Below are 57671 nucleotides of genomic sequence, written 5' to 3' on the forward strand. Positions count from 1 at the left end.
CAGGTCCGTGCCCGCCCGGCCCGCATCGGCACCACCAGCGACTCGGCGACCAGCCGCGAACTGCCCGTACTGCACAGCAGAACGGCGCCCGCGTGCTCCCGGAACCGAGCCCGCCCGGCCGCCGCCATCAGCGTCATTCCGCCCATGGAGTGCCCCACCAGGACGGCCTTCTCGCCGGGCGCGAGCGTGGCGGCGAGCACCGCCTCCAGGTCGTCGGCGAGCGCGTCCGCACTGCACACGGGGTGCGCGGGACTGCGCCCGTGCCCCCGCTGGTCGTACGCGATCACGCGGTGGTCGGCGGCGAGGTCCCGTACCTGCGCCGCCCAGAAGGCGGTCGAGCACGACCACCCGTGCGAGAGCACGACCGCGGGCGCGCCATCGGGCCCGTGCACCTCGACGTGCAGCCGCGCCCCGTCGGCGGAGACGGCGGTCAGCTCACTCGCGGGAACGGGCGGCGCGTAAGGACCGGAAGACACGTGCATGAGTCGGCTCACGCGCCCGCCTCCGCCGTCTTCTTCGTACGGGGTTCAAGTGCCGCGTCCGGCACGGGCGGCGCCGACGGGGGCCGGAGCAGGTCGTACTCCCCCAGGTCCACGCGCCGCGTGGCGCTGCGGAACTCCGTGGTCGTACCGGGCCAGATGGTCGTGTTGTCGCCGTTGCCGTCCAGGTACCAGCTGGTGCAGCCGCCGGTGTTCCAGACCGTGCGCTTCATGCGCTCCTGGACGCGGTCGGTCCAGGCGTCGACCGCGCCGGGCCGCGCGTCGAGGGCGGCCCGGCCGCCGAGCGTCTCCAACTGCCGTACGTAGTCGGCCATGTAGTTCAGCTGGGACTCGATCATCAGGATCATGCTGGAGTGCCCGAGGCCCGTGTTCGGTCCGATGATCGTCATCCAGTTGGGGAACCCGGCCGCCGTCGCGCCCCGCAGCGACTTCATTCCGGACCGCCACACCTCGGCGAGGGTCTTGCCCTCCGCGCCGACTACCCGCTCGGTGATCGGCATGTCGGTGACGTGGAAGCCCGTGCCGAAGACGATCGCGTCGACCTCCGCCTCGCTTCCGTCGGCGGCCACGACGGTCGACCCGCGGACCTCGCTGAGCCCGCTCGCGATCACGTCCACATTGGGCTGGGCGAGGGCCGGGTAGTACGTGCTGGACAGCAGGATGCGCTTGCAGCCGATGCGGTAGTCCGGGGTCAGCTTGGCCCGCAGGTCAGGGTCCTTGATGGCGCGGGCCATGTTCCGCTTGGCCAACTGCTCGATCAGGCCGAGTCTGTTGGACTGTGTGCTGAACGCCCGGATCTGCAACTCCCGGATGCCCCACAGGAATCCGCGGCGGGCCCGCGAGGTGAAGGGCAGCTGCCGGTGGAGCGTGCGCTCGGCCCCGGTGATGGCCCGGTCGACGCGCGGCATCACCCAGGGCGGGGTGCGCTGGAAGAGGGTGAGCCTGGCGACGTCCGGCTGGAGGGACGGCACGATCTGGATGGCCGAGGCCCCCGTACCGATCATCGCGATCCGCTTGCCGCGCGGGTCGTAGTCGTGGTCCCAGCGGGCCGAGTGGAAGACCTTGCCGGGGAAGGTGTCGAGGCCGGGGACGTCCGGCAGCTTGGGATCGGAGAGCGGCCCGGTCGCGGAGACGACGATGTCGGCGGTGAGGGTCCCGCTGCTGGTCTCGATGACCCAGCACAGCCGCTTCCCGTCCCAGGTCATCAGCTTGACTTCGGAGTTGAGGCGAAGGTGCGGCCGCAGCCGGAAGACATCGGCGACGTGTTCCAGATAGTCGCGGATGTGCTCCTGCCCGGAGAAGGTGCGCGGCCAGTCGGGATTGGGCGCGAACGAAAAAGAATAGAGATGGGACGGCACGTCACAAGCACAGCCCGGATAGCTGTTGTCCCGCCAGGTCCCGCCCACGCTGTCGGCCCGCTCCAGGACGACGAAGTCGGTGACGCCCTCCCGGCGCAACCGCACGGCGGCGCCGAGCCCGCCGAAACCGGAGCCGACCACCGCCACCCGTACATGTTCGTGCTCGGTCATCCGGACGCCTCCATTGCCGCGTACGACGCTGCCCACTCCGCCAGTGAACACTGGCGCAGTGGGAGCGTAGAGCAGCTCCATACCGATGGGTAGGGGTCGCACGAGGGAAAGCTACCGACGGTACGACATAGGCTTTCGGCGTGGCGGAGAAGCGGGAGTACCGAATGGAGGAGCTGGCCAGGGAGGCCGGCATCACCGTGCGCACGCTGCGCTTCTACCGTGAGCGCAAGCTGATCCCGCCACCGCGCCGGGAGGGCCGCATCGCCTGGTACGACGAGGACCACCTGGCCCGGCTGCGCACGATCGCCGCGCTTCTGGAACGCGGCCACACACTCAGCGGCATAGCCGAACTCGCCGAGGCGTTCGACAACGGCCGCGATGTCGGCGACCTCCTGGGCCTGGGCGCGCCCACGGAGGAGACCCCGGTCCGCCTCTCCCCCGAGGAACTGGCCGACGTCTTCGGCGACCAGGCGACCTCGGAGAACCTCGCCGCGGCCCTCGACCTCGGCTACCTCGCCACCGACGGCACGGACCTCGTCCACGTCAGCCGCCGCCTCCTCGACACGTCGGCGGCCCTGGTCCGCGAGGGCATCCCGCTGTCGGACGTCCTCGCCACGGCGAAGCGCGTCCGCGAACACACCGAGGCCCTGGCCGACCTCTTCACCACGCTCGCCCTCACAACCGGACCGGCCAACCGCACCCCGGAGGACCTCCAACGCCTGCGCCCGCTGGCGAAGAGCGTGGTGGAGGCGGAACTCTCGATGGCACTGGACCGACGCCTCAGCCGACGGCTGGGATCTTGACGCCCGCCGCGATGTAGAGGCTGAACGACCGACCGGCAGAGGACTCCAGAACCTGGCTCCCGGAATGTTCATCCCATCGAGGTACTTTCCAGCCAATCGAAGACAAACCTCAGCACCATCGGATCCTCGTCTTCGGGTTGCCCGAGTCCGCCCACCCGCTCGTAGTGACACCGCATGCGGACGGCCTCATCGTCCGGCGGTGCATGGACCTGGCCCACGACGCCGAGCAGGAGGCCCGGACCATCTCCTCCCGGGTCAGCGGGAGCCACGAAGTGCTGCGTGCGACGGGCCGCTACGGAGGTGGACTGGTGCCCTTCGGCTACCAGAGTGCACCGCACCCCTCTGGCAGCGGATGGTGCCTGACCCCCGACCCCGAGACCGCTGCCCTGGTCCGGACCATCGTGGAGGGCGTGCACGCCGGAGTACACGCTCAGCCGCTATCGCCAATCGGGGGCGGCAGATGCCACCGTGTCCCGCGAGCAGCTGCTCCACGGCGGTGTCCGGGTTACCGTCACCAAGGGCAACCGCAGCGGTGGACCTGACCGACTGGCCGGACCGGACACCTCACGTCTGACCATCACCTTCGGCAACCGCCCCGGCGCACAGCAGAACAGCTGAGCAACCGATTCCGTCCGACGGACAGTACGGGGCGCGCGATGCTCCGGAACGTCCCGTACCGTCCCGTCACATCTCGAAGACCACGGTCACGGGAGCGTGGTCCGACCACCGTTCCCCATGGCTGGCCGCCCGCTCCACGAATGCCTTGACCGCTCGCCCCGCAAGCCCAGGAGTTGCCACGGCCAGGTCAATCCTCCAACCTGCGTCGTTGTCGAAGGCCCGCCCCCGGTACGACCACCACGTGTACGGCCCCTCCGCGTCCGGATGCAGCGCGCGTACGACATCCACGTACCCGCCCTCCGTCTCGTCGAAGACGCGGCCGAGCCACTCCCGTTCCTCGGGCAGGAACCCGGAGTTCTTCTGGTTGCCGCGCCAGTTCTTGAGGTCGGCCTGCTGGTGGGCGATGTTCCAGTCGCCGCAGACGACGACCTCGCGCCCGTCGGCGGCGGCGCGCTCGCGCAGGACCTTGAGGTGGGTGAGGAACTCGTGCATGAACCGGATCTTCTCGTCCTGCCGCTCGGTGCCGACCTCACCGGAGGGCAGGTACAGGCTGGCGACAGTGACGCCGGGCAGGTCGGCCTCGACGTACCGGCCACTGCCGTCGAACTCGGCGGACCCGAAGCCGACCTGGACGCGGTCGGGTTCGCGGCGCGTATAGAGGGAGACGCCGGCCCGGCCCTTCGCGGCGGCGGGCGCGTGCACGACATGCCACCCCTCGGGCTGCCGCACACCCGCAGGGAGTTGCTCCGGCTCGGCCCGTACCTCCTGGAGGCACAGCACATCGGCGGACGTCTCCGCCAGCCACTCCACGAAGCCCTTCTTGGCGGCGGCCCGGAGCCCGTTCACATTCACAGAGGTCACAGTGAGCACGCGGGCACGATACCGGCACACTGGTACGTGCACAGCGCCCGGCCGAGCCCTTCGCGTGGACGGGCGGACGCACCGCACGCCACCCTTCCCACCAACCGCATAGAAGTACGATAACTAGCATGAGTATACGCCGGGTCGCCTTCGACCACCCCGACGCCGTCAAGCTCAACGACCAGGTGCAGGCCGAGTACGCCATGCGCTACGGGGACGACGGCGACGTCACCCCGCTCGACGCGTCGATGTTCGCGCCGCCGCTCGGCCTGTACCTGATGGCGTACGACGCCCAGGGGCGCCCGGTGGCCACGGGCGGCTGGCGCTCCCAGGACGAGAACGACGAGGGCTACTCGGACGGCGACGCCGAGCTGAAGCGGATGTACGTGGTCGAGGAGGCCCGCGGCAACGGCCTCGCCCGCCGCATCCTGGCGGCCCTGGAGGACGACGCCCGCGCGGCAGGCCGTACGCGCATGGTCCTGGAGACCGGCAACAAGCAGCCCGAGGCCATCGCCCTCTACGCCTCCAGCGGCTACGAGCCGTGCGTCAAGTTCGGCCACTACCGCTTCTACGAGGACAGCCGCTGCTTCGCGAAGCTTCTGTGAGGACTCCGGCCCGGCGCGAGCGGGGCCACTAGCCTGTCGTGATCATCGGCCCGGTTCACCACGGGTACCAGGCCGCCGGACCGGACCCGCACCACCGGAACCACCGGAACCACCGGCACTTCACAAGACTTCACGACAGGGGACCCATGACTTCGCGCCGCCGCACGCCCGGACTTCTGCGAGCCGCCGTGCCCTTCACCGCCCTCGCACTCGCCCTCACCGCGTGCTCCGACGGCGGAACCAAGGCGTCCGGCGCGGACGACAAGGGCGGCTCCTCCGCCGAGGCGGGCGTCATCTCCCTCAAGTCGGCGCAGGCCGTCCTGCTCAACTACGCCAAGGTCAACAACGCGGCCAACGCCGCGCAGGCCCCGGACCGGACGGCCGAGGTGGAGGGCGGCGCGCTGCTCCAGCAGAGCCAGGCGACGTTCACCCAGTTCAAGGCCCTGCCGAAGGAGAAGCAGGCGAGCTTCAAGACGCCGTTCCACTATCCGGTCGAGGGCGCCCGCTTCTACATCCCCCGCAAGGGTGCGCCGCAGGTCTTCATGGTCGACACCCGGGTCACGGGCGAGGACATCGAGAAGGACCGTCGCCGCCTCCTGGTCTTCGAGCACGTGAAGGACTACGAGAAGAGCAAGAACAAGGGCGCCGAGTGGAAGGCGGTGTCCGTCGGCGAGGCCGACGGCAAGTTGCCGGCCGTCGCCCGCGACGACGACGGCTTCGTCACGGTCCTGAAGGCCTCGGACACGGTGGGCAAGGTCAAGCTCGACGATCTGCGCGACCTGTCCAAGGACTTCTATGTCACGGGCGGCAAGAAGGCGGGCGCGAGCTTCGCGAACACCGCGTCAGTGAAGGCCTGGAAGAAGGCGTACACGAACCGCGCCGCCTTCGACGACGGCTGCGTCGACGGCGAGTACGAGCCCGGCTTCACCGCGGCCGAGACGGCGTACGGCCTGAAGACCACCGACGGCGGCGCCCTTGCCCTCTACGACTTCGGCATCGACTACCGGAACTGGCCGAAGGCCGAGGGCCCCCGCTGTGCCACCCAGCTGAACATCGACAACCTGCCCACGGTCACGGACATCTACCTGGACGGCAGGACCAGTACGAGCGGCCTGACCCGCACGAACTCCCTGATCACGATGGCCGTGATCCCGGCATCCGGCACGGACATCCGGGTCACGGGCTACCACTTGCAGATGGTCAACGCGAAGTAGCGCACACGACAGAGCCCCAGCCGGTGATACCGACTGGGGCTCTGATCTGTGCGCGCGTGGACCTGTGGGGATTTGAACCCCAGACCCCCTCGATGCGAACGAGGTGCGCTACCAGACTGCGCCACAGGCCCTTGCAACGAGTGAAACTCTAGCATCCCCGTCCGGGTGCTCGGAAATCCGTTGTCGGGCCCTCACCCGCTGGTCAGGGGCGGGCGCGACACGGGACTTCTGAGGCACCGTCACTCGTTGGCCGCGCGCGGCCGGTCGCCGTCCTCGTACTGGTCGAAGAGGGGCGTACGGCCGCGTTCGCGGGCGCGGCGGGCCGAGGCCGCGCGCCGGGCGTCCGCGGCGCTGCCCGAGGCATCGTCCGCGTCATCCGCATCGTCCGCGTCGGACTCACCGTGCTCGCCGCGCTCGCCGTACGCGCCGCGCTCGCCGTACTCACCCTGCTCCGCGTTCGCCTCGGCCGCGGCGGCACGGTCGGCGTTCGGTTCGATCGTGCTGGACCGGGCCGAGCTCCAGGCGTCGGGTCCGCCCAGGTCCACCTCGGACGTGGCGCGGGGGGCGACCGGGGCGGTCACGTACGTCGGCAGCGGCACCGGGACGGGGTCCCAGCTGTCGCCGCGGGCGGGTCCGCTCCGGCGCTCGCGCTGCTGGTCGACCCACTCGGCGTGGTCGGTCTGCTCGACGAGGGCGCGGCGGCCGGCGGCGAGCGCGGACAGGCCGGGGTCGGTGTCCGACTCGGGTCCGTCCTCCGGCTCGTCCGCGGTGCCCGGATCGGCGGGCGGGCGGCGCCTGGGCTGCCGCTCCCGCAGCCGCCGCGCCGCGTCCTCGGCCCGCCTGCGGTCCATCACGTACGTGAAGCGCCGCCGCTCCTGGGAGCGCAGGTATGCGATGTAGACGCTCAGCATCACCGCGGGCACCCCGGGCGCCCACAGGAACGCGAGTCCGCCGACGGCCGCGACGATCGCGCCGAGCGTGAAAGCCATGAAGAGCACGACCGTCGTACGCCGTCGGCGCGCGAGCACCTTCGAGCGCCGGGCCCGCGCTGCGGCCTCCGCCGCCGCGGCCCGCCGCGCGGGAGACGAAGCGGAGGATACGGAGGCCGCGGACGAGGCGGATGCTCCGTTCGGCGACGACTTGGCGCCCTGCTGGGGTACCGGTCGGCCACCCGCCGCACGGCCGGACTTCGGCGTCGGCGCGGGGTTGGCCGCCGCGGGAGACCCGGGCTTCGGCACCGTCGCGGACACCTGTCTCGACGCCTGCCGCGCCGCCTGTTCCGTAGCCTGCCGCGCCGCTTGGTCCGTCGCCTGCTTCGACGCGGGCCGCGCCTGCGTCGGAGGCATGGCGAAGGCCCGGACGTCCACCGAGTCGGTGACGCCGTCCGGGTCGGCGTGGTGCTCCCCCTCCTCGGTGGAGCGCGCCCGCAGGTCCTTGGCGTATCGGCGCTCCATGCCCGCCCGGCCCGACAGAAGCCGGATGGCGGTGCTGAAGCGTTCCGTCGGACGGGCTTCGTTCAGCTCGTCCTGCCTACGGAGCCACATAGGCACCAAGTAGGCGGCCCAGGCCCCGACAATGACTGCGTAGATGAGGCCGCTGCTGCTCACGCCTCACACGGTAGAGGGGTTTGCATGAGGCCATCTGCCAATTGAGCCGGTGTGTCGCACGATCTGGCTGATATTTCGAGCTTTTTTTGTGACCGATGCGATCAGCAGGCCGCCTGGAGCGCGAAATTAATGCCCGAGGTTGGTCGAAGGATGGTCGATGGCCGATCAATTTCGAACATTCATTTCATTTACGCGGTGTTTCGAGGGGTGTCCCGCGGGGAGTTTTCGGACGTGTTCCGCGAGCGTGTCCGCCGCCAGCGGGCCAGCAGCCCTTCGGGCATCTCTTCGGCCGTGAGCGCGAAGACGAGGTGGTCGCGCCAGGCGCCGTCGATGTGGAGATAGCGCGGGCGAAGGCCTTCCTCGCGGAATCCGAGTTTCTCCACGACCCGTCGGCTCGGCCCGTTCTCGGGCCGAATACAGACCTCGATGCGGTGCAGACCGACGCTTCGGAAGCAGTGGTCGGACACAAGCGCCACAGCCGTCGGCATCACTCCGCGACCGGCGACCGCCTCGTCCACCCAGTAGCCGATATGGCCCGAGCACATCGAGCCCCAGGTGATTCCGGCGACGGTCAGCTGCCCGACGAGCCGCCCCTGGTACTCGATGACGAACGGCAGCATCCGCCCCGAGTTCGCCTCGGCGCGCAGATGCCGGACCATCTGGCGGTACGTCGGCCGGTGGGCGATCGGTCCGCTGGGCGTGGGCGGCGGGATGGTCGCCTCCCAGGGGCGCAGCCAGTCCCGGTTGCGGCGGTTGACCTCGCGCCAGGCCCGCTGGTCGCGCAGCTTTATGGGCCGGAGGACCACATCGCCGTCCACCAGCTCGACCGGCCAGGATGGGCTGTTCAGCTCGCACCCCCACTGCCGCTGGGTCTGGGGTGGTCGCCGCCGCGGATCTGCTCGACGGCGTGGATCAGGAGGGGCTCAAGGACGGCGAGACCGTCCCGCACCCCACCGGTGGAACCGGGAAGGTTCACGATCAGCGTCCTCTCCGCGACCCCGGCGAGCCCTCGGGAGAGCGCCGCCGTGGGCACCTTCTCTCTTCCGAACGCCCTGACGGCCTCGGGAATGCCCGGCACCTCGTACGCGATCACCTTCCGGGTGGCCTCCGGGGTGCGGTCGGTGGGTGAGACGCCCGTGCCGCCGGTGGTCACGATGACGTCGTACCCGGCTCGGACGCCCGCCCGCAGAGCGTTCTCGACGGGGTCCCCGTCAGGAACCACCCACGGCCCGTCGACGGCGAAGCCGAACTTCTGGAGTCCCTCCGCGATCAGGGGCCCGCCCCTGTCCGCGTAGACACCCGCCGCCGCGCGGTTCGAGGCCGTCACCACGAGCGCGCTGTACGGAGCGGTCAGCGCGCTGCCGACCGGCGGCTCGGCCGGGGCCGACTCGGGCGCCGTCACGCCCGGCTCCAGTCGCCCGACTTGCCGCCCGTCTTCTCCTCCACGCGCACGTCCGTGATGACCGCCCCCTTGTCGACCGCCTTGACCATGTCGATCACGGTGAGAGCCGCGACGCTGACCGCGGTGAGGGCCTCCATCTCGACGCCCGTGCGGTCGGTGGTCTTCACGGTGGCCAGGATCTCGACGGCGTCGTCCGCGACCGACAGATCAAGCTTGACACCCGACACTGACAACGGATGACAGAGCGGGATCAGATCCGGTGTCCGCTTGGCGCCCATGATGCCCGCGATGCGCGCGGTGGCGAGGGCGTCGCCCTTGGGTACCCCCTCGCCGCGCAGCAGCTCGATCACGCGGGGCGAGACGAGGACGCGACCGCTCGCTCGGGCGGTGCGCGCGGTCACGTCCTTGTCGGACACGTCGACCATGCGGGCGGCACCCGCCTCGTCGATGTGGGTCAGTCGGTCCTGCGTACTCATGATGGCTGGGGCGCTCCCGGTCGGGCCTGTTGTGCGCGACACGGTACCCCCAAGTCGGGGCCTTCAGCCGAGGAGAACCACGTCGACCTCGGTGCCGGGCTCCACGGACTCGTCGGACTCGGAGACAACAATCAGCGCGTTCGCGTGCGCGAGGGCCGCGATCAGGTGGGATCCGGCGCCGCCGACGGGGGTCACCTCCCCGTCCGCATACCGTCCGCGCAGGAATTGACGGCGTCCGGCGGGCGAGGTGAGCGCCTTGTCCGTACGGAGGGTCGCCCTGGTCATGGGCCGGTGGATGTCGTCGACGCCCATCAGCGCGCGGATCGCGGGGCGCACGAACAGCTCGAAGGACACGTACGACGAGACGGGGTTGCCCGGGAGCGCGAGCAGTGGGGTGTGGTCGGGGCCGATGGAGCCGAAGCCCTGGGGCTTGCCCGGCTGCATGGCGAGGGTGCGGAACTCGATGCCGCTGCCCGCCTCGTCCTCGTCGCCGACGGAGGACAGGGCCTCCTTGACGACGTCGTACGCGCCGACGCTGACGCCGCCCGTGGTGACCAGGAGGTCGGCGCGGATGAGCTGGTCCTCGATGGTGGCGCGGAGTGTCTCGGCGTCGTCGGCGACCGCGCCCACGCGGTAGGCGATCGCGCCGGCGTCACGGGCGGCGGCGCACAGCGCGAAGCTGTTGGAGTCGTAGATCTGGCCGGTGCCCAACTGCTCGTCGGGCTGGACCAGTTCGCTGCCGGTGGACAGGACGACCACGCGCGGGCGCGGGCGTACGCGTACGGTGCTGCGGCCGATCGCGGCGAGCAGGCCGATCTGCGGCGGGCCGAGGACCGTGCCCGCGGCGAGGGCGCGGTCGCCGGCCTTCACGTCGCTGCCCTTGGCGCGCACGTGCGCGCGTGCCTGTGCCTGGCGGTGGACGTGGACCTGGCCGGAGGCGTCCTCGGGGGACGCGCTGCGGGCGCGCATCCCGGAGACGGGGCCCTCGCCGAGGCCGCCGTCGGTCCACTCCACGGGGACGACGGCTTCGGCGCCGGGCGGCAGCGGGGCGCCCGTCATGATGCGGGCGGCCTGGCCGGGGCCCACCTGGAGCAGTTCGGACTCGCCCGCCGCGACGTCGCCGATGACCGTGAGGACGGCCGGGTACTCCTCGCTCGCGCCCGCGACATCGGCGACCCGGACCGCGTACCCGTCCATCGAGCTGTTGTCGAACGGCGGCAGGGAGACCGGCACCGTGACGTCCTCGACCAGGACGCAGCCCTGGGCGTCGAGGAGTTGCAGCTCGATGGGTTCGAGGGGGCGGACGGTCGCGAGGATGTCCTCCAGGTGCTCGGACACCGACCAGAGGTGGTCCTGGCCGGTGACGCGGGCGGCGGCGCTGGTCAAATTGCTACATCTCCTCGGTGACGTAACGGTGGAGCCAGGTCCGGAAGTCCGGGCCCAGGTCTTCACGTTCGCACGCGAGTCGGACAATGGCACGCAGGTAGTCGCCGCGGTCGCCGGTGTCATAGCGGCGGCCCTTGAAGATCACGCCGTGCACCGGGCCGCCGACCTTCTCGTCCGCGGCGAGCTGCTGGAGGGCGTCGGTGAGCTGGATCTCGCCGCCGCGACCGGGCTCGGTCTCGCGCAGTATGTCGAAGACGTGCGGGTCGAGGACGTAGCGGCCGATGATCGCGTAGTTGCTCGGGGCGTCGGCGGCGGCCGGCTTCTCGACCAGGTCGTGGACCTTGACCACATCACTGTCGTCGGTGGCGTCGACGGCCGCGCACCCGTAGAGGTGGATCTGCTCGGGGGCGACCTCCATGAGGGCGATCACGCTGCCGCCGTACTGCTCCTGGACGTCGACCATGCGCTTGAGGAGCGGGTCGCGCGGGTCGATCAGGTCGTCGCCGAGGAGCACGGCGAAGGGCTCGTGGCCGACGTGCGGGGCGGCGCACAGCACTGCGTGGCCGAGGCCCTTGGGGTCGCCCTGTCGGACGTAGTGCATGGTGGCAAGGTCGCTGGACTCCTGCACCTTGGCGAGCCGGTCGGCGTCGCCCTTCTTCTGAAGGGCCGATTCCAGCTCGTAGTTGCGGTCGAAGTGGTCCTCAAGGGGTCGCTTGTTGCGACCCGTGATCATGAGGACGTCGTCGAGGCCCGCGGACGCGGCCTCCTCGACCACGTACTGGATCGCCGGCTTGTCGACGACCGGCAGCATCTCCTTGGGAGTGGCTTTGGTGGCCGGCAGGAACCGGGTTCCGAGGCCTGCTGCGGGGATGACAGCCTTGCTGATCCTGGGGTGTGCCTGAGTCATGCCCGACACCATATCCGGTGCCTTCGTACGGAATCTGTGGCTCCGGTTATTTTGTTCCCATATGAGTACATGATGAAGGATACGGAACAAGCCTATGAGCCACCCAGGACCCGAAGCCGAGTCTGACAAGAGAGTGTTGCGGCGAGACTTCCTCGCGGTGAGAAACCGGTATACGGCCGATGACGTGCGGGAATCCGAGGCCGCATTCGCCGCCCGCGCCCTGGAGCTGCCCGAACTGGCGCACGCGCGCACGGTGGCAGCTTACGTGTCCGTGGGGAGCGAACCGGGCACCCGCGCGCTCCTCGACGCACTCCGCGCGCGGGGGGTACGCGTCCTGCTCCCGGCGCTCCTCGCGGACAACGACCTGGACTGGGGCGCGTACGACGGAGAGGACTCGCTCGTCCGCGTACAACACCGGGGAAAGATGGCCCTCTTGGAGCCCGCGGGCGAGCGCCTGGGCCCGGACGCCGTGCTCACCGCCGACGCCGTACTGCTGCCGGGTCTGGCCGTGGACGCGCGCGGGATGCGCCTCGGCCGCGGCGGCGGATCGTACGACCGGGTGCTGGCGCGGCTTGAACGGGCCGGCGCCGATCCGGCCCTGGTGGTGCTGCTGTACGACTCCGAAGTGGTCGACCGCGTCCCCGGGGAACCGCACGACCGCCCCGTGCACACGGTGGTGACCCCTTCGGGAGTACGCCGCTTCCACCGGCCCTCTCCGTAGACGCTGTTGCGCGAAACGGCCCTCCACGCGCGCGTGGAGGGCCGTTCAGGGCCGTTCTCAAGTGATCCGCGGGATCCTCAGGGCTGCAGCACCAGGGTGTCCGCCGTGTCCGCGTCGATCGCCCGCTCCGTGGAGACCCACGGCAGCAGCTCGCCCTTGACCCACTTGCTCGTCTGGTCGGTGTAGTGCGCGCTGTAGGCGTGCCCGGAGGCACCGGTGAGGTTGATCCACTTGGACTTGTCGAAGTCGTCGAGGTTCACCACCATCCGCATCGACGGCACCCAGACCACCGTGTAGCCGCCCGCGGCGTTCCAGCCCGTGGCGTTCACCGCCGCCTCGCCGCCGCCCATGTTGTACGGGCCGCGGTTGAGCATGTACTGCAGGAAGCCGGGGCCTGCGGTGCCCAGGGTCTGGTTGTCCAGGTAGAGGCGGTGCAGGCGGCCCCAGCTCCAGGTGTCGATGCCCTTGCCCAGCTTGGCCGTCAGCTCCCAGCGGGCGTCCGTGAGGGCCCGCTCGAAGAGCTCGTCACGGGTGTCGACGGCCGGGTCGGTGCGCGTCGCGGGCGCCGACCACCAGGCGTTGTCCTCGTCGTCGAGGATCTTGCGGACCGCCTCGAACCAGCGGTCGCCGCCGTCCGGCTGCGCACTGTCGGCGTCGCGCTGCCCGCACTCGCGCACCCGCCGGTCCTCGTCGGCCGGTCCGGTGGTGTCGATCGGCTCGACGTTCAGGCACTGGCCCTCGACCCGCAGTTCCTTGGGCAGCTTGTTGCCGTAGGCGAGCTTGAGGATGTTGCGCCAGGTCGCGTTGAAGTACGCGGCCGCGGCCGAGTCGGCGTCCTGGGTGTAGTTCCAGCCCTCCAGGAGCTTCTGCCCCTCGCGGACGTTCTTGTCCGACACGTCGATCTTGAGCAGCTTGGGCACCAGGAGCTTGGCGATCTCGCTGCTGTTGTCGAGCTGCATCTGGCGCATGTCGTCGGTCGAGATCTTGCCGCCGCCCTTGATCTTCGACTCGATGAGGTCGGCGATCCGCTGGCTGCGCGTGCCGTAGCCCCAGTCCGTGGTGAGCGAGTACGGATACTTGTCCTTGTCGACGACGGCCTGGTTGGCGGTCACGATGTAGCCGCGCTCCGGGTTGTACTCGTAGGGCAGCTCGGCCTGCTTGATGTAGCCGGTCCAGCGGTACGCGGAGTCCCAGCCGGGCGCGGGGAGCGAGCCGTCGCCCTTGCCGCGGATCGGGATCCTGCCGGGCAGCTGGTAGCCGATGTTGTTGTCGGTGTCCGCGTAGGTCAGGTTCTGCGAGGGCACGTCGAAGAGGGTGGCCGCCTTGCGGAAGTCCGTCCAGTCGGCGGCCTTGTTCATCGCGAACACGGCGTCCATCGAGGTGCCCGGGGACAGGGCGGTCCAGCGCAGGGAGATGGCGTAGCCGTCGCCGCGGTCGGGTGCCGCGCTGTCGACCGTGGCCTTCTTGCCGACCTTCACGAGCTCGTCGTTGCGGTCGGACAGCAGCGGTCCGTTGTTGGTCTCCCGGACGACGATGGTCTTGCTGTCGCCGCCCGCGACGTTGATCTTCTCCTCGCGGGTGGTGAAGGGCTTGACCTTGTCGTCGTACTCGTAGCCGTCCCCGGTGAGCTTCTCCAGGTACAGGTCGGTGACGTCGGCGCCGGAGTTGGTCATACCCCAGGCGATGTTCTCGTTGTGGCCGATTATGACGCCCGGCAGGCCCGCGAAGGTGTACCCGGAGACGTCGTACTGGCACTTCTCGGAGATGCTCTTGCAGTGCAGGCCCATCTGGTACCAGACCGACGGCAGCGACGGCGCCAGGTGCGGGTCGTTGGCGAGCAGCGGCTTGCCCGTGATGGTGTGGGTGCCCTTGATCACCCAGGAGTTCGAGCCGATGCCGTTGCCGTTCACGCCGACGGCCTCAGGGACGTCGTCCAGCACCTTGTAGAGGCCCGACAGCTGGCCCTGCAGCCCGGAGGGGGCCGTCGTACCGCCCGCGAGCCCCGAGCCCGCCGCGGACTGCGTACCACCGCTACCGGTACTGGTGCCGCCGCCCTGCTCGTACTCCTCGGAGGCGCTGTCGTACTGCCCCTCCTGCACGATCGGCTTGTTCCGGTCGTACGGGTACTCCGGGTACAGGTCGGCGATCTGCTGCGGGCCCAGGCGGCTGGTCATCAGGGAGCGGTCGATCTCATCCTGCATGTTGCCGCGCAGGTCCCAGGCCATCGCCTTGAGCCAGGCCACCGAGTCGACCGGGGTCCACTCCTTGGGCGTGTAGTCGTTGGAGAAATCGAGGGCCGCGTACTCCAGGGAGATGTCCGCGCCGTCCTTGCCCTTCAGGTAGGCGTTGACCCCCTTGGCGTACGCCTGCAGGTACTTCTTCGTCTCCGCGGAGAGGGTGGTCTCGTACTCCTTCTCCGCGACCCGGTCCCAGCCGAGCGTGCGCAGGAACTCGTCGTTGTCGACCTGGCCCTCGCCGAACATCTCGGAGAGCTTCCCGGCCGTCATGTGACGGCGTACGTCCATCTCGTAGAACCGGTCCTGCGCCTGGACGTAGCCCTGCGCCATGAACAGGTCCGCGTCGGTCGAGGCGTAGATCTGCGGGATCCCGTAGCCGTCCCGTTTGACGTCCACGGGGCCCGACAGACCGTCGAGTGTGATGGAACCCTTGGTCTGCGGGAAGGAGGCACGGACGGTGCTGATGCTCCAGAACGACCCGTAGGCGACGCCGCCGATGACGGCGAGAACCAGGACGATCAGGATCAGACGGGCTCTGCGCCCCTTCTTCCTGCCGGACTTGCCGGGCTTTTGACCGGAAGATGCGGTGGTGTTGGGGGGCATCGCTGTCCTTGCTGTCCTCACGCGAGCGGCAGGCGGGCTTGTCCATTTGACTGAGCGCTGGAGCAACCATAGGCGCAGGGCCAACTCCGACTTGACGCGGAGTCGGGTACCCGAGCGCACGGGAGTTCGATCTTGCCCTGCCGAGTGTCAAGAAAGCGTCAAGAGTTAGGTAAGGTAACGAAGTAGTTGACCGTTGAGCCCGGTTGAACCGGTCAGGCTTGCATTGATCAACCAATGATCAATCAATGTGATCCAACCGATCGACGTGGCCCGACCGGCGAGAGCGACCCAACCGGTCACAGTGATCCACTCGGTCAACGTGATCCACTCGGAACGGCGAGAAGGGAACAGCCGCTGACTGTCCACCACCTCAACCAGCTCCTGCTCGTGTGCTCGCTCGTTCTGCTCGTCGCGGTGGCAGCGGTTCGGATCTCCTCGCGCAGCGGGCTCCCCAGCCTGCTCGTCTACCTGGGCATCGGCGTCGCCATGGGCCAGGACGGCATCGGCGACATCCACTTCGACAACGCCGAACTGACCCAGGTCATCGGGTACGCGGCCCTGGTCGTGATCCTGGCCGAGGGCGGTCTCGGCACGAAGTGGAAGGAGGTCAGGCCCGGGCTCCCGGCCGCCTCCTCACTGGCGCTGGTCGGCGTCTCGGTGAGCGTCGGCATCACCGCGGCAGCGGCCCACTACCTGATCGGGCTGGAGTGGCGGCAGGCGCTCATCATCGGCGCGGTGGTGTCCTCGACGGACGCGGCGGCGGTCTTCTCCGTGCTGCGGAAAGTGCCCCTCCCCGCGCGCGTGACGGGCATTCTGGAGGCCGAGTCGGGCTTCAACGACGCCCCGGTGGTCATCCTCGTCGTCTCGTTCTCCATGGCCGGCCCGGTGGAGCACTGGTACCACCTGCTCGGCGAGATCGCGCTGGAGCTGTCCATCGGAGCGGCCATCGGCCTCGCGGTGGGCTTCCTGGGGGCGTACGGGCTGCGGCATGTGGCGCTGCCCGCGTCCGGCCTCTACCCGATCGCGGTGATGGCGATCGCGGTCACCGCGTACGCGGCCGGGGCGCTGGCCCACGGCAGCGGCTTCCTCGCCGTGTATCTGGCGTCGATGGTGCTCGGCAACGCGAAGCTGCCGCACTGGCCCGCCACGCGCGGCTTCGCCGACGGGCTCGGCTGGATCGCCCAGATCGGCATGTTCGTGCTGCTCGGACTGTTGGTCACACCGCACGAGATGGGCGACGACATCTGGCCCGCGCTCGTCATCGGCCTGGTGCTGACCATGGTGGCGCGACCGCTGAGCGTCGTGGTGGCGCTGGCGCCCTTCCGTATGCGCTGGCAGGAACAGGCCCTGATGTCGTGGGCCGGGCTGCGCGGTGCGGTGCCCATCATTCTGGCCACGATCCCGATGGTGAGCGGCGTCGAGGAGAGCCGTCGCATCTTCAACATCGTCTTCGTCCTTGTGGTCGTCTACACCCTCGTCCAGGGGCCCACGCTCCCCTGGCTGGCCCGGAAGCTGGGCCTGGCCGCCACCTCGGAGACCGCCGACCTGGGGATCGAGTCGGCGCCCCTGGAGCGGCTGCGCGGACATCTGCTGTCCGTCACGATCCCGGAGGGGTCGAAGATGCACGGGGTCGAGATCAACGAGCTGCGGCTGCCCGCGGGGGCCGCGGTCACGTTGGTCGTCCGCGGTGGAGAATCGTTCGTTCCGCTACCCACGACGGTGCTGCGGCGCGGCGACGAACTGCTCGTGGTGGCCACCGACCCCGTACGGGACGCCGCCGAACAGCGACTGCGCGCGGTCGGCCAGGGCGGCAAGCTGGCGGGGTGGCTGGGGACCGGTGGGAACGGGGCGGAGGATTGAGCGTCGGCGCCGGCGGGTGGTGGCTGGTAGCTGGTAATGGCGGGCAATCCTGGGTACCGAATCGCAGGCGTCGGCCAAGAGAGTGCTGGGATTCACAGGTGCCGAAACGTTCAGCCCTGTAGCATCAAGGCGCATCTTGATCTAACCAACTCTGCCTGACGCAGAGCTGGCGCGACCGTATGGCGGCCGCGGTGCCCTCTTGGCGGGGCGGCCCGGCATCTACCGCAGTTCCGCGCAAGAGGACAGCTCTCGGCGCCTCCGGCCCCTTGAAACGGGCCGCGCTACCAGGCGGCAGAAAGGCACGGGCCGTGGCATCCACGGTCACCTCGGAGTCCCACGGGACTCCTGTCTCCTCCCGCCCGGGATACGGGCAACTGCTGCGTACGCGCGGCGCGTGGACGTTTCTGCTTCCCGGCTTCGCCGCGCGGCAGCCGTTCGCGATGCTGACCATCTCCATCGTGCTGCTCGTACAGCACACCACCGGCTCGTACGGGGCCGCCGGCGCCGTCGCCGCCGTGACCGGTGTCTCCCTGGCACTGTTCGCGCCCTTCACGGGCCGTCTCGCCGACCGTCACGGCCAGCGGGCCGTACTGCTGCCCGGCGTCCTCGTCCACACTCTGGCGGGCCTCTCCCTGACCGCGCTGGCGCTCACGGACGCGCCTCTGTGGGCGCTCTTCGTGGCCGCCGTACCGACGGGCGCCTCCGTGCCGCAGATCGGGCCCATGGTGCGGGCCCGCTGGAGTGTCAAGCTCCAGGACTCGCCGCTGATGACGACCGCGGCGGCCTTCGAGTCCGTCACCGACGAACTGACCTTCGTGTTCGGGCCGCTGCTCGCGACCGCGCTGTGCGTCGGCGTGGACCCGGCCGCGGGCCTGCTCACGGAGGCCGCGCTGACCCTGGTCGGCGGACTGCTGTTCGCGGCTCAGCGCGGCACTCAGCCGTCCGTCGGCGGCGGTGGTGGCGTCGGTGCCGACGTCGGTGGTGCAGGCGTCGGAAGCGGTGGTGGCCGTGGCGAGGGGCACGCGCGCGTGGAGCGTGCTTCGGCTCTGTCGGTCCCTGGAGTGCGTGTGCTGATCGCGGCCTTCCTCGGAATCGGCGCCGTCTTCGGCGGCATGCAGGTCTCGCTCGCCGCGTTCAGCGAGTCGATCGGCGAGCCCGGTCTGAGCGGGGTTCTGTACGGGACCTTCGCCGCGGGCAACATGCTCTCCGGCGTCGTCTGCGGAGCGGTCGCCTGGAAGGTGGCCCCGCGCCGGCGCCTCGTCGTCTCGTACGCCGCCCTGGGCCTGGCCGCCTCCGGGCTGTGGGCCGCCCAGTCGGTGATCGTCCTCGCCGGGGTCGGCCTCCTCGTCGGTGTGTGCATCGCTCCCGCCCTGATCACCGGCTACACGCTGGTCGACGGACTGGTACCGGCCGGCGCCAGGACCGAGGCCTTCACCTGGCTCACCGGAGCGGTCGCGCTCGGGCAGGCGGCCGCCGTCATGGCCGCGGGGCAGCTGGAGGACCGCCTCTGGGACGGTGCCGGATTCCTCGTCCCGATGGGCGGCACACTGCTGGCCCTGGCGACCCTCGTGGCCCTGCGTTCACGGCTCGCGCCGCGGGCTGTCAGCCGGACCGTCGCACGTGGGATGGGTCACCGCGTGCCGGTGGCAGTGGACTGATCCCGAGGAATACGTCACTATGGACCGTCGTTTAGCACTCATTGAGTGAGAGTGCCAGGAGGAAGACAAGTGCCGACCTACCAGTATCAGTGCACCGAGTGTGGCGAGGGCCTCGAGGCGGTGCAGAAGTTCACCGACGACGCCCTCACCGTGTGCCCCAGCTGCGACGGCCGCCTGAAGAAGGTGTTCTCCGCGGTCGGCATCGTCTTCAAGGGCTCCGGCTTCTATCGCAATGACAGCCGTGGTTCCTCGTCGAGCAGCAGTCCGGCGGCGGGTGCGAAGTCGTCTGCCGGGGCGTCCGACTCGAAGACGTCGTCTTCGGACTCCAAGTCCTCGTCGGACTCGGCGTCGTCCACGAAGTCTTCTTCGGACTCGAAGTCGTCGTCCACGAGCTCGTCCTCCGGGAGTAACGCCGCGTAGGGGGCTCTTGCGCGCGAGCTTCTTGGGTGCGGATCCCTCGCCCTTGTGAGATTCCGTTTTTGCCGGACCCTGTCGTCACTCGACGGCGGGGTCTTCGGCGTTTTCCGGCCCGGCTAGGGTGCCGTTCATGGCGAACACGGAGAACGTCGAGATCGGCGTCATCGGCGGGTCGGGCTTCTACTCCTTCCTCGACGACGTGACAGAGATACAGGTGGACACCCCGTACGGACCCCCCAGCGACTCGCTGTTCCTCGGCGAGATCGCCGGGCGGCGGGTCGCCTTCCTCCCCCGTCACGGCCGCGGCCACCATCTGCCGCCGCACCGCATCAACTACCGCGCCAACCTGTGGGCGCTGCGCTCCGTCGGCGCGCGTCAGGTGCTCGGGCCGTGCGCTGTGGGCGGTCTGCGTCCCGAGTACGGGCCGGGGACGCTGCTCGTACCGGACCAGTTCGTGGACCGTACGCAGTCCCGGGCGCAGTCCTTCTTCGACGGGCTGCCGCTGCCCGGGGGTGATGTGCCGAACGTCGTGCACGTGTCCCTTGCCGACCCTTACTGCCCTGTGGGGCGCAAGGTCGCGCTGGAGGCGGCGCGCGGGCGGGACTGGGAGGCGGTGGACGGCGGGACACTGGTGGTGATCGAGGGCCCGCGGTTCTCGACTCGCGCGGAATCGCTCTGGTACCGGGCGCAGGGGTGGTCCGTGGTGGGCATGACCGGACATCCGGAGGCGGCGCTCGCTCGTGAACTGGAGCTTTGTTACACGTCGTTGACGCTGGTCACGGACCTCGACGCGGGCGCGGAGACCGGGGAAGGCGTCTCACACGACGAGGTGTTCAAGGTGTTCGCGGCGAATGTGGACCGGCTGCGAGGGGTGTTGTTCGACGCTGTGGCGGGGCTGCCGGCGGGTGGGTCGCGGGATTGCCTGTGTACGACTGCGTTGGGTGGGATGGATCCGGGGTTCGCGTTGCCGTAGGGCCCGCTGCGTAGTCGTGGGGGCCCGGGCCGTGCCGGTACGTCGAGCCCGCCGCTTTCCGGGTGTACGGCTGCGGTTTCCAGGGTTCCGATTACTGGAGGAGCCCTACGCGGCGGGCTTCGACGTACCGGCACGGCCCGCTCCCGTGGGTTGTGCGGCTGCGGGTGGGTGGAACTTTCCCTTCGGGTGAGGGAGTTGTCCACAACCGGGCGGTCGTCCACGGGCGTCGGCGGGAATCGGCGTGAGACCGCAGTCTGGGGTCGCAAGCCGATCTCTCGACCACAGGCGGTGGTACCCGTGTCGCAGTTCTCCTCCTTTCCGCGCCCGTTGGGCACAGACGTACCCAGCACATGCGAGGTGCCGCACTTCGCTCCCGTGCGGGTGCGCGGTGGGCGGTATCAGGCGCGTCGGCTCGTTCGGCATCGGAGGCGGGCCGTGGCGGTCGGTCTCGCGGTGACCGCGGCGGCGCTCGTCGCGGCGGGGCCGAGGGAGACCGGGGGCTCGGGGCCGCCTCGGGCCCGACCGGTGGCCGAACCGGTGCGGGAGCGGCGGCCGGTCGAGATGGTGACGGCGCCGGTGCGGATCGCCGACGGTGCGACGGTGCGGCTGCTCAGGCCCGGTGACCGGGTCGACGTTGTCGCGGCGGAGCAGTCGGGGGTGGGGCCGGGCGATGCGGAGGTGGTCGCGCGCGGTGCGCGGGTGACTAAGGTGCCCGAGTCGCCGGACAGCGTTTCCGAGGGCGGGGCGCTCGTTGTCCTGTCCGTGCCGCGGCGGACGGCGACGCGGCTGGCCGGGGCCGGTGTCAGCTCGCGGTTGGCGGTGACCTTGTGCTGAGCATGCTCAGGTTGACTTCGGTGAGACTGTCAAATCCCTCGTTGGAGCTGGGGCATTGGACAGGGCTGCCACGCCCTGACGTAGGTTGCGGAGCTGTTCGTTCCACAGTTTGCGCGGCTGAAGAGGGGCTCTGCGGTGAGCGAGAAGAAGAAGGATCCGAGCGTCTGGGACGGCTTCAAGGCCTTCCTGACGCGCGGGAACGTCGTCGACCTGGCTGTCGCGGTCGTCATCGGCGCCGCCTTCACCAACGTGGTCAACTCCGTGGTGAAAGGCGTGATCAACCCGTTGGTCGGCGCCTTCGGCACCAAGGACCTCGACAAGTACAGCTCGTGTCTGAAGGAGCCGTGCCGGTTCGACGAGGCGACAGGGACCGCGACCGGTATCCCCATCATGTGGGGCACGGTCCTCAGCGCGACGCTGACCTTCTTGATCACCGGGGCCGTCGTCTACTTCCTGATGGTCCTGCCGATGTCCAAGTACCTCGCCAGGCAAGCGGCCCGACAGAAGGCGAAGGAGGGCACGCACGAAGTGATCGAGGTGACCGAGCTGGAGGTCCTGAAGGAGATCCGCGACGCTCTGGTGGCACAGCGCGGCTCCGGGCACGACGAGCAGTAGTCGGGGTACTGGCCCTCGTACGTCGGGCCCACCGGGCGACTGCCGTCGGCCGCGCCCACGAGCGTCGGCGGCGGTGCGCTGCTATGTGGCACCGGGCTCAGATGTGGTGCGGCGGCTTCTCGTCGAGGAAGCGGGCCAGGTCCGCCGCGCTGTCGCCGGTCGGCCGCTCGCCCCACCCGCGGTCCGTGTCGTCGGCGGAGGGCCGGCTCAGCGGGTCGTCGAAGACCAGCGCGGCCTTGGGGTCACGCGGTTCGGCGTCAGGGGAAGGGACTGGGGCAGGGGTGGGGGTGGGGGCGGGAACAGGGGCAGTGCTCATGTGTCCAGCCTACGGCTCCGGCTTTGGGGGTGGTCCGGGGCGGTCGCCCGTCGCGCGCTCCCTGTGGACGACTGCCGTGCCACGGCGTCCCGTCCTCCGTTCCTTGCAGCGGCGCCGCTGTACTCCCCGCCTTCTTTGGCCGGGCGTTTCTCGCGTCTCGCGGTTCTTCGGGGCTCGGCCTGGTTCTGGATTTTTGGCTCGTTTCTGCTGTGCTTGGCCGCATGACGTCCGATGCCGCTTCCGAATCAGGTCCGCGCCGCTCGCGAACCGCCGCCTCCCGTCGGCCGCTCCGCAGGATGACCGCGCGTGGGCGCGACGAGGTGCACCGGGTCGCGTCGCCTCTGGAGCTGTTCTTCGATCTGTGTTTCGTCGTGGCCATCGCCCAGGCGGGGGTGCAGCTGGTGCACGCCGTCGCGGAGGCGCACGCGGCCGAGGGCATCCTGAACTACGCGATGGTGTTCTTCGCCATCTGGTGGGCGTGGATGAACTTCACCTGGTTCGCGTCGGCGTACGACAACGACGACGTGCTGTACCGGGTCGTCACGCTGGTCCAGATCGCCGGGGTGCTGGTGCTGGCCGCCGGAGTGTCCCGGGCGTTCGAGGACCACGAGTTCCTGGCCGTCTGGCTGGGCTATCTGATCATGCGGCTGGCGCTCACCGCGCAGTGGCTGCGCGTGGCCCGGAGCACGGGTGGTGGAGAGCGGCGGATGGCGCTGCGCTACGCGGGCGGGGTCCTGGTCTGCCAGATCGGCTGGCTCGGGCTGCTGCTCCTGCCGGAGTCGGGCCGACCGTGGCTGTTCCTGGTGATGGCGCTCGCCGAGATGTGCGTCCCGCCGTTCGCGGAGAAGGACTTCAGCACGTCATGGCATCCGCACCACATCTCCGAGCGGTACGGGCTGTTCACCATCATCGTCCTCGGCGAGACCATCGCCGCGGCCACGGTCGCGGTGAAATCGGGGGTGGACGAGAACGACGCGTTGGGCGAGCTCCTCCCGATCGCCTCGGGCGGGCTACTGATCATCTTCGCCGCGTGGTGGATCTACTTCGTCGTACCGATCCACGGTCATCTCAGTTCCAGCAGGAAGGCGTTCCTGTGGGGGTACGGCCACTACGTGATCTTCGCGTCGGCGGCGGCGATCGGTGCCGGACTGGAGGTCGCCGTGGAGCAGGCGATCGGCGAGGCACACATCTCCACGCTGTCGGCGTCGGCCGCGGTGACACTTCCGACGGCGTTGTTCCTCCTGACCGTCTGGGTGCTGCACGCCCGCCACTACAAGGTGGGTGTGGCCCAGCAACTGGTGCTGCCGACCACGGCGTTGGCCGTGATCCTGTGCACGCTCCTGGGTGACTGGGCGGTGCTCGCGGCGGGGATCGTGTCGGCCCTCGCGGTGTTCGTGGGGGTGACGCTTACCGCCCGGACGGTCGCCCAGGAAGAGGCGGCGGGCGCGCCTGCCACGTAGGAAGGGGTCGACACTGGGCGTATGACAGTTGACGCTCTGACGGATGTGGCCGGACTGCGCGTGGGACACGCCACGCGAATCGGCGACGGTTGGCTCACCGGCACGACGGTCGTCCTCGCCCCGGAGGGCGGCGCGGTCGCTGCGGTGGACGTGCGCGGTGGCGGGCCCGGCACCAAGGAGACCGACGCGCTCGATCCGCGCAACGTGGTGCGGAAGGTCGAGGCGCTCGTACTGACCGGCGGCAGCGCGTACGGGCTGGACTCGGCGACGGGTGTGATGGCCTGGCTGGAGGAGCGGGGGCGCGGGGTGCGGGTCGGGCCCGATCCGCGGCAGGTGGTGCCCGTCGTCCCGGCGGCCTGCGTCTTCGATCTCGGCCGGGGTGGTGACTTCCGGGCCAGGCCGGACGCGGCGATCGGCCGCGAGGCGGTGGAGGCCGCCGCGGCGACCGAACCGGGCGCGCCTGTTCGGGAGGGTTCCGTGGGCGCCGGGACGGGGGCGGCCGTCGGAATGATGAAGGGCGGGGTCGGCACGGCGAGTGCCGTGCTCGGCTCGGGTGTCACGGTGGCGGCGCTGGTCGTGGCCAACGCGGCGGGGTCGGTGGTGGAACCGGAGAAAGGGGCGCTGTACGGGGAGTTGGTCCAGGGACTCATGAGCTGGCCGGCCGAGGACGTGCACGCGGCGGCGCGGGCGCGACTCGCCGAGGCTGCGGCCAAGAACACCCTTCCTCCGCTGAACACCACTCTCGCGGTGGTCGCCACCGACGCCGACCTGTCGAAGGCCCAGGCCCAGAAGCTCGCGGGCACGGCGCACGACGGCATCGCGCGGGCCGTACGGCCGGTGCATCTCCTCCACGACGGCGACACGGTGTTCACGCTTGCGACGGGGGCTCGTCCGCTGGCGGAGGAGGACCCTCTCGCGCTCAACGAGATCCTGGCGGCCGGCGCGGACCTGGTGACACGCGCGATCGTCAGGGCGGTACTGGCCGCCGAGTCGGTGGAGGGACCGGGAGGGGCGTGGCCGGCGTACGGGGAGTTGTACGGGAGGCGGTAGTGAGGAGGTAGGACGGGATGAGGGAGGTATCGGTGTCGGCGCGTGGCGGGTCGGGGAAGGGCAGTTGGAGGTGTCGAGCCTGATCGCCTTCCTGCTCTACGCCTTCGGGCTCATGGAACCGATCACCGAGCTGTCGCAGGACCTCACCGCGCTGCAGTCCGGTATCGCCGCGGCGGAGCGGATCCGGGCGGTGGACCAACTGGCCGCGGAGACGGACGAGCCGGCACCGCACGCGTCGGCGGAACCGTCGGGCCAACGGCGTACGAGTGACGCGGTGCTGGAGTTGAAAGGCGTCACGGCGTCGTACGGGCCGGGGCGGGAGCCTGTCCTGCGCGGGGTCGACCTGGCGGTGCCACCGCGCGGGCACACCGCGATCGTCGGGCCCTCCGGGGCGGGCAAGACCACTGTCTTCTCCCTGCTGTCTTCTCCCTGCTGTTGCGCTTCCTGGAGCCGCAGGAGGGCTCGCTGCTGCTGGACGGCGTGCCGTACCACCGGCACAGCCACGCGGCGATCCGCTCCAGGCTGGCGTATGTGGAGCAGGACACCCCGGTCGTCCCCGGCACCCTCCGCGACAACCTGCTCATCTCCCGGCCGGAGGCGGGCGAGGAGGAGCCGCGCCAGGTGATCGCGGACGTCCGGCTGACGGAGAAGGTGGAGTCGCTGGACGAGGGACTGGACACGGAGTTGTCGGGCGCGGCCGTCTCCGGCGGGGAGCGGCGGCGCATCGCTCTCGCGCGGGCCCTGCTGCGGGAGCCGGACGTGCTGCTGCTCGACGAGGCGACGGCACAGCTCGACGCGCTCACGGAGTCGGCGGTCCACCACTGCGTCCGGCGGCGGGCGCGGGAGCACGCGGTCGTGACGATCGCCCACCGGCTGTCGACGGTGATCGACGCCGACACGATCGTGGTGATGGACGCGGGCGGCGTCCGCGCCCAGGGCACCCATGACGAGCTCCTCGCCACGGATTCCCTCTACCGCGACCTGGTCGAGGCCCTGCGCATAGTGGAGAAGGTCCCGGCCGCGTAGGGGATGCGGCGGAGAAGGACTCCGGCCTCGTAGGCGGTGTGGCGAACTCCCCGGCCCCGTAGTCAATTGTCCCGACTCTGTCACGTGATGGTGCTGAACGCGGGCTGGGGGAACCCGGGCGGTCGATGGTCCCCTCCTTCTCCGTGAATCCGATCTTTCCCCTCGGAGCGGAGCGGATCACCCACAGCCGCGAGAACTGGAGAAGCCCGTGACAACGCCGAACACGACAGCGAGGCGCACGCTGGTGGCCTGTGCCGCCCTGATGGTCGGCGCCCTGACCCTCACCGCGTGCGGCGGCGACGCCAACGCCGACAACAAGTCGGGGGGCGAGAACGGCGGAAGCAAGGCGGAGAACCTCGTCATCTCCGCGAAGGACGGTTCGACGGCGGCGTCGATCAACTCCACCGGGGTGAAGGTCAGCGACGGGAAGCTGACCGAGGTGACGATGACGGACTCGGCCACGGGGGCGGCCGTACCGGGGTCGATCGCGGCGGACGGGAAGAGCTGGAAGCCGAAGGAGCAGCTGGAGCGGGGCACCAAGTACCGGATATCGGCCACCGCGAAGGACGGCGACGGGAAGACGCTGGCGGCCAACTCCATCTTCACGACGGTGTCCACGGGCAACAGCTTCATCGGGACGTACACGCCCGACGGCGGTACGACGGTCGGCGTCGGGATGCCGGTGTCGTTCACGTTCGACAAGGCGATCGGCGACGGGAAGTACAAGAAGGACGTGCAGTCGCACATCACCGTCACGTCCAGCAGTGGGCAGAAGGTGGTCGGGCACTGGTTCGGTACGCAGCGGCTGGACTTCCGGCCCGAGGAGTACTGGAAGGCCGGCTCCAAGGTCACGATGAAGATCGACCTGGACGGCGTCGAGGGCGCGAACGGCGTCTACGGCGTGCAGGACAAGACGGTCACCTTCACGGTCGGGCGCTCCCAGGTGTCCACGGTCGACGTCAGCACACAGACCATGACGGTCGTACGGGACGGCCAGACCCTGAAGACGGTCCCGATCTCGGCGGGCAGCCCGGAGAACAGCACGTACAACGGGCAGATGGTGATCTCGGAGAAGTTCCGCCAGACGCGGATGAACGGGTCGACGGTCGGCTACGGCGGCGAGTACGACATCGCGGACGTGCCGAACGCGATGCGGCTGACGACCTCGGGAACCTTCGTCCACGGTAACTACTGGTACGACAAGGGCAATCCTCCCTTCGGCAGGGAGGGCACCAGCCACGGCTGCGTGGGGATGGCGGACGCGCAGGGCGCGCAGAGCGACACGGTCGCCAAGTGGTTCTTCGACAACTCGCTCGTCGGGGACGTCGTGACCGTCAAGAACTCCCCCGACAAGACGGTCGCACCGGACAACGGTCTCAACGGCTGGAACATGGCATGGAGTGCCTGGACCGCGGGAAGTGCCCTCTGAGCAAGGGGTTTTGAGGTTTTGGCGGGCCGTGTGGGAACTCCCCACACGGCCCCGGCGTTTTCGGTGCGTACGTTTTCTCGGTTCCCGGACATGATGTCCGCCCGAGGGGCTACGGTATGCACCCACAAGGTGACATGCAGCAACGCCGGGAGAAACCTTGAGCGTTCCGTACGAGACGGCAGCGTACGAGCCACCCGAGTCGCCCGAGTCTCCGGAGGAGCATCTCGCGCGACTCCTCGGCCGTGCCCTGAACTCCTTCGAGCTGCCCGACGAGACCATACGGCGGCTGGACCGGGCGCTGGCCCACGACAGTTCGCTGCACTCCGCGCACCACAGCGCGGGGCTGCACCGCGAGACGTACCGGCATACCTGGCTGCTCGCCGATGGGAGCGCGCTCACGCTCTGGGAGCTCGTCCACAACACCGCGCCGGGCCGCGAAACGCAGCACGAGGTGTACGAGGACGACGAGGAGCTGCGCACCGCGACAGGGCGACTGCCGCTCCCGGCGGACGCGCCGGAGTTCGAACTGGCGGTACTGGTGCGGGTGTCGCCCCTCCCCGAGCCGCTGCATACGTACCTTCCGGACGACTCGGCGGACCACGCGCGGCGGCTGCTGCGCCGTGCGGAGAACGCGGACCGGCCGGGCGAGGACATGGCGGGGCTGCTGCGGGCGGCGTTCGCGCACCAGATCACGCAGGCCTTCGGACGGCCGTGCCGGGCCGGTGAGCGGGGGCTGTGCTTCTCGCTCTACGAGCACGCGTTCCTGCTCCACGACGGCCGCGAGCTGTCTCTGTGGGAGGTCGAGCACACGGCCACGCCCGATGGGCGGCATATGTGTGAGGTGTATCCGTCGGAGGCGGATGCGCGGGACGCCATGGAACGGCGTGCGTCAGCCTCCGGCGGTTCAGCAGGGTAGCGAGGCCGGTGGGCAAACTGCGGGTCGTCGTGGGCTGGTCGCTCCCCCACTCTCGGCTTCGCTCGAGCGGGGGGACCCCCATCGCGGCGGAAGCCGCATATGTCACAGCCCCGCGCCCCTAGAAGAAGCCGGTGCCGCCCCCGCACGCCCAACACCACCGCCCCTGAACCGCGCGGCTGTGGGCCGGGACTTCTCAGTCCCGGCCCACCCGTCTTTCTCACTCTCGGCGGAGCGTTCAGGCCGCTATCGGCTGCTTCTTCTCCGTGGTCGTCGGGGTCTCGGGGGTCTTGTCCGGTTCGCCCTCGGGGGTCTGCTTGCGGATGCCCTTCAGGACGATGACCAGGCCCGCCGTGACCGCCGTACCGATCGCGATGGCGAGCAGGTAGAGGAACGGCTTGCCGATCAGGAAGGTGACCCAGATGCCGCCGTGCGGGGCGCGCAGGGTCGAGCCGAAGGCCATGGTCAGGGCGCCTGTGACCGCGCCGCCCGCCATCGAGGCGGGGATGACCCGCAGCGGGTCGGCCGCCGCGAACGGGATCGCGCCCTCGGAGATGAAGGAGGCGCCCAGGACCCAGGCCGCCTTGCCGTTCTCGCGTTCGGCCGTGGTGAACAACTTCTTGCGGATCACGGTGGCGAGGGCCATGCCCAGCGGCGGGACCATGCCGGCCGCCATGACCGTCGCCATGATCTCCATCGCGGACGAGGTCGGGCTCTGGACGGCGATACCGCCCGTGGCGAAGGCGTACGCGACCTTGTTGACCGGGCCGCCGAGGTCGAAGCACATCATCAGGCCGAGCAGCACACCGAGCAGGACGGCGTTGGTGCCGGAGAGGCCGGAGAGCCAGTCCGTCATGCCCTTCTGTGCCTCGGCGATGGGCTTGCCGATCACGATGAACATCAGGAAGCCGACGACGATCGAGGACACCAGTGGAATCACGACCACCGGCATGATGCCGCGCAGCACCGGTGGGATCTTGATCCGCTGGATGGCGAGGACGACCCCACCGGCCAGCAGACCCGCGGCCAGACCGCCGAGGAAGCCCGCGGCGATGTTGGAAGCGATCATTCCGCCGACGAAGCCGGGCACGAGACCGGGACGGTCGGCCATGCCGTACGCGATGTAACCGGCGAGGACGGGGATCAGGAAGCCGAAGGCGACGCCGCCGATCTGGAAGAGCAGCGCGGCCCAGCTGTCGACCTGGCCCCAGTTGAAGACCTCGGTGACCGGCTTGGCCTCGTTGATCTGGTAGCCGCCGATGGCGAACCCGAGCGCGATCAGCAGACCGCCCGCGGCCACGAACGGGACCATGTAACTCACGCCGGACATCAGCCACTTGCGCAGCTTCGTGCCGTAGCCCTCACCGGGCTCGCCGGCCCGCTCCACCGGCGTACCGCCGCGAGCCCCGGCGGCCGCCGTGACCTCGCCGCGCTCGGCCTTGCCGCGCACCTGGGCGATCAGCTCGGCGGGCTTGTTGATGCCCGCCTTCACCCCGACGTCCACGGTGGGCTTCCCGGCGAACCGGTCCTTCTCCCGTACGGGCATGTCGTGCGCGAAGATCACGCCGTCCGCGGCGGCGATGACGGCCGGGTCGAGCCGGGTGAAACCGGCCGAGCCCTGCGTCTCGACGACGACCTCGACGTCACCGGCGTCGCGGCCCGCGTTCTCCAGCGACTCGGCCGCCATGTAGGTGTGCGCGATACCGGTGGGGCAGGAGGTGACGGCGACGATACGGAACGGTCGCCCGCCCTTCCCGTCGGCGGCACCCTCGTCGCCCGTACCGGCAGGCGCAGGCACAGTTGCGGGGGCAGGGGCAGGGGTGGCCTCGGCGGGGGCAGTCGGGGCCGCCGCCTCGGAGTCGTCGGAGTCGCCAGGACCCTCAGCACCACCGGCACCACCGGCACCACCGGAGCCACCGGCTCCCGGCCCGGCAGTCGCAGCGGAAGCGGTCTCCGCCGCAGCCGCCGGCGCCTCGCCGCGGATCAGGGCGGCAGCCCCCGCCGCGTCCTCCACCGACCGCAGTGCCGAGGTGAACTCGGCGTTCATCAACTGGCGGGCCAGCGACGACAGGATCGTGAGGTGGGCGTCGTCGGCACCGGCCGGTGCGGCGATCAGGAAGATCAGGTCGGCGGGGCCGTCCGGCGCGCCGAAGTCGATCCCGGCCGCGCTGCGCCCGAAGGCGAGCGTCGGCTCGGTGACGTGCTCGCTGCGGCAGTGCGGGATGCCGATGCCGCCGTCGAGGCCGGTCGGCATCTGGGCCTCACGGGCGGCCACGTCGGCAAGGAAGCCGTCCAGGTCGGTCACCCGGCCCAGGGACACCATGCGCTCGGCGAGGGCGCGCGCCGCCGCTTCCTTCGTATCGGCGGACAGGTCGAGATCGACCAGGTCCGCGGTGATCATCTCGCTCATCGCGGGCTCCTTCGCACGCGTATCGCCCGGGGAAAGTCGTGGGCGAGGGTGGGGACGGGGGCGCCGCGATCAAGAACTGCGGCGGCTACGGGAACTACGGGGTGTGCGGAGAGGGGGCCGGGGAACCCTCGCCTCCGCGCGACGGCGGCCGGGGCCGTGACAGCCACAGCCACCATGGCCGCGGCTGCGGCGGGTAAGGGGAGTCCCCGCCGCATCAGGGCCGGTTCAGGGGTTGCGCGGACACCCGTACGCGGAACTCGGCGGCCGGTCATGACACCGGCTCCGTCAGTACGCGGTCCACGGGGATCTCCGACGTGACGGTCACCGCGGACGGGTCGAGGTCCGCCGGGCTCGGCATCACGCTGCCAGGGAGCTGGACGGCGGCCGCGCCGTGCGCGACCGCGGAGGCGAGCGCGCCGGGCCCGCTGCCGCCGGCGATGAGGAAACCGGCGAGCGAGGAGTCACCCGCACCCACATTGCTGCGTACGACGTCGACGCGTGCGCCCGCGAACCACGCGCCCTCCTCGCTGACGAGCAGCTGCCCGTCGGCGCCGAGGGAGGCGAGCACGGCACGCGCGCCCAACTCGCGCAGTTCCTCGGCGGCCTTGACCGCCTCGCCGACCGTGGCGAGGGGGCGGCCGACGGCCTCGGAGAGTTCCTCGGCGTTGGGCTTGACGACATCGGGCCGTTCGCGGAGGGCCGCGAGGAGCGCCGGTCCGGAGGTGTCGAGGGCGATGCGGGTGCCCGCCCGGTGGGCGCGGGCGACGATCTCGGCGTACCAGGAGGGGGCGAGTCCGCGCGGCAGGCTGCCGCAGCAGGCGATCCAGTCGGCGTCGCCGGACTGCTCGCGCACGGTCTCCAGGAGCAACTCCTCCTCGGCGGAGGTGAGTTCGGGCCCGGGTGCGTTGATCTTCGTCAGTACGCCGTCCGCCTCGGCGAGCGCGATGTTCGAGCGGGTCGCGCCGGCGACCGGGACGGGCGCGACCTCGATGCCCTGTGCGTCGAGGAGGTCGGCGACGAGCGCGCCGGGGGCTCCGCCGAGCGGCAGTACGGCGACGGTGCGCCGGCCGGCCGCGGCGACGGCCCGCGAGACGTTGACGCCCTTGCCGCCCGGGTCCATGCGCTCGCCGGTGGCCCGTATGACCTCGCCGCGGTCGAGCGCAGGGATCTCGTATGTACGGTCCAGGGACGGGTTCGGGGTGACGGTCAGGATCATGCGCGCACTACTTCCGTGCCGCCGCGCTCGATGGCGGTGGCGTCTTCGGGGCTCAGCCCGGTGTCGGTGATCAGCAGGTCCACTTCGCTGAGGTCGCCGAAGCGCGCGAAGTGTTCCTGGCCGTGCTTGGCCGAGTCGGCGAGCAGCACCACGCGGCGCGCGGCGGTGAGGGCGGCTCGCTTGACGGCGGCCTCGGCGAGGTCCGGGGTGGTCAGGCCGTGCTCGACGGAGAACCCGTTCGCCGCGAGGAACACGATGTCCGCGCGAATCTCTCCGTACGCCCGCAGCGCCCAGGCGTCGACCGCCGCGCGCGTACGGTGCCGGACGCGGCCTCCGATGAGGTGGAGCTGCATGCCGGGGTGGTCGGCGAGGCGGGCGGCGATGGGGAGGCTGTGCGTCACGACGGTGAGCGTCGCCTCCAGGGGGAGGGCCCCGGCGAGGCGGGCGACGGTCGTGCCCGCGTCGAGGATCATCGTGCCCTTGTCCGGCAGTTCGGCCACGGCCGCCTTGGCGATGCGGTCCTTCTCGTCGGCCGCGGTGGTCTCGCGCTCGGCGAGGTCGGGCTCGAAGTCGAGCCGCCCGGCCGGAATGGCACCGCCGTGGACCCTGCGCAGCAGACCCGCCCGGTCGAGGGCCTTCAGGTCCCGCCGGATCGTCTCGGCCGTGACCTGGAACTCCTCGGCCAGCGACACCACGTCCACCCGGCCGCCGTCGCGTGCGAGTCGGAGGATCTCCTGCTGCCGCTCCGGTGCGTACATGGCCGTTCCCCTCCGCTCCATGCCGGAACTTATGCCCGAACCTGTGGTTTCAGCGTGAGGCTACGCCCAGATTTCCGCAAAGTAAACAGGTTCGGAAGTAAGTCGGACACAAACGGGCATCACCGGTCCGTCGGATACAGACGCGCAGAAGCCCTGACGCAGTGTTACGGCGTCCGTATCCTGGACTGCGGGACACAACTTCTCGGGGGTGTTGTGGACAGGGACGACTTGAGACGCCCCGCCCGCCCGGACCACAGCTGGCAGACGCAGATGGTCGAGGCTCTGCTGGACTCGTCGATGGTGGTCGACCGGCAGCCACGGGCACTGCTGGTCGAGCTGATCGGTGACGGGCTCGGGCGCCGCGTCTTCTTACGGGAGCAGCCCACCGCGCTCCTGGATGTGATCGAGATCGTCCGCTTCTGCATGGCCACGGAAGGCGGACTGTCCGCGCTGCTGTCCGCCGTGCGACTGCTGGCGGGCCGCAGCAGCCGCACGACCGAGACCGTCGAGCGGCTCGTGGCCGAATGGGAGAGCGCACGGGGTCGGAAGAATCAGCCCGCCCACGGGGCGCATGGTTCGGTCGCCGCGTCCCGGACCGATGGCCCCGTCGGCGGTCCGCCCGCTGCCGGCCCGCACCGGGACTTCTTCGTCTCCTACACCTCCGCCGATGGTGACTGGGCCAACTGGATCGCCTGGGAGCTGGAGGCGGCCGGCTTCACCGTGCTGGTCCAGGAGTGGGACTTCGTGGCCGGCAGTAACTGGCAGTTCGCCATGGACAGGGGGGTGACCGAGTGCGCGCGGACCGTCGCGGTACTGACGCCGGCGTACCTGGGGTCGGTGTACGGGCGTCTGGAGGCACACGTGGCACAGGGCCTGGACCCGATGGGTGTGGCCCGCAGACTCGTCCCGGTCCGGGTGGCTCCCTTCGCCCCGGGCGGCTTGCTGAGCGGTGTGGTGTACATCGACCTCGTGGACCTGGCACCCGAGGACGCCCGCAGGCGCCTGCTCGACGGCGTCGGCGGCGCACGCGGTGGCCGGGCCAAGCCACTCGCGCCTCCACGGTTCCCCGGCTGATCGGAGCGGCGGCATTGACGACTCGGAGCAACGGGCCGTGGGCCCCGGCGATCCGGCGGATACGTGAGCGGATCCGCGAGGAGACCGTCTCGGCACTCCTGGACGTGCGCGCCCTGGAGGACCGCCAGGCCCGGGCGCTGCTGGTGGAGCTGGTCAGCGAGGCGGTGGGCCGCCGCGCGGAGCTGCGGGAACAGGCCACCATACGGCTGCAGTTCCAGGAGCTGTTCAGGTTCTGCACGGCCGAGGAGGACGGGCTGGCGGGGTTGGGGCGGACACTGCCGATGCTCGAACAGAGCTGCCCCCAGGCGCTCGTGGTCCAGCAGCTCGCCGACGAGTGGGCGGCCGTGGACTCACTGGTCGGCCTCCCCGAGGTCACCAACTCCTGGCAGTTCCTGAACACAGCCCTCGGGGCGTTGACGCTGTCGTACGCGATGCGGGTCGCGCTGGTGCGAACGGCCACGGACGCCCGGCTGCCCGCGCCACCGCCGCACGCCAGGACCCCGTGGCACGACTTCCTGCATGTGGCCGGACAGAACGCGGCACCCGGCGGACTGCCCCCGTGGATGCGCTACCTCGACCGGAGCACCGCGCAGATGGACGCCCGTACCGCCGCCGAGGTGTTGGCCCGCAACCGCCAGTGGGCCCTGCGGTGCGAGTTGGCCCGGCGGCTCGACCAGGAGCGGGCCGAGCCTCAGGTGGCGGCGGTTCCCACCCGGCGTCACCAGGAGTACCTGGCCATCCACATCACGCCCGACCCGCTGGACAACGGGTTCTACACACTCACGCACGCGTTCATGTCCGACGCGCGCGGCCTGGACTGGGAGCAGGGCGGCGCGCCGGTGCGGGTGCCGACGGAGGGGCTGGAGCCTGCGGTGAGCACGATCATCCGGCAGGTCGAGAGGGTGGGCGGCGACCGGTCGGCGCATCTGTGGCTGGAGTTCGTGCTCCCCTTCGAGTTGCTCAACCTGCCCGTGCACTGGTGGCCCAGAGACACCGGCGAGGTGCCGCATGTGCCGCTCGCGGTGGACTACCCCGTCGTCATCCGCAGCCTGGACCGGCTGCAGAACAGTGCCTGGCACCGGTTCTGGCGCCACCGCTGGGAGCAGCTCGCGGTCGGCGAGGACGCGTCGGAGTCGGTGTACATGAACGTGGGCCGCAGGAACGGCGATCATCTGCGCGGCCTGGAGGCCCGCCTCGGCGACAACGAGCGCTTCGTCGCCCTGGTACTGAGCGAACCACCGCTGCCCGACCGGGAGAACGGGCGGCGGGAGCTGCAGGCGGCGCTGCGCAGCGGCCTGCCCGTGGTGATCTGGCACCGCGGAGGCCGGTCCACGCAGGAGTTCCGGGACGTCCTGGGCACGCTGCTCAGCGATGGGGTGCAGCGGTTCCCGGCCAAGGCCGCCGCGTACCGCCGCCAGGCGGCCATCGACGCCGACGGTGAGAACGCGGCACACATGGGCCGACACCTCACGGTCCTGTGGGACGACCCCGATCGCAAACCCGTGTTACCGGACGGTCGGTGACCGTGAACCGCCGGCCCGGCCAGGTCCAGTCGTCACGAGCACCGACCGGAGGAGACGCCGTTCATGCCGTCGAACAGCGAGTCGTGGGGACTTTACCGGGGCACCGGCAGTCCCGGCACCGGCGCACAGGAGTGGCCGAGGCCACCGGGCTGGCGCGATTTCGGAGGCGGGCCCGATCTGCCGGCGCCGCCCTCCGACGATCCGTACGCCTCGGTCATGCTCGGCGCCGCCGCGCAGCCACTGGAGCCGGTGCCGCAGGAGGTGGACAGGGTCAACACGGCCCTGCATCTGTGCCGCCCGCTGCTCGTCACGGGCGAACCCGGCACCGGCAAGTCCTCCCTCGCGTTCCGCATCAGCCGCGAACTCGGTCTCGGCCGCGTCCTGCGCTGGCAGATCACCAGCCTGAGCACGCTCCGGGAGGGCCTGTACGCCGGTGACGCCCGGCTCGGACCGCTCGGCACCGCCTTCCTGCCCCATCGCAGTCCGCGCGTGCTGCTGATCGACCGGCTGGACCGGGCCGAGATCGCTCTGCCGGAGGATCTGTGCACGGTGCTGTCGGCCGGGGGATTCTCCTTGCCCGGTGCCCCGACCGGCAGTGACTCCGACGCCGCGGTACGGATGGCGACGGAGGACGGTCCGGCGGTCACGGTGCCGCTGAGCGGTGGAGCGGTACGCTGCCACGCCTTCCCTGTCGTGGTCATCACGACTTCGGGCGACAGGGATCTGCCGTTCGACCTCGTGCGCCGCTGCGTCATCCTGCGGACGTCCCGGCCCTCCCCCGGCCTCCTGCGCGCCATCGCGGCCACCCGCTTCCCGGTGGACGGCCCCCGCCGGTTGCCCGCGCCGGATGTGGTGGACGCGTTCCTGGAGTGCGCCGCCCGCGCCGATGGCCCGGTCGTGGAGCGGTTCCTGGACGCTCTCCAACTGGCCGCGGACGGCGTCCTGCGGATCGTGTCGGCCCAGGGACGGAGCCGGCAGGAGGCCGTGAACGTCCTGTGGCAGTGGACCGCTCCGGAGGAACTGTGACCGGGCGCGGGCAGGAGCCGCCGCCTGGCTCGGACCGACGGGCGCCGGATGCGACGACCCGGGCGACAGCCCGGCAGGAGCCGCCGGATGTGGCGGCCCGGGCCGCAGCACTGCAGGAGCCGCCGGATGCGACGGCCCAGGCGACAGCCCGGCAGGAGCCGCCGGGTGCAGCAACCCGGGCCGCAGGACGACGGGGTGCGCAGCGTGCTCCTGCACCGGCCGACCCGCTGCCCTCCCGCGTCCGTTCCTTCCCTCCTGCCGTGCCTCCGGGGCTCGCGGAATCCCTCGTGCGGACCGGTTCGGCGCCAGGGCGCGGATCCGGAGGGGCCTGGGATGTGGCTCTGGTGGCGGACTCCGGGCCGACCATGGGCATATGGCAGGACACGGTGCACGCCTTCGCCGCGGCGCTGCACCGCTCGGGCGCCTTCGGCCGGATCACGACGCACCGGCTGCCGTACGGTCGCGACGCCGACCCATCGACGCTGCCGCGACACGGCGCGGCCCGCAGGCTGACCTTCCTCCTCACCGACGGCGCGGGCCCACGGTGGCGCACCCACGCGGTGGAGCCGCTGCTGCGCCGCTGGGGGCAGGCCGGGCCGGTCGCGCTGATCCATCTGCTACCGCACCCGGTGTGGTCCACGACGGGGCTGCACCACTGGCAGGTGCTGCTGCGCTCGCCCGTCCCGGGGGCGCCGAACCACCGGCTGCGCTGGCGCGCGCGAGGGCTGGGCCCCGACACGAACGGGCTCCCTCCCGGCCACGGTCCGGACGTACCGATCCCCGTGCTCGAACTCGCGCCTCGCTGGCTGGACGCCTGGTCCGGCCTGCTGGGCGGGAGACCGCCTGCATGGCTGCCGTTGACGGTGTTGTTCCCTCGTGCGCGCGTGCCCGCCGGGTCCGGCGAAGGCGAGCCGCCCGAGGACTCGGCGGCGCGGGTGGCGCACTTCCGCTCCGCGGTCACCTGGAACGTCTGCACGCTGGCCACCCTGCTCGCCGTGGTCCCCCTCGACGAACCGCTGATCCGGGAGGTGCAGGGCACGCTGGTGCCGGACAGTTCACTCGCCGACTTCGCACAGCTACTGGTGCACGGCCTTGTCCGGCCGTCGGACGCCCCCGGTGTCGCTTTCGAGTTCGCGGACGGCGTACGCGAGGAGTTACTGGCCGCCGGACGCCGCTCCGATCTGATACGAGTCGTCGAACTGGTGGGGGATCGCTGCGGATCCGACGGGGAACACTTGTGGCGACTGCCCCAGTTGCTGCGCGGAGCCGATGTGCCCGAACTCCCGCCTCTCGACGACGAGTCCAGGCCATGGCTCATGGCGGAGAGCGCCGTGCTCCACGCCCTGTCCGGCCCGTTCCTGAGGCCGGCCGGAGAGGTGGACGCAGCCCTCCAGGCACACCGGGAGCAGGAGCAGCGCGCCAGGCACCAGGGCACCACCGCACCCGCAGCACTCAGCGAGGCCGTCGCCCGGACCCCGGACGACACCGACAGTCCGACGACTCAGACGACTCAGGGGAACAGGAGGCCGGTGATGCCGCAGCAGGCCCCGGCGACCAGGGTGGGCGGCGCACGCGCGAGCAACGCGCCCGCGGTCTGGGGGAACATTCCGCCCAGGAATCCGAACTTCACCGGCCGCGAGGCACTCCTCGACGCACTGCACCGGCGGCTGCTGCGGGACAAGGCGACCGCCGTACTGCCCCACACGCTGCACGGCATGGGCGGAGTCGGCAAGAGCCTGCTGGCGGTCGAGTACCTCTACCGTCGCATGAGCGAATACGACGTGATCTGGTGGATCTCCGCCGAGCGCACCGCGCAGATCACCCTGTCACTGGTGGAACTGGCCCCACGGCTGGGACTGCAGCCCGGCACCGACGCTTCCTCAACCGTCACCATGGTCCTGGAGTCGCTCCGTATCGGAGTCCCCTATGCCAATTGGCTGTTGGTCTTCGACAACGCCGAAAGCCCGGAATCGGTACGCCCGTTCTTCCCCGTCGGCGGCCCCGGCAACATCCTGGTCACCTCCCGGAACCCCCAATGGGCCTCTCTCGCAAGGCCGTTGGAGGTCAACGTCTTCTTACGCGAGGAAAGCCGACAGCTGCTTCAGGTGCGCGGGCCGGAGATCAGCGACGAGGACGCGGACCGGCTCGCGGAGGCGCTCGGCGATCTGCCGCTCGCCATCGAGCAGGCGGCCGCCTGGCACGCCGAGACCGGCATGCCCGTCGACGAGTACCTGCGCCTGCTCGAGGAGAAGCGCGTCGATCTGCTGCGAGGCACGGCGCCTCTCGGCAATCAACACCCGGTGATAGCGGCCTGGAACATCTCCCTGGATCAGCTCGAGGCCAAGAGCCCGGCCGCCTACCAGCTGTTGCAGGTGTGCTCCTTCTGCGCCCCCGAACCGATCGCACGCGGTCTGCTCGCGCGCATGCAGCGTGGCTCCATCGCCCCCGAGCTGGATTCCGCCCTGGAGGATCCGATCCGGCTCGGGCAGGTCATCCGCGAGATCGGCCGCTACTCCCTGGCCCGCTTCGACCACCGCACCGCCTCGCTGCAGATGCACCGGCTGGTGCAGGCCGCACTGCAGTTCCGGATGACCGAGGAGGACCGGGCCGTCATGCGGCGAGGCGCCCATCTGCTGCTGGCCGCGAGCGATCCCAACGACCCCAAGGACGTACTCCGTTGGGAGCGCTACGGCGCCCTCTACCCGCACGTGATCGTCTCGGAGGCGGTGCTGTCCGACGAGACCTGGGTGCGCACCCTGGTGGTGAACGAGGTCATCTACCTGCAGCGCTGGGGCGACTACGAGTCCAGCGTGGACCTCGCCCGCACCGCCTACGAATGCTGGTCGGACCGTCTGGGCGATGAGCACCCGCAGACCCGGCTGGTCGCCCGCTGGGTGGGGGTCCCGCTGTTCAGCATGGGCAGGTACAAGGAGGCGGCCGAGATCAACTCGGCGACGCTGGAGGCCCATTACCGGTCGCTGGGCCCCGACCACCAGGACACCCTCGACGCACTCGGCAACGTCGCGATAGACCACCGGGTGCGTGGTGCCTTCACACAGGCCCTCGAGCTGTCGGAGTCCGTGCACGAGCGGTACGTGCGCCTGATCGGCCCGGAAGATCCGGAGACACTGCGCGCCGCGCACAATCTCGGTGTGAGCCTGCGGCTGGTCGGTGACTTCGCGCGCGCTCTCCAACTGGACCAGCAGACCTGGCACAGCCGCAGTGAGACCTTCGGTCAGGACCACGTCGACTCGCTGCGTACCTGGCTCGGCCTGATCCTCGACATCCGCGGACTGGGCGACTACGCAACGGCGTTGAGGGACCACCACGAGCTCACCGAACGGGCCACGAGCCTGCTGGGCAGCGGCAACCCCCTCACCTTGTCCTGCCTCCAGCACTTCGCCGTCGCCCTGCGCAAAGCCGGCCGGCACGAGGAGGCCGCGGCCACGGCGGAGCAGGTCCACACCGAACTGCTACGCCGCTACGGTGCCCGCAACCCCGCGTCCATGGCCGCCACCCTGGAGTTGGCCAACCACCTGCGGCACCGGGGTGACCTGGAGGAGGCCCTACAGCTGGGCACCGAGATCTGCCGGCGCTACGAGGACACGTACGGCGAGAACCACCCTCATGCCCTGTCGGCAGCAGTAAACCTCGCGATCACCTACCGGATACTGGACGACGCGGCCTCGGCGCAGTACATCGACACCGTGGCGTTGGAGAGGTTCACGGCCGCGCTGGGCGAGAACCACCCCTCGACGCTGATGTGCCGCACCAACCTCGCGAGCGACCACTTCGCTCTCGGCGACGCGGTATTCGCCCTGGAGCTCGGCACCGAGACCCTGCTCCGTTTCCGGGAGGTCTTCGACGACGACCACCCCTCCGCTCTCGCCTGCGCGGCGAATCTGGCGATGGACATGCGCGCCGTGGGACGCACCGAGGAAGCGGAGGCCCTGCACAGGGACACATGCGAACGATTGCGCCGCAGGGCGGGCAGCGCCCACCCGGCAGTCATCCAGGCCATCGACTGGGAGCACCGGGCGGACTGCGACATCGAACCGTTGCCCTTGTGACTGTCCTACCGCGCCAGCCAGTGGGCCAGCGCCACAGGATCCGGAGGAACGGACATCGACTGGCTGACGGCCCGCGCGATTTCGGGACGACTGGTCAGGGCTTCCCCGGCGGCCTGCTCACCGCACTCGGACAGCGCCAACCCGAGCCCCGCCCAAGCCGAGGGCCTGGCACCCGGAGCGGTGAGCTCGTTCGTGTACAGCTTGACCGCGGTCCACGGGTCTCCGTCCACCAGGGCCAGGTCTGCCGCGAAGGCTCCGGGCACCTCGGGAACAGCGTCTTCCGCCCCGCGCAGGGCATCGAACTCGGCGGGGGCGACGAGGCTGAGCCGTGCCAGCACCGTCAGGGTGTCGAGCCGACACGCCTGTGGGTCGGCGCGCAGCTCGGGCTCAGGGCGCCCGCCGGCCTCCGCTCGCCGCCCGACGGACCAGGCGTCGGCCAACTCCTCGGCGTACTCCTGAGGCATCCGCAGGTGGTGGACGCGCCAAGCGGCCTTGTGGTGAACGGTCGCGAGACGAGCGAGGCGCAGTTCGCGCGCCCCTACCGGTTCCTCGTGCCAGGCCGCGGTCTGCTCCCGCAGCGCCTCGACCATCGCGCGGCCCGACGGCGTGAGCGCGGGATGGCCGTGCAAGGTCCCGAGCACGGAAAGGACGGCGCTCCGCCACAGCGCGAACTCGAACCCCGCCAACTCCTCAGTGCCGCGCGTACGCCAGAAGTGGGCGACTCCCGAAAACGCGTACACCCCATGGACCAGCCCCCCGAGCGGTCGCGGATCGTCGCGCCAAGGGGCGTAGAAGAGTTCACCGCATTCATCGAACAGCGGAGCGAGAAAAATGAGGCCGTTCAGCAGCGAGTGCCGGAACTCGTGTATGACGGCGACACCGAGCTGCGCGGGGAGAACCGCCTCGTCCTCGTCCGGCTCGGACAGCAGCACGCATCCGAACGAGTCGCTCGACGAAGCCGTCCGCGCCCGCAGCCGCTCTCCACGGGGCAGCGGGACGACGGACCGCAGACCGGCGGCCAGTGCCCGGGCACTGGCCGGATGGTCGTCCACCAGTACGCGCCACATCCGTCCGAACCAGTGCTGCCAGGAGTCGAACTGCGCTGCGGTGAGCCTCCCGGCCGCAGGCAGCGCCGCCACGGGCGCAAAGGGCCCGAGATCATCGAGCCAAAGAGTGAGCGTCACTCCCGCGCGCTCGGCACTCAGTCTGCGCAGGCCGTCCCAGCCCGGTGCGTCACCGTCCGTCTCCGTCGGCAGTGTGACGGTCGTCCCGCCCGCGACGACCCGGACCACCCCGTCCCGCGCCCAGACATCGGCGGTACCCCAGGGATCCCCGCCGACGGTCGCCCGGCCGAGCCCCGGCAGGTACACACGGCCGTCCCGAACGGGTACGGCGGCACGGAAGTCGGCGCCGGCGACGATGAGCACGGCAGCCGCCAGTTGCCCCAGAAAACCCAACTCCACGCGCAGCGGTGCCTCGCCCGGGGCAGCTTCGATGTCCGGCCGTGCCAGCCGGCGCAGCAGCGTCGCCGCCCACACCCCCACCTGCGGATCGAGGAGCGCCGCACGGAAGGCCACCGGGTCCGCCTGCTCGGCGGCCTCGAGCAACCGCCAGGACCGGACCACCTCAGCATCGTTCTCCGCCGCCTCGATGCCGGCATCCAGGATCATCCGCAGCAACAACAGCCGACGGCTCGTTTCCGCGTCGACCAGGAAGGCCACGGCGTCTTCGTCCTCGGTGACGGAACTCAACGCCCGCAGCACGGGAAGGGAGAGTTCATGTAGGCGCATCGACGCGACGCTTCCTCGTTCACAAGGCGGTGACGTGGGGTGCACGCCGCACAGCGGATCGGGGGGCCGGCCTAACTTCCGTCGCTGCCACCGATGGTGGACAGCGGACGCTCGATACCGTGCCGAAGACGCTCGACCGGCGGCCCCAGCACAGCGCCATCGAGAGCCGCGAGTTCGCCCAACGACAGTCCTGACAGCGCGGGGAGCCAGGATGGCGCCGCCTCCGGCGTCGCCGCTTCACGTGGGGTGGCGTGTTCCCTCGATGACATGACGTCACGGTATACCAGACACAACGCTGTACCCGCCGTCCTTTCCGACGGCGGGTACATGATCGACGTCTCAGACCACGGCAACCGGTTCGTGGTCGAAGTCCGCGACGAGTTCCTCGGTCGCCTCCGCCCCCTCCACCTGCTGAGCCGGCCTCTTCGGCAAGGCGAACATCAGCAGGAAGATGGCCGTCATCACCACGGCGACCCAGACCAGCGCGTGCTGGAAGGCATCGACGTAGGCCGGGCCGATCTCGGGGGCGGGCAGGTGGTCGGACATCGTGCCGAAGAAGACGACGGAGACCAGGGCGAGGCCGAGGGCGTTGCCCATCTGCTGGACCGTGTTGATCAGGCCGGACGCCGAGCCGGAGTGCTCGCGCGGCACCTCGGAGAGGATCGCGTCCGTCAGCGGGGCCACGATCAGGCCCATGCCCACGCCCATGACGACCAGCGGCAGGGCCATCTGCCAGGAGGCGATGGACAGGCCGTACCGCTCGGACTCCCAGATGTAGAGGAGGACACCGGCCGCCATGGTCAGCGCGCCCGCCTGGAGCACCTTCCGCCCGAACCTCGGCACCAGCTTCTGCACCGAGATGCCCGCCGCCACCGACACAGCGATCGAGAAGGGAACGCCCGTCAGGCCCGCCCGCAGCGGCCTCCAGCCGAGGCCGAACTGCATGTAGAGCGTCCAGACCAGGAAGAAGATGCCGAGGCTGACCCCGAAGACCGTCTGTACGGCGATGCCCGCGGCGAAGCTCTTCACCTTGAAGAGGGAGAGCTCGACGAGCGGGGAACCGTCGCGTGCCGTCTTCCTCTTCTCGTACGCCACCAGCGCCGCGAAGACGACGAGGGCGCCGGCCATCGAGACGTACCCCCACGTCGGCCAGTCCAGCTCGCGGCCGCGGATGAGCGGATAGAGCAGCATCAGCAGGCCGAGGGTGACGAGCGCGACGCCGACGAGGTCGAGCTTCAGGGCGTGCGGGGCCTTGGACTCGGTGATGAACTTCCGGCCCAGGACGAGGCCCGCGATGCCGACCGGCAGGTTGATGAGGAAGATCGGCCGCCATTCCAGGCCGAACAGGTTCCACTCGGTGAGCAGCGCGCCGAGGAGCGGGCCCATGACCGCACCCAGGCCGACGACCGCGCCGAACAGCCCGAAGACCTTGCCGCGCTCGTGCGCCGGGAACGTGGCGTGCACGATCGACAGCACCTGCGGCACCATCAGCGCGGCCATGCCTCCCTGGAGGATGCGGGCGGCGACGAGCATGTCCGGGTTCGCCGCGAAACCGCACAGCGCGGACGCGATCGTGAATCCGCCGATGCCGATGAGGAAGAGGCGCTTGCGGCCGTGGATGTCGCCCAGCCGCCCGCCGGTGATCAGACCGGCGGCGAAGGCGAGCGCGTACCCGGCCGTTATCCACTGGATCTGGCCGAAGGACGCGCCGGCCTCCCGCTGGATCGACGGGATCGCGATGTTGACGATCGTGACGTCGACCAGGTCCATGAAGGCCGCGGTCATCACGATGGCGAGGGCGAACCATCGCCGGCGGTCGGCCTCCGGCCGGGGGGACGCGAGAGTGCTGCTGGAAGAGGTCATGTTCCGAAGGTAGGGGGGATATAGGTCAGGTCATGTCCTAGTGGTGGGGCATCCTCGGAGGAACGAGGAACCACGCGAACCACGCGAACCACGAGAACGACGAACCACGCGAACGAGAAGCCACGAGAGGGAGACCCTCATGAGTACCGACACCCCGGCACGGCTCCTTCAGCTCCTCTCGCTCCTCCAGACTCCGCGGGAGTGGCCCGGCGGGGAGCTCTCCGAACGGCTGGGTGTCTCGCGGCGGACCGTGCGGCGGGATGTCGACCGGCTGCGGGAACTGGGCTATCCGGTGCAGGCGACGAAGGGCTCGGACGGCGGGTACCGGCTGGTCGCCGGGAAGGCCATGCCGCCGCTGGTCCTCGACGACGAGGAGGCGGTGGCGATCGCGGTCGGGCTGCGGGCCGGTGCGGGGCACGCCGTCGAGGGGGTCGACGAGGCGTCCGTACGGGCGCTGGCAAAGCTCGAACAGGTCCTGCCGAGCCGTCTCCGCCACCGCGTCTCCACCCTCCAGGCCGCCACCACTCCCCTGACCAGCGGCGACGGCGCCAGCATCGCGCCCGAGACGCTGACCGTGATGGCCTCCACGATCGCGGGGCGGGAGCGGCTGCGGTTCGCGTACCGCGCGAAGGACGGGGCGGAGAGCCGGCGCCGGACCGAGCCGTACCGGCTGGTGTCGACCGATCGGCGCTGGTACCTCGTCGCGTACGACCTCGACCGCGAGGACTGGCGTACGTTCCGTGTCGACCGGGTGGCCGACCCCTTCGCGACCGGGGCCCGTTTCACACCGCGCGAGCTGCCGACGGGGAGTGCGGCCGAGTATCTGCGGCAGTCGATGTACCGGCGGCAGGAGACGTACGAGTTCGAGGTGACGTTCGCGGCGTCCGCGGAGTTCATCGCGGCACGGCTGCCGGGGTGGCTCGGGACGCCCGAGCCGATCGACGACCACAGTTGCCGGCTGCGGAGTTCCGTCGGCGATGCGGTGGAGTGGCTGGCGGTGCGGCTCGCGATGCTGGGCTGCGAGTTCACTGTGCATGAACCGGCTGAACTCGTGGGGTACGTGGGGGAGTTGGGGGGTCGGCTGAGCCGGGCGGTGGTGGGGCGGTAGGGCTGCCGCCCCCAACTGGGATGTGTCGCGCCCCTGGGTATCTCGGGCCTGAGGTAGCTCCAATCCCTGAGGTGTGCCTTTCAGCCCCTCCGGCGTTTGAGGAGCGGGGGTTCGGGGGCTGGCCCCCGAGGCAGGGAAGGGAATGGATAGGGGCGGCGGGGGCGAAAAAACCACCCCGGACGCCCCCGGCGTCACCCCCGTACCGGGCCGCCCCCGGTACACCCCGGCAAGGTTTGCCCTCATGGCACAATGTGCCGCTCGGGTCACCCCGGGGTTCAGGTCCGGGGTGGCCCGGGCACCCGTGCGCGCACAGCCGAACGGATGGAAACGATGGAAACGGATGGAGCCGAGCCCCGGCGCCAGGGGGGGAGGCGCCGGAGCTCGGCTCTGGGAGAGTCCCGCCGCCGGGGGGGTGGGCGTCGGGACTCGGCTCTGTGGGCCCTGGAGTTTTGTGCCCCGGGACCGATGTGTTGAAGCGGCGGTAAACGGACTTCTGTACGACTCGGTTCGAGACCTGACCCGGCCGTGCCGCGAGGCACGATCGACCCCGGCGCGAGGTGCATCAGGGCCGGGGAGGGGCGCCTGCCCCACCTGAACCAGGCCAATCCTTCCGGCGGGAGCGAGTTTCATCCGCCCTGGCCGCCCGGACGGCCGGCCAAGACGAGTCCCACTGCCGGCGTGGGATGTGTCCCGCCCGCTCCCGGCCGACAGTACACACCCATCCCGGCGAAAACGGTCACAACCGCCCGGCGCGCGATACGCGCCCCTGCCGGAGGGACCAGCTCCCGACCGCCCGGCGGAGACCGAAACCGCTCCCCTGCCAGACCGAAAAGCTGCCGCAGAACCACAACCACAACCTGAAGCTGAAGCCGTCGGCGGCCGGACCAACCGGCCGCTCCGGCAAACCAACTCCGACGACCGCTTACGCCGCCGCGTCGAACCCCGTGTCGCGGGCCAGCTTCTTCAGTTCCAGCAGGGCGTGCTTCTCGATCTGGCGGATGCGCTCGCGCGTGAGGCCGTGCTCCTTGCCGACCTCGGTGAGCGTGCGCTCCCGGCCGTCCTCGATGCCGTACCGCATCTTGATGATCGAGGCCGTGCGCTGGTCGAGCCTGCCGATGAGGTCGTCCAGCTCCTCACTGCGCAGCAGTGTGAGCACGGACTGCTCGGGCGAGACGGCCGAGGTGTCCTCCAGCAGGTCGCCGAACTGGGTGTCGCCGTCGTCGTCCACCGACATGTTCAGCGAGACCGGGTCACGGGCCCAGTCCAGCACGTCGACGACGCGCTCCGGCTTCGAGCCCAGCTCCGCGGCGATCTCCGAGGGCTCCGGCTCGCGGCCGTGCTCGCGGTTGAACTCGCGCTGCACGCGGCGGATCCGGCCCAGCTCCTCCACCAGGTGGACGGGGAGCCGGATGGTGCGCGACTGGTCGGCGATGGAACGGGTGATGGCCTGCCGGATCCACCAGGTCGCGTACGTCGAGAACTTGAAGCCCTTGCGGTAGTCGAACTTCTCGACGGCGCGGACCAGGCCCGCGTTCCCCTCCTGGATCAGGTCCAGGAGCGGCAGACCACTGCGCGGGTAGCGGCGGGCCACCGCGACGACCAGGCGGAGGTTCGACCGGATGAAGACATCCTTGGCCCGCTCGGCGTCGGCGATCAGCGCTTCCAGCTCCTCGCGGGAGGCCTTCACCTTCGTGTCGGTGACCTCGCCGTCGAGGATCTGCTGGGCGTACACGCCCGCCTCGATGGTCTGGGACAGGTCGACTTCCTTGGCGGCATCGAGCAGCGGTGTGCGCGCGATCTCGTCGAGATACATGCCGACCAGGTCGCGGTCGGCGATCTCGCCGCCTACGACGCGAACACTGCGTGCCGCGTCGGTCCCGCCTGAGGCGGACTTACGACGGGCGACGGCACGGGTTGCCATGCGTGCTCCCTTGCGATGGTGGGCTTGCGGGTCCTAGTGGAACGGTGGCGGCTAGGACACCCTCCCGGGTGCCCTGCATCCGATGGAAACAACGACTGGAATCCGGACAGAATTCCCAACCTGCTACTCGATTTTTCTGATCTTGCAGTACCCTGTGCGGCCACCGAGGGAGGGCAGATGTCGTCGGAACGTACAGAGGTGCAGGTCAGGCCCGGAGTCGAGGGTGATCTCGACTCCCTCACGGACATCTACAACCACTACATACGTGAGACGCCGATCACCTTCGACACCGCGACCTTCACGCCGGTGGAGCGCCGCCCCTGGCTGCTCTCTCATCCTGAAGACGGCCCGCATCGGCTGATGGTTGCCACGGCCGGAGACTCACAGGAGATTCTCGGGTACGCCACATCCAGCGCGTTCCGGCCGAAGCCCGCGTACGGGACGTCCGTGGAGGTGACGGTCTACGTGGCCCCGGACGCGGGCGGCCGGGGCGTCGGCACGCTGCTCTACAAGGCCCTGTTCGCGGCGCTCGCGGACGAGGACGTGCACCGGGCCTACGCGGGGATCGCGCAGCCCAACGAAGCGTCCGTGCGGCTGCACGAGCGGTTCGGGTTCCGGTACGTCGGCACGTACCGGGAGGTGGGCCGGAAGTTCGGGCGGTACTGGGATGTGGCCTGGTACGAGAAGGAGCTCTGAGAGGAACCCCGAGGGGAACCCTGAGAGGAACTCTGAGGGTTCCACGCGCGGGCCCGCCGACCGACGAGCCCGTCCACCGAGAACTCTTCAGCCGAGACCCGTCAGCCGAACTGCACCGACCTCTTCGCCAGCCCCAGCCAGAAGCCGTCGATCACCGACCGCTGGGCGTCGAGTTCACCGGCGGCGTCCGCCGCGCCCATCGTCACGAACAGCGGAGCGAAGTGTTCGGTGCGCGGGTGGGCCAGTTGCCCCGCCGGGGACTTGTGGAGGAAGTCGAGGAGGCCGTCGACGTCGCCGGAGTCGAGGGCCTTGTGGCCCCACTCGTCGAACTCCGCCGACCAGCCGGGGATCCCGCCCTGCCGCAGGGCCGCGAGGTTGTGGGTGAAGAAGCCGGAGCCGACGATGAGGACGCCCTCGTCGCGCAGGGGAGCCAGCTTGCGGCCGATGTCCATGAGGCGGACCGGGTCGAGCGTGGGCATCGAGATCTGGAGGACCGGGATGTCGGCCGCGGGGAACATCTCCACGAGCGGCACATACGCGCCGTGGTCCAGGCCGCGGTCCGGGATGTCCTGGACCGGCACGCCGGGGGCGCGCAGCAACTTGCGGACGGATTCGGCGAGTTGGGGTGCGCCGGGAGCCTCGTACCGCACCTTGTAGTAATGCTCGGGGAAGCCCCAGAAGTCGTAGACCAGGGGGATGGTCTCGGTGGTGCCGAGGGCGAGCGGGGCCTCCTCCCAGTGCGCGGAGACCATGAGGATCGCCTTGGGGCGCGGCAGGTCGGCGGACCAGGCGGCGAGCTGGCCGGGCCAGACCGGGTCGTCGGCCAGCGGCGGGGCGCCGTGCGAGAGATAGAGAGCGGGCATGCGCTCCGCGACGGCACGTTCCTCGGTGGCGGCGGACATGACGGCGCCTCCCCTCTTACTTGAAGCCTTGCTTGAAGTATCAAGTTCTCTGAAGTCAGGTTACGCCCTATTTGTTTAATATTCAAGGAGGGTCTCGTACAGTAGGTGTATGAACAAGGCATCCGCTGACGAGCCGCGCTGGCTCAGTGACGAGGAAATGCGCACCTGGCGTGCGTACCTTCACGCCACCACCCTTCTTGACGACCATCTCGACCGCCAGCTGCAGCGTGACGCGGGCATGCCGCACATCTACTACGGCCTGCTGGTCAGTCTCGTCGAGGCCCCGGGTCGCCGGCTGCGGATGACCGAACTGGCGAAGAAGTCGAAGATCACCAGGTCCCGGCTCTCGCACGCCATCGCACGGCTGGAGAAGAACGGGTGGGTACGGCGGGAGGACTGCCCCTCGGACAAGCGGGGGCAGTTCGCGGTCCTGACGGACGAGGGGTACGAGGTGCTGATGCGGAGTGCGCCCGGTCATGTGGCCGCCGTGCGTCAGGCCCTCTTCGACCGGCTCACGTCCGATCAGCAGAAGGCTCTGGGCGAGGTCATGCTGCTCATCGCGGAGGGACTCCAGCCGGAGGGGACCGGCGCGGACCTGCCCTGGCTCCGGTAGGGCTCCCCCAGTTGGGATCCCCCGGTTGGGATCCCCGGGTTGGGATCCCCCGGTTGCGATGCCGGCCGGCTTCCGGCTGCGGGCGGCGGCAGGCCAGGCCCGCCCGCCCCGCGACATGGATCTGCCCCGGCTCCACCGCTCGCGGAGCCGGGGCAGATCCCGGTTCGTACGTATGAAGGCGTCCCCACCCCTGCATACGTACGAGGTCAGTGGGTGACCCCATGCGGGCCCGGTCGCGCTAGTGGGCGATGACCGGAACCTTCACGTCGTCCTCGGTGCCTTCGAGGGAGCCTGCTGCCGCGGTGGCGTCGGGGCTTCCGGCGTTGATGAACGTGAAGGCGATCGCCGCGGCCACGACGAGGATGCCGACGGCGAACCAGATCGCGTTGGTGTAGCCGTGCACCTGGGCCTGCAGCTGGACGAGCTGCTGCTGGGGCTGGGTGGTGGCACCGGCGATGTGGTCCTTGACGTACGCGGTGGTGGCCGACGCGGCGATCGTGTTCAGCAGAGCCGTACCGATCGCGCCGCCCACCTGCTGCGAGGTGTTGACCATCGCGGAGGCGACACCGGAGTCACGCGGCTCGACACCCAGCGTGGCCAGGGACATGGCCGGCATGAACGCCGTACCCATGCCGAGGCCGAGCAGCAGCATGGCCGGCAGGAGCAGGGCCGCGTACGAGGAGCCGATCTCCATCTGGGTCAGCAGCAGCATGCCGCCCGCGGCGACCAGGAAGCCCGGGCCCATCAGCAGCCGCGCCGGGAGGCGGTTCATCAGCCGGGCGCCGATCTGCGTGGAGCCCGTGATCATGCCCGCGATCATCGGCAGGAAGGCGAAACCGGTCTTGACCGGCGAGTAGCCCTTCACGACCTGCAGGTAGTAGGTCAGGAAGAGGAACAGGCCGAACATCGCGATGATCGCGAGACCGAGCGAGAGGTAGACACCGCCGCGGTTGCGCTCGGTGATGACGCGCAGGGGCAGCAGCGGGGCCTTGACCTTGGACTCGACGAACACGAAGGCCGCGAGGAGCACCACCGACGCGACGAACAGGCCGATCGTCATGGAGTCGCTCCAGCCCTCGGACTCGGCGCGCGTGAAGCCGTAGACGAGGGAGACCAGACCGAGGGTGGACAGGACGACACCCGGGATGTCGAGCGGCGAGCGGTTGCGGCCGGCCGGCTCACGGATGACGAAGTACGCACCGGCCGCGGCGACGACCGCGAACGGGATGTTCACGAAGAACGTCCAGCGCCAGTCCAGGTACTCGGTGAGGAAGCCGCCGAGGATCAGGCCGACGGCGCCACCACCACCGGCGATCGCACCGTAGATGCCGAACGCCTTGGCGCGCTCCTTGGAGTCGGTGAACATCACCGCGAGCAGCGAGAGCGCGGCGGGCGCGAGCAGTGCGCCGAAAGCACCCTGGAGGGCACGGGAGCCGAGCAGCATCGCCTCGTTGGTCGCGGCACCGCCGAGGGCGGAGGCGCCGGCGAAGCCTATGAGGCCGGTGACGAAGGTGCGCTTGCGGCCCCAGATGTCGGCGATCCGGCCGCCGAAGAGGAGGAGTCCGCCGAAGGCGAGGGCGTAGGCCGTGATGACCCACTGCCGGTTGCCGTCGGAAATACCCAGGTCCTGCTGGGCCGAGGGCAGCGCGATGTTCACGATGGTCGCGTCGAGCACGACCATCAGCTGGGCGAGCGCGATGAAGGTCAGCGCTTTCCAGCGGTTGGAATCGGGGGCCTGCGCCTTGGCGGCGGCGGCCTGGGCTGTTTCAGACATGGAGGTACCCACTTCGGGACTTCGAATCGAAAAAGGCAGTAGGGGAGCACGGCACGTCGTTGGTGACGGCCGGGTGGTTCAGGGCGTAAGTGGGGTTACGCGAGCGCGGGTTGGGTCATCGCTGGTCGCGGGTTGGGTTGTCGCCAATCGCGGGTTGCGTTGTTGCTGATCGCGGGTTCGGTTGTCGCCGGTAGTGACTGCCGCGAGCGGCGGAAGTCATCGGTCTGGTTCGGTCTGGTTCGCTCTGGTTCGGTCAGGGTCGTCGCAGGTCCTCCATGGTCGCGCTCGTGCCCGGCAGTTCGGATCGCGCCGGGGCCCGCAGACCGTCCAGGAACAGCTGCAGGTGACGGTGGACGAAGGGGTCGAAGCACAGGGAATCGGTGCCTGCCAGGGGCCTGCTGAGCTGGGACACCGCGATCATGATGTCGCCGACCCCCACGTCGGGGCGGAGCTGGCCGGCAACGCGGGCACGCTCCATGAGCCGCTCGGTCAGCCCCTCGATCCGCTCCCGCGCGGACTCCAGATCCGGGTGATGCCGGTCGAAGGCGCTGGAGATCATCGGGCACAGGGCCGTGACCCGTTCGTCGGCGCAGGCGTGCACGAAGCGGGACAGCGCCTCGAAGGCGTCGCCCGTCTCGGCGAGCGCCAGTTCCGCCGCCTCCGACGTACGGTTCATGACCGAGCAGACGACCTCCCGCACCAGTGCGTCCCGGTCCGGGAAATTCCGGTACACCGTGGCATTGCCGACGCCCGCCCGGCGGGCGATCTCGTCGAGCGGCACCTCGGGGCCGAGCTCCACGAACATCTCGCGGGCGGCGGTGACGATCCGCTCCCGGTTGCGCAGGGCGTCGGCGCGCGGCCGGGTCACCTTGTGCTGTACGGGGACTGCGGTCTCCACGGCGTACTCCTTGAGCCAGTGAGTGCGATCCGGGGATCGTTTCCCCGTTTCGCTCGGACACCTGGCTAAACGGGGAAACGATCCCCGGTTATTTCCCAACCCCGGAGAGATTCACTGTGACCCGCGTCACACCCCTCTGAGGTCTCCGCGAGCAAGAAACCCACGATCGGTCTCCTCCAGCGCGCGCCCGCGCATCCGGCGGCACAGGGTGATCGAACAGGGTGCAGCCAGAAACGGCGGCTGCCTGGAGCGAAAGGCCCCTGCATGCAGCCGACCAGCCGTCGGATAGCCTCGCGCCGCCGCGCCGCAGCCATCGCCTCGGTCGCCGTCCTCACCCTGGCGGTCAGCACGTCGGCCGGGACCGGGCATCTGACGACCGGTTCCACCACGGCTGCGGGATCCATCGCGCCGGCGCGCTCCTCCCCGCTCGGCCCCTGCATGATCAGCGGCGCGCTGGGCGTGCAGATGTCGGAGGGCATCCCCACTTCCGCCGGCTACTCGCGCTCCACCGGCACCGTCCGTGCCCTGACCCTGATGGTCGACTTCTCCGACGCGCCCGGCGAGGGCGGCGCGCTCGACCGCTACGGCGAGTTCTTCCCGCAGACCACCAACTGGTTCCGCACCAGTTCGTACGGCCGTCTCGACTACCGCCCCGAGACCCCGATACCCGGCTGGCTGCGGATGCCCAAGTCCTTCGAGGAGTACGGGATAGAGCGCGGGGCGCCCTTCGACCCCGGCTATCGCGAACTGGTCCAGGACATCGTGTCCACGGCCGACCCGAAGGTGGATTTCCGGAAGTACGACCTGCTGAACGTCCTGATCACCCCGAACGCCGGCCCCTCCGCCCTGGACACCGTCCTGTCGGTGACCTTCGCGGGCAACACGGACGCGCCGGTCGCGGACGGGGTGCCCGTCGCCAACGCGTCCTTCGTCTACAGCCGCCAGGACGACGGCTCCGGCTCGTACGGCGAGACCGGCTACCGCGTACTCCCTCACGAGAACAGCCATGTCTTCGGGCTGCCCGACCTCTACACCCAGGACGGGGGCGCCGCGGCCGGGCACTGGGACATCATGAGCGAGGACTGGGGGGCCGACAACGACCTGCTGGGCTGGCACAAGTGGAAGCTCGGCTGGCTCGACAACTCCCAGGTCGACTGCGCGGCCGAGCCCGGCACCACCGAGCACGTCCTGACCCCGCTGGCCGAGCCGGGCACCGGCGGCAAGCTGGTCTTCGTACCGATCGACTCCAAGACGGGGTACGGGATCGAGTTGCGCACCCAGGCCGGCAACGACGAAGCGATCTGCAAGACCGGCGTGCTCATCTACAAGGTCGACGCGACCGTCGACACCGGCGGGGGCCCGATCACGGTCATCGACTCCACCGAGGACAGCGGCGGCTGCACCCGCAGCCCGAACGTCCACGCCGAACTCTCCGACGCGACCTTCTCCCCCGGCCAGTACTTCAAGGACCTCAGAACCGGCATCCGCATCACAGTCGCGGGCATCGACTCCACGGGCAACCACCAGGTGTACGTGACCCGAGACCGTCAGGCGGCATCGTAGGGCGCGGGCCGTCAACCGGGGCGCCCCTTCAGGGGCGCGGGGAACTGCGGGACCAGCCCCCACCAGCCCCCACCGGCCCGCACGTTCAATGCGGCCTTCCCGCGGAGCGACCCGAAGTCACTACCGTGGTTCGCACACCGTAATGGGGAGCCCATGCCACCGACCCACCTGACACCCGCCAGGCCCGACGCAGTCGTACCCGCCCCCGTCGAGGCGGTCGCCCCGCTGATGCGGGGCATCACCGTGCTGCACCGGCTCACCGAGGCGGGCGGGACGTCGAGCCTCAGCGGCCTGGAGAAGACCACGGGGCTCGCCAGGTCCACGGTGGACCGGATCGCGGCGACGCTGGCCCGCATGGGATACGTACGTCTCGACGGACGGGACGCCGTGCTCACACCGCGGCTGATGGAGCTGGGCAACGCCTACCTGGCCGCGCTGCGGCTGCCCCGGCTGCTGGACGGGCGGGCCGACGCGCTGGCCGACGAACTGGACGAGTCGGTGTCGCTGGCGGTCGGCGACCGGGACGGCATCCGCTTCATCCACCAGGCGACCCGGCGGCGCGCGATGTCGCTGAGCTTCCGCATCGGCGATCTGCTCCCGGCCGAACGGACCGCGCCGGGCCCGCTGTTCGCCGCGCAGTGGACTCAGGAGGACTGGGCGCACTGGCGCGCACGGCGGGCCGCCGATCCGCAGGACCTCGGTTTTCCGGCCGTGCCGCCGCGTGAACACCCCACCGGGGACGAGGAGTTCGCCGAGCGGACGCGGGAGGCGGCGGCCCGCGGCTGGGCTCTCGACGACCAGTTGATCGAGCCGGGCCTGGTCGCGGTCTCCGTCCCCGTACGGGATCGCGGTGGGCGTACCGCCTGTGTGGTGAGCGTGGTGAGCCACACCAGCCGGCACACCGCTGACTCCCTGCGGGACACCTTGCTGCCCCGCCTACGGGCGGCCGTGCGCGCCATGGAACGGGATCTGCGGGAGGCCCCCGCCCAGCCGCCCGCCGCGCCCGCCGGGCTCGCCACCTGGACCGGGGCGTCGAAGCAGGAACTGGGCCGGGAGTTCATCGAGTCGCTGGCCCGCGGGCTGACCGTGATCACGGCGTTCGGCGAGGGCCGGGCCGAGCTGACGCTCACCGAGGTCGCGCAGGCCACCGGCCTCGCACGGGCGACGGCCCGACGGGCGCTGATCACCCTGGAGCACCTGGGCCAAGTGACCGCCCACGGACGGACCTTCGCACTGACGCCGCGCGTCCTGGCCCTCGGCTTCCCGCCGCTCTCCCGTACGACGCTGCCGCGGATCGCGGCCCCGCATCTCGCCGAACTCGCGGACCGGCTGCACGACTCGGCGTCCCTGGCGGTCCTCGCGGGCGACGAGATCCAGTACACGGCCCGCGTCGCCACCAGCCGCATCATGAGCGCCAACATCACGGTCGGCACGCGCTTCCCCGCCTACGCGACCTCGCTGGGCCGGGTGATGCTCGCCGACATCGCCGCGACCGAGCGGGGCCCGTTCCTGAGCAGCCCGCACGCGCTGACTCCGCAAACGGTCACGGACCCGGTTGCGCTGGAGGCCACCCTCGATCACGTACGGGAGGCCGGATACGCCCTGGTGGACGGGGAGTTGGAGGAGGGATTGCGGTCGATCGCGGTTCCGGTGCGCGATCGTACGGGGCGGGTGGTGGCGGCCGTGAACGTGGCGATGCACAGTTCGCGGCGGACGGTCGAGCAGTGTGTGGATGAGGTGCTGCCGGAACTGGCCGCGACAGCCGGGCGGATCGAGGGGGATCTTCGGGTGGCGGGGCGGTTCGCTCGGGTGCCGGTCGCCTAGCCGGCGGGGCGACAACGACGCGGCGCGGGGCGGGTACGAGTCCGGCGTGAACCGTTCTCGTACCCGCCCCGCGGTGGGCGCTTCGCGCGATGGGTTGTGGGGAGCGTGCGGGTGCGTGGGGGCTGGTCGCTCCCCCACTCTCGGCTTCTCCCCCACTCTCGGCTTCGCTCGAGCGGGGGGACCCCCATGAGCGGGGGACCCCCATCGCGGCGGAGCCGCATATCGATACAGCCCCGCGCCCCTGAAGGGGCGCTGTCCGCCTGCGAGTTGCCTCAGCGAGCTCAGCTGGTGCGGCCTCGGTCTCCGTGTCCCCGGCAGGCGCCGTTTCGCCGAGCGAGCAGCCGGCGCCAGCGCGGCAGCGTTGTCACGCTCCCGAGCGGGCCGTGACGCGGAACTGCGGGGGTACGGCATTGGCCCCCGCCACCCCGTCCCGGCGACCCGAAGCCACCAGCCCCTTCAGCGCCACCTCCGTGGCGAGCCGGGGAAGCAGCAGCGCCCAGAAGCGGGTCAGCATGGACTGCGACAGCCACTGCGCGTTCCGGCTGCCCAGGGCTCCGAAGCCCACGGTGGCCGCGACCACGGCATGGGCCGCGTCCTGCGGTGAGACGTCACGCGCCAACGCGCCCTCCCGGGCCGCCTCGGCCAGCACACACTCCACCCAGGCCTGCCACCGCCGCCGCAGATCCGCGCCGGCCGCCACGGGCACCGAGCTCTCGCCCAGGTCGAACCCGGCCCGCAGGATCACGTCGTGCCGCAGCCCCCGCAGCAACGCGTGCGTGGTGTCGACCAGCACCTGCAAGGACCCGCCGGAACCGACAGCCCCGGCCGCCCCGGCCGCCCCGACCGACCCTGTCGACCCGACCGCCCCTGCGGTCCCGGCGGTCCCGGCGGCCCCAGCGGTCGCAGCCGTCCCGTTGGCGTCACTCCTCGTCCGGCCTTCCGCCGTGATCCGCCGGAGTCGCTGTGCCGCCGCTTCCCACACACCCGAGGCAAGTGCCGCCTTGCTGGCGAAGTGGAAGTGCAAAGCGCCGTTGCTGACTCCGGCCCGCGCACTGATCGTGGACAGGGAAACGACGTCGAAACCGTCCTTGCAGAAGAGCTCGGCCGCCGACTTGATCAACGCGTTGCGCGTACGTACCGCGCGTTCCTGCTGGGCCATCAGAGCGCTCCGTTGCTGCGAGGGGCGTGCCAGAGAGGCACTTTCACGATAACAAACCGCACGTGCGGTTTCTATTGTCGTGCCACAGTCGTTGCTATTGCTTTTGCTCCTGCTATGTGCGGAGCACGGGCAGCGACCCGTAGCCGTTGACGATGAAGGACTCCACCGGCTCGATCCCGTCCGCCGGTGCCGCCAGGGACAGCCCGGGAAAGCGCTCGAAGAGCCCCGCCAGCGCCACGCTCGCCTCGATCCGCGCGAGCGGCGCCCCGATGCACCGGTGCACCCCGTACCCGAAGGCCAGGTCCTCACGGCGGCCCGCCCGCAGCAGGTCGAAGACGGCGACATCCTCCCCGTACGCCTCCGGATCCCCGGACGCGGCCGCGAAGGAGACAAGGATCGGGTCGCCCTTCCGGATCAGCACGCCACCGGACTCACCGCCGGACGCGCCTCCGGACTCACCGCGGGGCGCGCCACCGGACTCGCCATCAGACTCATCGGCGGCCGAGTCAGCGGGCGACTCGGCGTCCCCCAGCGTGATGTCCTCCACCGCGAACCGCATCGGCGAGTACGCCGCCGGGCTGTGTACCCGCAGCGTCTCGTCGACCGCGTCCATCCAGGTGGCCCGGCCGGCGCGGATGTGCGCGAGCTGTTCCGGGTGGGCGAGCAGGGCTCCGACGGCGTTGGTGATGAGGGTGCAGGTCGTCTCCTGGCCCGCGGCGATCATGAGGTACAGGGTGCCGAGGAGTTCCTGCTCGGTGAGCCCGCCGTCCCCGTCCTGGTCGCGGGCCTCGATCAGCGCGGACGTCAGGTCGCCGCCGGGTTCGGCCCGCTTCTCGGCGACCACTTGGGCCAGCATGCCGAAGACCTCGACCTGCGCGGCGGCCATCCGCTCGGCCGACACGGCCGTGCCGAACACCAACTCCAGCGCGGCACACAGGGGTTCGCGTGCTTCCTCCGCCACGCCGAACAGTTCGCAGATCACCCGCATCGGCAGCAGCTTGGCGAACCCGGCCCGCAGATCGACCCGTTCACCGGCGGGAACGGCGGCCAGGTCGTCCAGCAGCCCGGCAGTGATCTCCTCGACCCTCGGCCGCAGGGCCTCGCTCCGGCGCGCGGTGAACGCGCGCGCGACCAGCCGCCGCAGCCGGGAGTGGCGATCCCCGTAGGCGAACAGCATGTTCTCGTTGGCGACCCACGGGTAGAGCGGCCACTCGTCGCCTATCCTCCCCTCGATGAAGGCGGGCCAGTGCTGCCTGGCGTCCTTCGACACCCGTGGATCCAGCAGGAGTTGCTTGACGTACTTCTGCCGTACGGCCGCCCAGGCGACCACGCCGCCCGGCAGTTCCACCTCGGCCACCGGCCCTCGCGACCGCAGCTTCTCGGCCTCCGAGGCGAGATCCCGCCCGGTCACGTCCAGCGCGTACGGGCAAGCAGGCATGTCCATGCGTGCACTCCGTTCGGTG

General features: G+C 70.4%; 48 protein-coding genes and 1 tRNA gene (1 of these 49 running past the window's edge). 25 read left to right on the forward strand and 24 right to left on the reverse strand.

All coding sequences use genetic code 11. The features are described from left to right. A protein-coding gene (locus tag OHA11_RS18205) for an alpha/beta fold hydrolase (RefSeq protein WP_266497546.1) crosses the window boundary here: on the reverse strand, window positions 1-494 show its 5' portion. It extends 448 nt beyond the left edge of the window; 494 of the gene's 942 nt are visible here — the first part of the coding sequence; its start codon is at window positions 492-494; its stop codon lies beyond the left edge, outside the window. Further along, on the reverse strand, window positions 491-2029 hold the full coding sequence (locus OHA11_RS18210; protein WP_266497547.1) for an NAD(P)/FAD-dependent oxidoreductase: 1539 nt from the start codon (window positions 2027-2029) through the stop codon (window positions 491-493). The genes OHA11_RS18205 and OHA11_RS18210 overlap by 4 nt, the downstream gene beginning before the upstream one ends. Before the next feature lie 164 nt (window positions 2030-2193). Here OHA11_RS18210 and OHA11_RS18215 point away from each other — a divergent pair, with 164 nt between their 5' ends. Continuing rightward, complete coding sequence (locus OHA11_RS18215; protein ID WP_266507273.1) at window positions 2194-2832, forward strand: MerR family transcriptional regulator; 639 nt, start codon at window positions 2194-2196, stop codon at window positions 2830-2832. Between the two features lie 468 nt (window positions 2833-3300). Continuing rightward, window positions 3301-3450, forward strand: coding sequence for a hypothetical protein (locus OHA11_RS18220; protein ID WP_266497548.1), 150 nt, complete (start codon window positions 3301-3303; stop codon window positions 3448-3450). Between the two features lie 66 nt (window positions 3451-3516). On the opposite strand, the gene OHA11_RS18225 is transcribed toward OHA11_RS18220, so the two are convergent. Next, window positions 3517-4341 (reverse strand): exodeoxyribonuclease III, encoded by an 825-nt coding sequence (locus OHA11_RS18225; protein ID WP_266497550.1) that lies wholly within the window; start codon window positions 4339-4341, stop codon window positions 3517-3519. A gap of 98 nt (window positions 4342-4439) precedes the next feature. On the opposite strand from OHA11_RS18225, the gene OHA11_RS18230 reads away from it, so the two are divergent. After that, on the forward strand, window positions 4440-4916 hold the full coding sequence (locus OHA11_RS18230) for a GNAT family N-acetyltransferase (RefSeq protein WP_266497551.1): 477 nt from the start codon (window positions 4440-4442) through the stop codon (window positions 4914-4916). Window positions 4917-5062: 146 nt separating this feature from the next. Beyond that, on the forward strand, window positions 5063-6130 hold the full coding sequence (locus OHA11_RS18235) for a hypothetical protein (RefSeq protein ID WP_266497553.1): 1068 nt from the start codon (window positions 5063-5065) through the stop codon (window positions 6128-6130). A gap of 57 nt (window positions 6131-6187) precedes the next feature. Here the strand turns inward: OHA11_RS18235 and OHA11_RS18240 are convergent. The 7 genes from OHA11_RS18240 to galU form a co-directional block, all read right to left on the reverse strand. Continuing rightward, window positions 6188-6261: transfer RNA gene (locus OHA11_RS18240), tRNA-Ala, on the reverse strand. A gap of 108 nt (window positions 6262-6369) precedes the next feature. After that, window positions 6370-7737, reverse strand: coding sequence for a gephyrin-like molybdotransferase receptor GlpR (gene glpR, locus OHA11_RS18245; protein WP_266497555.1), 1368 nt, complete (start codon window positions 7735-7737; stop codon window positions 6370-6372). A 188-nt stretch (window positions 7738-7925) separates the two neighbouring features. Further along, window positions 7926-8555, reverse strand: coding sequence for a GNAT family N-acetyltransferase (locus OHA11_RS18250; protein WP_266497557.1), 630 nt, complete (start codon window positions 8553-8555; stop codon window positions 7926-7928). A gap of 26 nt (window positions 8556-8581) precedes the next feature. Next, on the reverse strand, window positions 8582-9091 hold the full coding sequence (locus tag OHA11_RS18255) for a MogA/MoaB family molybdenum cofactor biosynthesis protein (protein WP_323186770.1): 510 nt from the start codon (window positions 9089-9091) through the stop codon (window positions 8582-8584). 44 nt (window positions 9092-9135) lie between these two features. Beyond that, window positions 9136-9615, reverse strand: coding sequence for a cyclic pyranopterin monophosphate synthase MoaC (gene moaC / locus OHA11_RS18260; RefSeq protein WP_266497560.1), 480 nt, complete (start codon window positions 9613-9615; stop codon window positions 9136-9138). 63 nt (window positions 9616-9678) lie between these two features. Then, window positions 9679-11001: a gephyrin-like molybdotransferase Glp gene (glp, locus tag OHA11_RS18265; protein WP_266497561.1), complete on the reverse strand. Its 1323-nt coding sequence runs from the start codon at window positions 10999-11001 to the stop codon at window positions 9679-9681. Window positions 11002-11005: 4 nt separating this feature from the next. Beyond that, on the reverse strand, window positions 11006-11908 hold the full coding sequence (galU, locus tag OHA11_RS18270) for a UTP--glucose-1-phosphate uridylyltransferase GalU (RefSeq protein WP_266497563.1): 903 nt from the start codon (window positions 11906-11908) through the stop codon (window positions 11006-11008). 94 nt (window positions 11909-12002) lie between these two features. Here galU and OHA11_RS18275 point away from each other — a divergent pair, with 94 nt between their 5' ends. Further along, window positions 12003-12629, forward strand: coding sequence for a 5-formyltetrahydrofolate cyclo-ligase (locus tag OHA11_RS18275; RefSeq protein WP_266497566.1), 627 nt, complete (start codon window positions 12003-12005; stop codon window positions 12627-12629). 77 nt (window positions 12630-12706) lie between these two features. Here the strand turns inward: OHA11_RS18275 and OHA11_RS18280 are convergent, their stop codons facing one another. Further along, the gene (locus OHA11_RS18280) at window positions 12707-15469 is read right to left on the reverse strand and encodes a penicillin acylase family protein (protein ID WP_266497567.1); all 2763 of its coding nucleotides are present in this window, start codon (window positions 15467-15469) and stop codon (window positions 12707-12709) included. 354 nt (window positions 15470-15823) lie between these two features. Here OHA11_RS18280 and OHA11_RS18285 point away from each other — a divergent pair, with 354 nt between their 5' ends. The 6 genes from OHA11_RS18285 to OHA11_RS18310 all read left to right on the forward strand — a co-directional run bounded on the left by OHA11_RS18285 (window position 15824) and on the right by OHA11_RS18310 (window position 21826). Further along, on the forward strand, window positions 15824-17329 hold the full coding sequence (locus tag OHA11_RS18285) for a potassium/proton antiporter (RefSeq protein ID WP_266507274.1): 1506 nt from the start codon (window positions 15824-15826) through the stop codon (window positions 17327-17329). Window positions 17330-17637: 308 nt separating this feature from the next. Beyond that, a complete protein-coding gene (locus OHA11_RS18290) occupies window positions 17638-18987 on the forward strand; it encodes an MFS transporter (protein ID WP_266497568.1) in 1350 nt (449 codons plus the stop codon). A gap of 69 nt (window positions 18988-19056) precedes the next feature. Beyond that, entirely contained in the window at window positions 19057-19407 is a 351-nt protein-coding gene (locus tag OHA11_RS18295; protein ID WP_266497569.1) for an FmdB family zinc ribbon protein, read from the forward strand. Window positions 19408-19534: 127 nt separating this feature from the next. Continuing rightward, entirely contained in the window at window positions 19535-20377 is an 843-nt protein-coding gene (locus tag OHA11_RS18300) for an S-methyl-5'-thioadenosine phosphorylase (protein WP_266497571.1), read from the forward strand. A 288-nt stretch (window positions 20378-20665) separates the two neighbouring features. Further along, window positions 20666-21211, forward strand: a complete 546-nt coding sequence (locus OHA11_RS18305) for a hypothetical protein (protein ID WP_266497574.1) — start codon at window positions 20666-20668, stop codon at window positions 21209-21211. A 135-nt stretch (window positions 21212-21346) separates the two neighbouring features. Next, entirely contained in the window at window positions 21347-21826 is a 480-nt protein-coding gene (locus OHA11_RS18310; protein WP_266497575.1) for an MscL family protein, read from the forward strand. Between the two features lie 97 nt (window positions 21827-21923). On the opposite strand, the gene OHA11_RS18315 is transcribed toward OHA11_RS18310, so the two are convergent. Beyond that, window positions 21924-22142, reverse strand: a complete 219-nt coding sequence (locus OHA11_RS18315) for a hypothetical protein (protein WP_266497578.1) — start codon at window positions 22140-22142, stop codon at window positions 21924-21926. A gap of 221 nt (window positions 22143-22363) precedes the next feature. On the opposite strand from OHA11_RS18315, the gene OHA11_RS18320 reads away from it, so the two are divergent. Continuing rightward, window positions 22364-23602 carry a low temperature requirement protein A gene (locus tag OHA11_RS18320; RefSeq protein WP_266497580.1) on the forward strand — a complete coding sequence of 413 codons (1239 nt, stop codon included), beginning with the start codon at window positions 22364-22366 and terminating at the stop codon, window positions 23600-23602. A gap of 21 nt (window positions 23603-23623) precedes the next feature. Continuing rightward, on the forward strand, window positions 23624-24652 hold the full coding sequence (locus OHA11_RS18325; protein ID WP_266497581.1) for a P1 family peptidase: 1029 nt from the start codon (window positions 23624-23626) through the stop codon (window positions 24650-24652). Between the two features lie 96 nt (window positions 24653-24748). On the opposite strand, the gene OHA11_RS18330 is transcribed toward OHA11_RS18325, so the two are convergent. Then, entirely contained in the window at window positions 24749-25057 is a 309-nt protein-coding gene (locus OHA11_RS18330; RefSeq protein WP_266497584.1) for a hypothetical protein, read from the reverse strand. 30 nt (window positions 25058-25087) lie between these two features. On the opposite strand from OHA11_RS18330, the gene OHA11_RS18335 reads away from it, so the two are divergent. From OHA11_RS18335 to OHA11_RS18345, 3 genes are all read left to right on the forward strand, one after another. Beyond that, entirely contained in the window at window positions 25088-25678 is a 591-nt protein-coding gene (locus tag OHA11_RS18335) for an ABC transporter ATP-binding protein (RefSeq protein WP_266497586.1), read from the forward strand. A gap of 208 nt (window positions 25679-25886) precedes the next feature. After that, on the forward strand, window positions 25887-27107 hold the full coding sequence (locus tag OHA11_RS18340; RefSeq protein WP_266497589.1) for an Ig-like domain-containing protein: 1221 nt from the start codon (window positions 25887-25889) through the stop codon (window positions 27105-27107). A gap of 157 nt (window positions 27108-27264) precedes the next feature. Further along, on the forward strand, window positions 27265-28023 hold the full coding sequence (locus OHA11_RS18345) for a DUF6227 family protein (protein ID WP_266497592.1): 759 nt from the start codon (window positions 27265-27267) through the stop codon (window positions 28021-28023). Between the two features lie 235 nt (window positions 28024-28258). Here the strand turns inward: OHA11_RS18345 and OHA11_RS18350 are convergent, their stop codons facing one another. The 3 genes from OHA11_RS18350 to OHA11_RS18360 all read right to left on the reverse strand — a co-directional run bounded on the left by OHA11_RS18350 (window position 28259) and on the right by OHA11_RS18360 (window position 32404). Further along, window positions 28259-30430 carry a fructose-specific PTS transporter subunit EIIC gene (locus OHA11_RS18350; RefSeq protein ID WP_266497595.1) on the reverse strand — a complete coding sequence of 724 codons (2172 nt, stop codon included), beginning with the start codon at window positions 30428-30430 and terminating at the stop codon, window positions 28259-28261. A 268-nt stretch (window positions 30431-30698) separates the two neighbouring features. Then, window positions 30699-31646, reverse strand: a complete 948-nt coding sequence (gene pfkB / locus OHA11_RS18355; protein WP_266497597.1) for a 1-phosphofructokinase — start codon at window positions 31644-31646, stop codon at window positions 30699-30701. Beyond that, window positions 31643-32404: a DeoR/GlpR family DNA-binding transcription regulator gene (locus OHA11_RS18360; RefSeq protein WP_266497599.1), complete on the reverse strand. Its 762-nt coding sequence runs from the start codon at window positions 32402-32404 to the stop codon at window positions 31643-31645. Before OHA11_RS18360 ends, pfkB begins: the two co-directional genes overlap by 4 nt. 228 nt (window positions 32405-32632) lie before the next feature. Here OHA11_RS18360 and OHA11_RS18365 point away from each other — a divergent pair, with 228 nt between their 5' ends. The 4 genes from OHA11_RS18365 (at window position 32633) to fxsT (ending at window position 40097) form a co-directional block, all read left to right on the forward strand. Beyond that, window positions 32633-33478, forward strand: coding sequence for a toll/interleukin-1 receptor domain-containing protein (locus tag OHA11_RS18365; protein WP_266497600.1), 846 nt, complete (start codon window positions 32633-32635; stop codon window positions 33476-33478). Window positions 33479-33492: 14 nt separating this feature from the next. After that, the gene (locus OHA11_RS18370) at window positions 33493-35001 is read left to right on the forward strand and encodes a hypothetical protein (protein ID WP_266497603.1); all 1509 of its coding nucleotides are present in this window, start codon (window positions 33493-33495) and stop codon (window positions 34999-35001) included. Between the two features lie 63 nt (window positions 35002-35064). After that, window positions 35065-36027, forward strand: coding sequence for a MoxR family ATPase (locus OHA11_RS18375; RefSeq protein ID WP_266497605.1), 963 nt, complete (start codon window positions 35065-35067; stop codon window positions 36025-36027). 335 nt (window positions 36028-36362) lie between these two features. Further along, a complete protein-coding gene (gene fxsT, locus OHA11_RS18380) occupies window positions 36363-40097 on the forward strand; it encodes an FxSxx-COOH system tetratricopeptide repeat protein (protein ID WP_266497606.1) in 3735 nt (1244 codons plus the stop codon). 5 nt (window positions 40098-40102) lie between these two features. Here fxsT and OHA11_RS18385 read toward each other — a convergent pair whose 3' ends face one another. Next, window positions 40103-41887, reverse strand: coding sequence for an HEXXH motif domain-containing protein (locus OHA11_RS18385; protein ID WP_266497608.1), 1785 nt, complete (start codon window positions 41885-41887; stop codon window positions 40103-40105). Between the two features lie 339 nt (window positions 41888-42226). Next, a complete protein-coding gene (locus OHA11_RS18390; RefSeq protein ID WP_266497609.1) occupies window positions 42227-43750 on the reverse strand; it encodes an MFS transporter in 1524 nt (507 codons plus the stop codon). 139 nt (window positions 43751-43889) lie between these two features. Here OHA11_RS18390 and OHA11_RS18395 point away from each other — a divergent pair, with 139 nt between their 5' ends. Continuing rightward, entirely contained in the window at window positions 43890-44858 is a 969-nt protein-coding gene (locus tag OHA11_RS18395; protein WP_266497612.1) for a YafY family protein, read from the forward strand. A 922-nt stretch (window positions 44859-45780) separates the two neighbouring features. Here the strand turns inward: OHA11_RS18395 and OHA11_RS18400 are convergent. Next, window positions 45781-46779 carry an RNA polymerase sigma factor RpoD/SigA gene (locus OHA11_RS18400; protein ID WP_266497614.1) on the reverse strand — a complete coding sequence of 333 codons (999 nt, stop codon included), beginning with the start codon at window positions 46777-46779 and terminating at the stop codon, window positions 45781-45783. A 177-nt stretch (window positions 46780-46956) separates the two neighbouring features. On the opposite strand from OHA11_RS18400, the gene OHA11_RS18405 reads away from it, so the two are divergent. Then, entirely contained in the window at window positions 46957-47475 is a 519-nt protein-coding gene (locus OHA11_RS18405; RefSeq protein WP_266497616.1) for a GNAT family N-acetyltransferase, read from the forward strand. A 101-nt stretch (window positions 47476-47576) separates the two neighbouring features. Here the strand turns inward: OHA11_RS18405 and OHA11_RS18410 are convergent, their stop codons facing one another. After that, complete coding sequence (locus OHA11_RS18410) at window positions 47577-48377, reverse strand: dioxygenase (protein WP_266497617.1); 801 nt, start codon at window positions 48375-48377, stop codon at window positions 47577-47579. Between the two features lie 109 nt (window positions 48378-48486). Here OHA11_RS18410 and OHA11_RS18415 point away from each other — a divergent pair, with 109 nt between their 5' ends. Further along, a complete protein-coding gene (locus OHA11_RS18415) occupies window positions 48487-48990 on the forward strand; it encodes a MarR family winged helix-turn-helix transcriptional regulator (RefSeq protein ID WP_266497619.1) in 504 nt (167 codons plus the stop codon). A gap of 238 nt (window positions 48991-49228) precedes the next feature. Here the strand turns inward: OHA11_RS18415 and OHA11_RS18420 are convergent, their stop codons facing one another. Together OHA11_RS18420 and OHA11_RS18425 are read right to left on the reverse strand one after the other, a co-directional pair. Then, window positions 49229-50764, reverse strand: coding sequence for an MFS transporter (locus OHA11_RS18420; protein WP_266497620.1), 1536 nt, complete (start codon window positions 50762-50764; stop codon window positions 49229-49231). Between the two features lie 253 nt (window positions 50765-51017). Further along, on the reverse strand, window positions 51018-51662 hold the full coding sequence (locus OHA11_RS18425) for a TetR/AcrR family transcriptional regulator (RefSeq protein ID WP_266497622.1): 645 nt from the start codon (window positions 51660-51662) through the stop codon (window positions 51018-51020). A gap of 264 nt (window positions 51663-51926) precedes the next feature. Between OHA11_RS18425 and OHA11_RS18430 the strand changes: the two genes are divergently transcribed. Then, entirely contained in the window at window positions 51927-53225 is a 1299-nt protein-coding gene (locus OHA11_RS18430; protein ID WP_266497624.1) for a M6 family metalloprotease domain-containing protein, read from the forward strand. A gap of 153 nt (window positions 53226-53378) precedes the next feature. After that, window positions 53379-55049, forward strand: a complete 1671-nt coding sequence (locus OHA11_RS18435; RefSeq protein ID WP_266497627.1) for an IclR family transcriptional regulator C-terminal domain-containing protein — start codon at window positions 53379-53381, stop codon at window positions 55047-55049. A gap of 364 nt (window positions 55050-55413) precedes the next feature. Here OHA11_RS18435 and OHA11_RS18440 read toward each other — a convergent pair whose 3' ends face one another. Next, window positions 55414-56208 carry a TetR/AcrR family transcriptional regulator gene (locus OHA11_RS18440; RefSeq protein WP_266497630.1) on the reverse strand — a complete coding sequence of 265 codons (795 nt, stop codon included), beginning with the start codon at window positions 56206-56208 and terminating at the stop codon, window positions 55414-55416. A 112-nt stretch (window positions 56209-56320) separates the two neighbouring features. Next, entirely contained in the window at window positions 56321-57652 is a 1332-nt protein-coding gene (locus OHA11_RS18445; protein WP_266497633.1) for a cytochrome P450, read from the reverse strand. Window positions 57653-57671 lie beyond the last annotated feature (19 nt).

Origin of the sequence: Streptomyces sp. NBC_00878 (assembly GCF_026341515.1) — a bacterium.
Classification (GTDB): Bacteria; Actinomycetota; Actinomycetes; order Streptomycetales; family Streptomycetaceae; genus Streptomyces.

What these genes read in the sequence shown, in the direction of transcription:
- OHA11_RS18210 (WP_266497547.1), bottom strand. Translation starts at nt 2,029, where the DNA reads ATGACCGAGCACGAACATGTACGGGTGGCGGTGGTCGGCTCCGGTTTC.
- OHA11_RS18215 (WP_266507273.1), top strand. Translation starts at nt 2,194, where the DNA reads ATGGAGGAGCTGGCCAGGGAGGCCGGCATCACCGTGCGCACGCTGCGC.
- OHA11_RS18230 (WP_266497551.1), top strand. Translation starts at nt 4,440, where the DNA reads ATGAGTATACGCCGGGTCGCCTTCGACCACCCCGACGCCGTCAAGCTC.
- OHA11_RS18235 (WP_266497553.1), top strand. Translation starts at nt 5,063, where the DNA reads ATGACTTCGCGCCGCCGCACGCCCGGACTTCTGCGAGCCGCCGTGCCC.
- moaC (WP_266497560.1), bottom strand. Translation starts at nt 9,615, where the DNA reads ATGAGTACGCAGGACCGACTGACCCACATCGACGAGGCGGGTGCCGCC.
- galU (WP_266497563.1), bottom strand. Translation starts at nt 11,908, where the DNA reads ATGACTCAGGCACACCCCAGGATCAGCAAGGCTGTCATCCCCGCAGCA.
- OHA11_RS18275 (WP_266497566.1), top strand. Translation starts at nt 12,003, where the DNA reads ATGAGCCACCCAGGACCCGAAGCCGAGTCTGACAAGAGAGTGTTGCGG.
- OHA11_RS18280 (WP_266497567.1), bottom strand. Translation starts at nt 15,469, where the DNA reads ATGCCCCCCAACACCACCGCATCTTCCGGTCAAAAGCCCGGCAAGTCC.
- OHA11_RS18300 (WP_266497571.1), top strand. Translation starts at nt 19,535, where the DNA reads ATGGCGAACACGGAGAACGTCGAGATCGGCGTCATCGGCGGGTCGGGC.
- OHA11_RS18315 (WP_266497578.1), bottom strand. Translation starts at nt 22,142, where the DNA reads ATGAGCACTGCCCCTGTTCCCGCCCCCACCCCCACCCCTGCCCCAGTC.
- OHA11_RS18320 (WP_266497580.1), top strand. Translation starts at nt 22,364, where the DNA reads ATGACGTCCGATGCCGCTTCCGAATCAGGTCCGCGCCGCTCGCGAACC.
- OHA11_RS18325 (WP_266497581.1), top strand. Translation starts at nt 23,624, where the DNA reads ATGACAGTTGACGCTCTGACGGATGTGGCCGGACTGCGCGTGGGACAC.
- OHA11_RS18350 (WP_266497595.1), bottom strand. Translation starts at nt 30,430, where the DNA reads ATGAGCGAGATGATCACCGCGGACCTGGTCGATCTCGACCTGTCCGCC.
- pfkB (WP_266497597.1), bottom strand. Translation starts at nt 31,646, where the DNA reads ATGATCCTGACCGTCACCCCGAACCCGTCCCTGGACCGTACATACGAG.
- OHA11_RS18360 (WP_266497599.1), bottom strand. Translation starts at nt 32,404, where the DNA reads ATGTACGCACCGGAGCGGCAGCAGGAGATCCTCCGACTCGCACGCGAC.
- OHA11_RS18375 (WP_266497605.1), top strand. Translation starts at nt 35,065, where the DNA reads ATGCCGTCGAACAGCGAGTCGTGGGGACTTTACCGGGGCACCGGCAGT.
- OHA11_RS18385 (WP_266497608.1), bottom strand. Translation starts at nt 41,887, where the DNA reads ATGCGCCTACATGAACTCTCCCTTCCCGTGCTGCGGGCGTTGAGTTCC.
- OHA11_RS18390 (WP_266497609.1), bottom strand. Translation starts at nt 43,750, where the DNA reads ATGACCTCTTCCAGCAGCACTCTCGCGTCCCCCCGGCCGGAGGCCGAC.
- OHA11_RS18395 (WP_266497612.1), top strand. Translation starts at nt 43,890, where the DNA reads ATGAGTACCGACACCCCGGCACGGCTCCTTCAGCTCCTCTCGCTCCTC.
- OHA11_RS18400 (WP_266497614.1), bottom strand. Translation starts at nt 46,779, where the DNA reads ATGGCAACCCGTGCCGTCGCCCGTCGTAAGTCCGCCTCAGGCGGGACC.
- OHA11_RS18405 (WP_266497616.1), top strand. Translation starts at nt 46,957, where the DNA reads ATGTCGTCGGAACGTACAGAGGTGCAGGTCAGGCCCGGAGTCGAGGGT.
- OHA11_RS18410 (WP_266497617.1), bottom strand. Translation starts at nt 48,377, where the DNA reads ATGTCCGCCGCCACCGAGGAACGTGCCGTCGCGGAGCGCATGCCCGCT.
- OHA11_RS18415 (WP_266497619.1), top strand. Translation starts at nt 48,487, where the DNA reads ATGAACAAGGCATCCGCTGACGAGCCGCGCTGGCTCAGTGACGAGGAA.
- OHA11_RS18420 (WP_266497620.1), bottom strand. Translation starts at nt 50,764, where the DNA reads ATGTCTGAAACAGCCCAGGCCGCCGCCGCCAAGGCGCAGGCCCCCGAT.
- OHA11_RS18430 (WP_266497624.1), top strand. Translation starts at nt 51,927, where the DNA reads ATGCAGCCGACCAGCCGTCGGATAGCCTCGCGCCGCCGCGCCGCAGCC.
- OHA11_RS18435 (WP_266497627.1), top strand. Translation starts at nt 53,379, where the DNA reads ATGCCACCGACCCACCTGACACCCGCCAGGCCCGACGCAGTCGTACCC.
- OHA11_RS18440 (WP_266497630.1), bottom strand. Translation starts at nt 56,208, where the DNA reads ATGGCCCAGCAGGAACGCGCGGTACGTACGCGCAACGCGTTGATCAAG.
- OHA11_RS18445 (WP_266497633.1), bottom strand. Translation starts at nt 57,652, where the DNA reads ATGGACATGCCTGCTTGCCCGTACGCGCTGGACGTGACCGGGCGGGAT.